We start from the raw sequence: 54,730 nt of genomic DNA, 5'->3' as shown, positions 1-54,730 counted from the left end.
TGGTTTTGCGGTGGTGATAGTGGTGGGGAAACGCCCGGTTAACCGTTCCGATCCCGGTAGCTAAGCCCATTCGCGCTGATGGTACTGCAACTTGGTGGTTGTGGGAGAGTAAGTGACTGCCGCAATATTTTTGAGGGAGGGGTCCGGCTCGACGTTATGTCGGGTAGGACCCCTTCCTTTTTTGTATTCATACGGGGGTTGTGTGGGCTCCCTTTCTCTTTTGTGTGGGGAGGGGTTCCGTCCCGACTGGTGAATACCAGTTGGGATGGGGCCCCGCCCTTTTTCGCATTCACGTACGTGTGCGCTCGTTCAAGGCTTACCGCGTTTGTCGATAGGTGCACTTGTTGATGGATGCGCTAAGGCTTGAACGAGGTTGAAGATGTGGGCTGCTGGGTGGTGGGCAGCCGGCGGTGTGGGCTCGCGGGATTTCGACTTGCAGCGTGTGCAGGGTCAGTCTGTGAGTCCTAGGAATGCGCGGACTTCTTCGGCACCGCTGACGTCTATGTCATCCATTGAGTATGGGTAGTCTTCGGAGAACAGCACCATGAGATTCTCTGTGCTTGCTGTCCCGTTCTGAGCCACAATGCTGCGCGTCCCATTGGGGGAGTAGCCGATTTTCTCCGAGACCCTCCGACTGGCGAGATTGCCCTCGACGTAGCCGGTGTCGAACCTGCGCGTCCCGAACTCTCGGATGAAGGCCCCAACGACCAACGACCGCATTCGGGTACCGAAACCTTGACCTTGTTTGTCCTTGCTCAGCCACGAACCCGTAGACACTGTTCGGGTGAGAGGAAACTGCTGCGCAGAGACGCCCTGGACTCCGATGACCTCTCCTCCGACGCGGACTGCGAACTCGATGGTCCACGACTCTACGGTGAGCGTGGCGCGCGTGTTCCAGTGGTACTGGGCGAGGCTTCGTGTGATCTCGGCGTCGTTACCCGAATCCCAGTCGACGAGGAAGGCTTGCACCCCGTCTCGACGCACACCTCCGCCGGCGATTGTCGCCAGCTCCGGCAGGTCTGAGTCTCGTACCGGACTGAGCTCCATATCGCCGGAACTCAAGTGAAGAGCAAAGGGCGGCCAGTATTCCGCAATATTCATGGATGCCATTCTGCCACTGTGGGTCTCATTCCCACCCGTCCCCGATTTCACGGTCTGCCATAGGCAATTTCATGACCAGCCAACGCAGATTTCATCGCTAATCACGGCCGGAATCACTGCAAAGACAGCGCTCGGCGACTTATATCCCACTTGAAGTGAGCAGACAACGCTGTCCATTATCTGGTCGCTCGGAAGGTTGTTATACGGGTCACGGTATGTTTGTGCGCATGAGTCTACATCCATCACTGCAGCCAATCTTCGACACGGTGCTCCAGCGCAACCCTGGAGAGTCGGAGTTTCACCAAGCGGTACAGGAAGTTCTCTATTCCCTGGGCCCCGTCGTGGACAAGCACCCCGAATACCTGGAACTCTCAGCGCTCGAACGCCTGTGTGAGCCAGAGCGCCAGATCATCTTCCGGGTTCCCTGGATCGATGACTCCGGTGACGTGCAGATCAACCGTGCCTTCCGAGTGCAGTTCAACTCGGCGCTCGGTCCGTACAAGGGCGGAATGCGCTTCCACCCCTCTGTGAACCTCGGCATCGTCAAGTTCCTCGGCTTCGAACAGATCTTCAAGAACGCCATTACCGGCCTGCCCATCGGCGGCGGCAAGGGCGGAGCGGACTTCGATCCGAAGGGCCGCAGCGACCAGGAAGTCATGCGCTTCTGTCAGTCGCTGATGACCGAGCTGTTCCGCCACATCGGCGAATACCGCGATGTGCCCGCCGGAGACATCGGCGTCGGCGGGCGGGAGATCGGCTACCTCTTCGGCCAGTACAAGAGAATGACGAACTCCTATGAAGCAGGAGTGCTCACCGGCAAGGGACTGTCCTACGGCGGCTCCATGGTTCGCACAGAAGCCACCGGATTCGGAGTCGTCTACTTCCTCAAGGACATGCTGGCCGCCGCGAAGAAGAACATCGACGGCCGCACCGTCTCGATTTCCGGGTCCGGAAATGTCGCCGTATACGCCGCTGAGAAAGTCGCGGCCTTCGGCGGCACCGTCATCACGATGTCCGACTCGGCCGGATTCATCCACGACCCGGACGGCATCGACACCGAGCTCGTGAAGCGCATCAAGTTCGACGAGCGCGGACGCATCTCCGAATATGTCGAGCAGCGCGGCGGGCGCTCGACCTACCACGAGGGCGGCAACGTCTGGGACGTCGAGGTCGACGTCGCACTTCCGTGTGCGACACAGAACGAACTCGACGGACAGTCGGCAGCGACCCTGGTCAAGAACGGCGTCATCGCCCTCGCCGAAGGCGCGAACATGCCCTGCACCCCGGAGGCCGTGAAGATCTTCGCAGACGCCGGCGTACTCTTCGCTCCCGGCAAGGCTGCGAACGCCGGCGGCGTCGGCACCAGCGCCCTCGAGATGCAGCAGAACGCCAGCCGCGACTCATGGGACTTCGACTTCACCGAAGCACGTCTGGCCGAGATCATGGGCGATGTCCACGACAGCTGTGCCGCTGCTGCCGACGAATTCGGCTCGCCCGGAGACTACGTCGCCGGGGCCAATATCGCCGGCTTCATCCGCGTCTCCGAGGCGATGCTCGCTCAGGGAGTCGTGTGACCAGTTGACGGAACGGATCCCTTGTGTCGACACATCGGCACGGCGGATCGTGACGATCGTCGGAGAGCCCCGTCCCCGTGCCGGACGGCTTCTGCATGAAGCCGGACCGGTCGGGTCGGGGCTCTCCGCTTTCATCGCCTCAGGATGCGTTCGCGGGTTTCAGCGCTTTCCGATGGTCCCGTAGGCCTTGCGCCACCGCAGCAGAGGGCGGCTGGTTCCCGCGTTCGCTCCAGCGCCCATGGACACCACCTCGCCGACGACGATGTTGTGCGTGGCCACCTCGAGCACCTCGGTGAGTTCGAGCTCGAACCAGGCGACCGCCTCGGTGAGCACCGGCTGCCCGGCCTCCGGGGCGGGGAAGGTGTCAATGCCTTGGAGCGAGCCGTACAGCGGCTGCCCGGAGGCACCGAGGCGTTCGGAGATGTCGCGCTGATCGGAATTGAGAAGCGAGATCGCAAAATGAGAACTGGTCTCCAGCGTCTCCATCATCCGTGACCCGGAGTAGACGCTGACCGCCATCGTCGGGGGATCGTAGGACACGTCGAGGAAAGAATCGACGGTGATCGCGTGCAGTGCACTGCCTCGGGTGGCAGAGACCACGGCGACCGCCGCGGCGATGTCATCGCTGAGCTCGCGATAGCGTTCTGTGAGGGAATCGTCGTAGGCCTGGTCCATGACTCTCATTCTAGGGAACTACAATGGAGCCATGACCATTCCAGCTACAGGCGGTTCAGCAACGATCGAGCGCGAGCAGTCCGAGCAGCTAGTCGAGCCCGGAGACCATGAGCGCTTCAGCCACTACGCGCCCAAGGACAAGATCATGGAGTCCATGGTGACCGGGACTCCGCTGATCGCCTTGTGCGGAAAGGTGTGGGTCCCCACACGCAACCCCGAGCGCTTCCCGATCTGCCCCAAGTGCAAAGAGATCTACGAGTCGATGTCCGAAGGACCACAGGAGTAGATGTCCGCGGATCGTCTCCCAACAGCACCAGGGACCTCCGCTGCAGAACAACTTCCACCGGCATTCCCCGAGCGCGCGGCGTGGGGAACGGCCGGAAAGTTGCGTGCCTGGCAGGCGGAGGCTCTCGAACTCTACTTCCAGGAGCAGCCCAAGGACTTCCTCGCGGTCGCGACCCCCGGCGCCGGTAAGACGACCTTCGCTCTGCGGCTGGCTGCGGAACTGCTGGCCCAGCGAGTCGTCAACCGGGTCACCGTCGTCGCTCCCACCGAACACCTCAAGGTGCAGTGGGCCGACTCGGCGGCACGTGTGGGCATCAAGCTCGACCCGCACTTCAAGAACTCACAAGGCAAGCACGCGCCCGGATATCACGGTGTGGCCCTGACCTATGCTCAGGTGGCGGCGAAACCAGTGCTCCACCACAACCGGACCGCCGCGGGCCGAACGCTTGTCATCCTCGACGAGGTCCACCACGGCGGCGACGCCCTGTCCTGGGGCGATGCCGTGCGGGAGGCTTTCGGTCCTGCGGTCCGCCGCCTGTCCCTGACCGGAACACCATTCCGGTCGGACACCTCACCGATCCCGTTCGTCACCTACGCTCCCGACGAGAACGGGATCCGCACCTCGGTCGCGGACTATTCCTACGGCTACGGTCGTGCGCTCAAAGACGGCGTCGTCCGTCCCGTGCTCTTCCTCGCCTACGCCGGTGCCATGACATGGCGGACCAAGGCCGGCGATGAGATGTCGCATGTCCTCGGCGAAGAGACGACGAAGGACATCAACTCGCAGGCCTGGCGCACAGCCCTCGACCCGAAGGGCGACTGGATTCCGGCGGTCCTCAAGGCTGCCGATATGCGACTGACCGAAGTCCGTCGCACCGTTCACGACGCCGGGGGCCTCGTCATCGCCACCGACCAAGAGGCGGCACGTGCATACGCTAAGCGCCTGCACGAGATCACCGGGGAGAAACCGACCGTGGTGCTCTCCGACGAGGCGGGAGCCTCAGCGCGGATCGAACAGTTCCAGAACTCCACCGACCGGTGGATGGTCGCAGTGCGCATGGTGTCCGAGGGCGTCGACGTTCCCCGACTGTGCGTCGGCGTCTACGCGACCTCCTCGGCGACTCCGCTGTTCTTCGCACAGGCCATCGGCCGTTTCGTGCGTGCCCGCAAACGCGGCGAGACCGCTTCGGTTTTCCTGCCGTCGGTGCCGATCCTCATGGCCTTGGCGAACACGATGGAAGTCGAACGTGACCATGCCCTGGACCGGCCGAAGAACGAGGACGAGAACGACGTCGTCGTCTTCGATGAGCAGGCCATGGAGCAGGCGAACCGCAGCGAGAGCGCCTCTGCCGACCAGCTGGGATCCTTCGAAGCGCTCGGCGCCGAAGCCCTGTTCGACCGTGTGCTCTACGACGGCGGTGAATTCGGCACCGGCGGTGCGATCGGCTCCGAGGACGAACTCGACTTCATCGGCATTCCCGGTCTGCTCGAACCCGACCAGGTGCGCGAGCTGCTGAGCACCCAGCAGGCCAGGCAGGCGAAGCGCAAGACCGCGGCGGCGCCCCCGGCCCCCGAGACGGAGACGAGCGAACTCGAACACCGGGCGATGAAGGAAGAGCGCAACCAGCTCCAGAGCCTCGTCGGCGCATGGTCGAGACGTACCGGCACACCCCACCAGAACGTGCATGTCGAACTCCGCAAGGCCTGCGGGGGACCTGCCGTCGCCCAAGCCACGCGCGAGCAGATTCAAGCCCGGATCGCGAAGCTGCAGGGCTGGTTCATCGGCAAGAAGTGAGACCCGGTGCCGGGCCTGTTCAGCGGGTGCGGATCAGGCGGAATAGAACACGGTGGGGATCGCGGGCTCGCCGGCTTGGAGCCTGCGGGCCGAACGCGGCAGCTCCGCCAAGGATTCGTCATGACGGGCGCAGGCCTGTTTCACGCCGGCCGCACCGATGAACGACTCGTCGATCTCACCGTCGACGACGAGGTCGACGCTGAGTCGACGTCCTTCGCCGAGGTCATCGGGCAGGGTCGGAATGCCGACCGCCTCCTCGACCGCGATCGGGCCGTCGACGAGGCGAAGCGCCTCCTTGTGTCCGCCCCGTGAGGGCTTGCCGGAAGAATGCTTGGCCACCGAGGTCCATTCGCCGGCTTCATCGGCGCGGGCCACGAGCTTGTACACCAGCCCGGCGGCCGGGGCGCCGGAACCGGTGACTACGCGCGTGCCGACACCATAGGAATCCACGGGGGAGGCGGCGAGTGCAGCGATCGCATATTCGTCGAGGTCGCTGGTGACGGTGATCGTCGTGTCGTGGGCTCCGAGCCGGTCCAAACTCTCCCGCACCTCACTGGCCTGTTCGATGAGGTCACCGGAATCGATGCGCACACCGCCGAGGTTCGGCCCGGCCAGTTCGACTGCCGTGGCCAGCGCCTCGTCGACGTCGTAGGTGTCCAGGAGCAGAGTCGTGTCGGTGCCCAGTGACTTCAGCTGGGCGGCGAAGGCCTCCCGTTCGGAATCGTGGAGGAGCGTGAACGAATGGGCCGAGGTGCCGATCGTGCGCAGACCGTACTGCAGACCTGCGGCCAGGTTCGAGGTCGAAGCGAAACCGCCGATGACAGCGGCCCGAGCCGCTGCCACCGCCGCATGCTCGTTCGTGCGTCGCCCGCCCATCTCCGCGCACGGCCGATCTCCGGCCGCCTGGGCCATTCGAGATGCCGCCGAAGCGACCGCGCAGTCGAAGTTCATCGCCGAGAGGATGAGCGTCTCCAGGATGACGCCCTCGGCGAATGTCGATTCGATCGTGAGCAGCGGAGATCCCGGGAAGTAGATCTCACCTTCGGCATAGCCGCGGATATTGCCGGAGAACCGAAAATTCGCCAGCCAGTCGATGGTGCGCGAGTCGACGATGTTCTCCCTGCTGAGGAACGACAGCTCGGCATCGCCGAAGCGGAAGTCACGGATCATCTCGAGGATTCGACCGGTACCGGCGACGACGCCGTAGCGGCGGCCCGCGGGAAGACTGCGACCGAATACCTCGAAGAGGCTCTTGCGGTGGGCGGCGCCGGATTCCAAGGCGGCCTGCACCATCGTCAATTCGTACTGATCCGTGAAGAATGCCGTCGAATCGGTCCGTGTGAGATCACTCATAGGCGCGATCTTACGTCACGACAGCGTCAGTGTTCTGCCGTAAGGTGGAAACGTGAGCAATCCAACGACACCAGTCCTGGAGCCGGAGGTCGACGTCCGTCCCTCCGAGAGCCTGGCCAAGCCCTGGAGGACCGTGGTCTTCAACGACCCGGTCAACCTCATGAGCTATGTCAGCTTCGTGTTCCAGACCTACTTCGGATACTCCGAGGAGAAGGCCCACTCGCTCATGCTCGAAGTCCATGAGAACGGGCGCTCCGTGGTCGCCACCGGAGGTCGTGAAGCGATGGAACGAGATACCCAAGCGATGCACGAATACGGCCTGTGGGCCGCGTGCCAACCCGATTCAGGATCCGACTGACACATGGCAGCCATCGACGCACGAGGGGACGACGTCGTCCTCACTCTGCAAGACAACGAACGCTCGCTCATGCTCACCGTGTTCACCGATCTCGCAGCTCTGCTGGCCGAAGACAGTGACAGCGATGACGACCGCCCCGACTCGGAGAACTGGGAAGCTCGACTCGGACTCGTCGACCGACCCCGACCGGAGGACCCGGCACTGCTGCGCCTGCTGCCCGACGTCGACCCCGACGACGAAGAGCGTTCAGCGGAGTTCCGCCGCCTCACCGAGTTCGATCTCAAACAGGCCAAGGCGCACAATGTGCGCATCGTGCTGCTGGGACTGAGCAAGGGCAACGACATCCCCCTGACTCGGGACGAAGTGCTCGCATGGATGAAGGGCCTCAATGATCTGCGACTCGTCTTCGCCGTCCGCCTCGGAATCGACACCGAGGAGGCGCAGGAGGAGAAGTACGCCCACCGCGAGGACCTCTCCGAATCGGAAGACCTCACCCTGACCCTGTACGACTTCCTGACCTGGATTCAGGACCGACTGACAACGACCTTGCTGGACCAGACGCAGGGGGATGACGAGATATGAGACTCACCGCTATCGGCACCGCCGGCTCCTTCCCGGGGCGCGGCGCCCTCGCCAGCTGCTACCTCATCGAAACCGATGAGGACACACCCACTCGCATCATCCTCGACCTCGGGTCCGGTGCACTCAGCCCCCTGCAGGAGACGATCGACACCGATCGTCTCTCCGGGATCGTGCTCAGCCACCTCCACCCGGATCACTGCATGGACATGACCGGGCTCTACGTCAAACACTGCTTCGACCCGAAGTTCTTCAACGGCGACATCTCCGACACCGGAACGATCCGCACCCGCACCCCGGTGTTCGCCCCCGCTGGTGCGAAGGAGCGACTGTTCCGGGCCTACTACACGGATCCCGGAAAGTCCCCGGTCGCCAATGGGGGAGACGACTCGGACTTCGAGCACGCCTTCGAATTCTCCGACCTCGACCACGGAAGCAGGCACCAGATCGGTTCACTGACCATCGAAGCCTTCCTCGTCGACCACCCCGTCGAGGCCTACGCCCTGCGGATCACGGATGCCACCGGCAAGGTCATCACCTATTCCGGTGACAGCGATGAGTGCGACAACCTCGTCGAAGCAGCGAGGGGCGCCGACCTCTTCCTCTGCGAAGCCGCTTTCCAGGAGGACCGTGACACTGCGCGCGGAATCCATCTCACCGGCAAGCGCGCCGGCCGGGTGGCGCAGAACGCCGAGGCGGCAGCGCTCGTGCTCACCCATATCCCCATCTGGACCGACTGCTCCATCGTCCGCGGTGAGGCAGCTGGGGAGTACCGTGGACCCATCGAGCTCGCGAAACCCGGAGCCACCTGGACCGTATGAACCGGTGACCACCGGCCGATGAGGATCCTCGACCAGGCAACCGAACGAAACAGCAGTCTCTGGACCTCGGCACCCCAGCGCCGCCGACCGTCCGTGACACCGGCAGACCACAGAAACCAGCTACACCGAGACGAAAGAGGCAGACAGTGCGAGCAGACGGCCGTGCAGCAGACGAACTCCGTGAAGTCCGGATCACACCGGACTGGATCAACACCGCCGAAGGGTCCGCGTTAGTGGAATTCGGCAACACCCGCGTCCTCTGCGCGGCCTCGCTGACCGAAGGCGTGCCGCGCTGGCTCAAGGGCCAGGGCCGCGGATGGGTCACCGCCGAATACGCCATGCTGCCGCGGGCCACCGACTCCCGCAGCACCCGTGAGTCCGTCAAAGGCAAACAGGGCGGACGCACCCACGAGATCTCCCGCCTCATCGGCCGCAGCCTGCGCGCGGTCATCGACATGGACAAGCTCGGCGAGAACACCCTCGTCCTCGACTGCGACGTCCTCCAAGCCGACGGCGGCACGCGCACCGCGTCGATCACCGGAGCCTACGTGGCCCTGGCGAAGGCCATCGACAAGGGACGCTCGACCGGGCTCATCCCCGCCGCCCACCAGCCGATCATCGACTCGTTGTCCGCCATCAGCGTCGGCATCATCGACGGACAGCCGCTCCTCGACCTGCCCTATGTCGAGGACTCACGCGCCGAAACCGATATGAATGTCGTCATGACCGGTTCCGGGAAGTTCATCGAAGTCCAGGGGACCGCCGAAGGAGCACCTTTCGACCGCGATGAACTCGGCAGGCTGCTCGATCTCGCCGCTCACGGCTGCACCGAACTCACCCGCATCCAGTCCGAAGCGCTCGCAGGATGACGACCTTCGTCCTCGCCACTCACAATGAGGGCAAGAAGCGAGAGCTGCTGACCATCCTCGGGCCCGTCCTCGGCAGTGACATCCAAGTGCTCACCGCCGCCGAGGCGGGGCTCGGCGATGTCGCCGAAACCGGGATCACGTTCACCGAGAACGCCCTCATCAAGGCGCGTGCCGCTGCAGCTGCGACCGGGCGCACCGCCATCGCAGACGACTCGGGCATCAGCGTCGACGTCCTCGGCGGTGCACCGGGGATCTTCTCCGCCCGCTGGGCCGGTCGACACGGCGACGACCGGGCGAACCTCGAGCTCCTGCTCGCCCAATTGGGCGATATCGCGGCCGAACACCGCGGTGCACAGTTCCGCTGCGCAGCTGCCGCTGTGACCGCCGACGGACGCGAGTTCACCGCCGAGGGTGTGATGCCGGGACGACTGGCCACCGAGCCCAAAGGTGAGAACGGCTTCGGGTACGACCCGATCTTCGTCCCCGACGGTTCAGAGATCAGCACCGCAGAGATGAGCGCCGAGGAGAAGAACTCCCGCTCCCACCGCCGGTTCGCCTTCGACGCACTGGCCGCGATCCTCGCCGAGGAGCCGAACCTCTGAAGCGTCTGCTCGAGACGCCCAGCATCTGAACACAGTCGCCTCATCAATTGAGAACTTCGGATACACTGACGATGCTTGAGTGTTGGCGAACGACCCTCTTCGTGGTCGGCGAAATCGAGGAGAACGATGAAGACTCCGCGCATCATGACGTGGGCGGCGGCAGCGGTCGCCACCAGCCTGTTGATCACGGGCTGTTCGGCCGGCGCTTCCGACACCGGCGGCGATGCGCAGAAGAAGGACTCGATGACCATCGCGTTCACCGCCGAGCCGGTCAATCTCGACTTCACCTCGACCTCGGGAGTCGCCATTCCCGAAGCGCTGATGGAGAACGTCTACGAATCGCTCGTCCGCCTGGACGACGAAGGCGAGATCCAGCCCGCTTTGGCCGAGGACTGGTCGCTGTCAGATGACCGCAAGACCTACACCTTCGAGCTTCGCGACGGAGTGAAGTTCTCCAACGGTGCGGACCTCACCAGCGAAGACGTGAAGTACTCCTACGAGCGAGTGCAGAAGGACTGGAAGAACGCGCTGAAATCCAAGATGGACATCGTCGAGTCCATCGACACCCCGGATGACGGCACCGTCGAGATCGAACTGAAGAAGCCCTCGAACACCTGGCTGTTCAACCTCACGAGCCTCGTCGGAGCGGTCTTCGACACCGAGGGGACGAAGGATCTGGCCAACGAGGCCATCGGCACCGGTCCCTTCGAGATCGAGAAGTTCGCGCGCGGACAGTCCATCGACTTCGCCGCCCGCGACGACTACTGGGGCGAGAGGCCGTCCCTGAACACGGTCCAGTTCAAGTACTTCAAGGATGCGGTCTCCGCATCGAACGCGCTGAAGTCCGGAGAGATCGACCTCGTCTCCAACCTCCAGGCACCCGAACTGGCCGGCGAGTTCCAAAGCGATGACTACCAGATCGTCTCCGGCACCACTAACGGCGAAGTCGTGCTGTCGATGAACAACGCCGAGGGCATCTTCAAGGACAAGAAGGCGCGTGAGGCCGTGATGCACGCGATCGACCGCAAGGCCGTCGTCGACACCGCATGGGCCGGCTACGGCGAACTCATCGGCTCGATGGTGCCCCCGACCGACCCGTACTACGAAGACCTCACCGGGGTGTGGAAGTACGATCCGAAGAAGGCCGAACAGCTCGTCGACGAAGCCGGGATCAAGGGCGAAGAGTTCGCTTTCACCGTGCCCAACCTGCCCTATGCGAAGGCGATCTCCGAAATCGTCTCCGCCCAGCTCGAAGAGGTCGGGCTGAAGGCGAAGGTCTCGACCCAGGAGTTCCCGGCCGTGTGGTTGGACAAGACGTTCACCGAACATGATTTCGATATGTCGGTGATCAACCACGCCGAACCGCGCGATATCCTCACCGTGTTCTCCAACGACTACTACATCGGCTACGACGACTCGACGATCAAGAAGATCGCGGAGAAGGCCGATACCGGCACCGAGGAGGAGTACATCTCAGGAATGAAGGAGATCGCGAAGACGATCACCGAGGATGCCGCCTCGGACTTCCTGTTCCTGTTCCCGAACCTCGTCATCGCCAAGTCTGATATCGAAGGGATCCCCGCCAACCGGGTCTCCGACGCTTTCAAGATCGCCGACCTCGGCTGGGCCTGACCACACACGTCGATGCTCACCTACGCGATCAGCCGCGCGATCCAGTTCGCGCTGTCCCTCCTCGTCGCCTCGGTGGCGGTATTCGCACTGATGAGCCTGCTGCCAGGGAATGCGGCGCAGGTCGCTCTGGGAACGAACGCCACCCCGGAGGCAGTGGCGGCACTCGAAGCCCAATACGGGCTGGACCGGCCACCGCTCATCCGGTACTTCGACTGGATGGGAGGAATGCTCACCGGAGACTTCGGCACCTCCTACGTCACCGGCGCCGACATCACTCCCGTCATCGTCGGCAGCGTCCAGGTCACCGCGATCCTCGTCATCGCCGCCATCGCCCTGTCCATCCTCATCGCTGTGCCTTTGGGCACCTTCGCCGCACTCGAACAGCGCAACTGGATCGGTGTGACGATCTCGGCGATCAGCCAGGTCGGCATCGCGATTCCGAACTTCCTGGCCGCGATCATCCTCGTCATCATCTTCTCGCTGACCCTCGGATGGTTCCCGTCCCAAGGCTGGATGGCCCCGATCGAAGGCTTCGGCGGCTTCCTGCTTCGCCTCGTCCTGCCGGTCGTGTCGCTGGCGCTGGTGCAGGCGGCGATCCTCACCCGCTATGTCCGCTCGGCCGTGCTCGACGTGATGCGGGAAGACTTCATCCGCACCGCCCGCGCCAAGGGACTGACCAGGTCGAAAGCACTGTTCGTGCACGGACTGCGCAATGCGGCGATCCCCGTCATCACCGTCGCCGGAGTCCAGCTGGCCACCCTGCTGGTCGGGGCCGTGATCATCGAGCAGATCTTCGTTCTGCCCGGTATCGGCTCCGAACTCGTCCGCGCCGTGGCCAACCGCGACCTCGTTGCGGTTCAGGGCATCGTCATGGTCCTCGTCCTGCTCGTGCTCATCATCAACCTCATCGTCGACATCCTCGTGCCCATCGTCGACCCCCGCATCAGGAACGCCGCATGAACCCGAACCCGACCGGAGCCCCGACCCCACACGAGACCGGCACGACCGCCTCGGCGAAGCCCCGTTCCCGAAAGGGCGGACGACGGACGAACGCGTCGATGATCATCGGTGCGGCACTCGTCGTCCTCATCGTCGGGCTCGCCCTCGTCTCCTTCGTGTGGACCCCGTACGACCCGAACTCGATCGATCCTGTCGCCCGGCTACAGAGCGGCAGCCTCGCCCACCCCTTCGGCACCGACACCTTCGGTCGGGACACGCTGACCTGGGTGATGGTCGGGGCCCGTATCACGCTGCTCGTCGGGGTCGTCGCCGTCGGCATCGCCCTGCTCATCGGCACCCCGATTGGGATCATCGCCGCGTTCTTCGCGAAGCAGTCGTGGGGGATGTGGATCGATGCGGTGATCATGCGCGCCAACGACATCCTGCTGGCCTTCCCCGCCCTGCTGTTGGCGATCATCTTCGCCGCCGTCTACTCGCCGGGGACGGGGCCGGCGATGGTCGCAGTCGGCATCGCCGCGATCCCGGGATTCGCCCGGGTCGCGAGGTCCGGGACGCTGCAGGTCCTCGGCTCCGACTACGTGCGCGCCGCTCGGGCCTCGAACAGACGAGTCCCGGCCATCGCGTTGGTCCATGTGCTGCCGAACATCGCCGGAATGGTCATCGTCCAGGCTTCCGTGGCGTTCGCGATCTCCGTCCTCGCCGAGGCGGGGCTGTCCTTCCTCGGTCTCGGCACCCAAGCCCCGACTCCCTCGTGGGGCCGGATGCTCCAGGAGTCCCAGCAGTACCTGTCCACCCATCCCGAACTCGCCCTGTGGCCGGGAGTGTTCATTGCGCTCGCGGTGCTCGGATTCAACCTCCTCGGCGATGGGCTGCGTGACCGGTTCGACCCGAAGATGGAGGCCAGAGGTGCCTGAGAACCTGCTCGACGTCCGTGATCTCACCATCACCCCGGCCGGCGCGGACGCACCGGTGCTCCACGACGTCAGCCTCAGCCTGGCACCGGGGGAGCGGGTCGGGCTCATCGGGGAATCCGGCTCCGGCAAATCCCTGACCGCCCAGTCCGTGATGGGCCTGCTTCCCGAAGAGCTGCACGCCCGCGGGCAGGTGCACCTGCAGGGACATTCCGGGAACCTCCTCGACGCGACCGAGAAGACCCTGGCCGGACTGCGTTCGGACATCGTGTCCATGGTGTTCCAGGAGCCCATGAGCGCACTCAACCCGCTCATGCGCATCGGCGACCAGATCGCCGAAGTGCTGCGCATCCACGGCAAGGTGCCGCGGGGGCAGATTCCGACACGTGTGCGCGAGCTGCTGCATGACGTCCACCTGCCCGATCCGGACAGCGCCCGGTTCGCCTACCCACATCAGATGTCGGGCGGACAGCGGCAGCGGGTCATGCTCGCGATCGCCCTGGCCAACTCGCCGAGGCTGCTCATCTGCGACGAGCCCACCACCGCCCTCGACGTCACCGTGCAGAAGCATATGCTCGACCTCATCGCAGAAAGGGTGGCGGCGGTGGAGGCGGGACTGCTGTTCATCACTCACGACCTCGCCGTCGTCGCCGGAGTCTGCGACCGGGTCATCGTCATGTACCGCGGCCGCATCGTCGAGACCGGCAGCGTTGACGAGATCTTCACAGCACCCCGGCACGACTACACACGCGGACTCCTGGCGTCCTCGGATCTCGAGGCCACCGATGACCGCGGCCGACTCTTCACGCTGAAGACCGCGCTCGCCTACTCGGGACCGCAGGTCCAAGGAGCAGAGCCGGGCTCGGCAACAGGGGAGTGGGAGAACTCCGGAGGCGAGGAGGACGCGCCGGCCCCGACCAGAGGGGGCAGCATCAGCACCTCCGTCGAGCAATCGACGGCAGATGACGTCAGTGCCGCCTCGGCGCGGGAATCGACACCGCTCATCGAGGCCTCGGACGTCACCCGGGTCTTCCGAGGACGAGGACTGTTCGGGCGCAGACGATCCGACGTCACCGCCCTGGGCGGGATCGACTTCACCGTTGCCGCCGGAGCACGGCTGGGCATCGTGGGGGAGTCGGGCTCGGGGAAGTCGACTCTGCTGGGCATCCTCTCCGGCCTCGACCGCCCGACCTCCGGGCATGTGCGCGTCGGCGACATACGCGTCGAAGCTGCGAGCTCACAGGCTCTGCGCCGCCTGCGCGAGAACCTGCAGATCGTGTTCCAAGACCCGTTCGCCTCGCTCGACCCGCGGATGCGAATCGCCGATATCGTGGCCGAGCCGCTCATCGCCGCCGGAGTCGACGGGGACGAACGCACCACACGGGTCGAGGAGATGATCGAAGCCGTCGACCTCGATTCGGACTCCCTGCGCCGGTACCCGCATCAGTTCTCGGGTGGTCAGAGACAGCGGATCTCGATCGCCCGGGCCCTGGTGACCCGGCCGCAGATCCTCGTCGCCGACGAACCGGTCTCAGCCCTCGACGTCTCGGTGCGCGCACAGGTGCTCAATCTGCTCACCGACCTCGTCGATGAGTACGCGCTGACCCTCCTCTTCGTCTCCCACGATCTCGGCGTCGTCAAACACCTGTGCTCCGACGTCATCGTGATGCGAGACGGGCAGATCGTCGAATCCGGTGCGACGGAGGACATCTACGCGAACCCGCAGGAGGAGTACACGCGGCGCCTCATCGCCGCTACCCCGAGCCTGGCCGAGGCGCTTGCCGCCGGATAGGCCCGGCCCTTGTGCGCGGAGATCGACGAACCATCGAAAGAAAGGGCAGCACATGACCACATCGCTCGCCGACCTCAGTGCGGCCGAACTGGCGACCGGATTCGCCGGCGGAGACTTCGACCCGGTCGAGGTGCACTCCGCGGTCGTGGACCGTATGGACGAATGCGAACCGACCATCAACGCCCTGTTCCACCGCGACGATGAACGCTCGCGGGCCGCCGCTGCGGCCAGCGCCGCACGGTGGCGTGAGGGCAGAGCGCTGAGCGGCCTCGACGGTGTGCCCGTGACGATCAAGGAGAACATCGCCCGCCGCGGAGTCCCGCTGCCCAGCGGCCACGCATGGGTGGAGATGCCGGTGGCCGACCACGATGCCCCGATCACACAGCGCCTCGAAGAGGCCGGCGCCGTCATCCTGGGGTCGACCACGATGCCCGACTGGGGAATGCTCTCATCCGGAGTGTCCTCCCTGCACGGAGTCACCCGCTCACCTCTGGACCCGAGCCTGACGACCGGAGGGTCGAGCGCCGGTGCCGGCGCTGCGGCCGCCGCCGGATACGGGCCCATCCACATCGGCTCCGACATCGGCGGATCCATCCGCCTGCCGTGCACCTGGCTCGGGCTGGCCGGGCTCAAACCCAGCTTCGGCCGAGTTCCGCTCGACGCCCCGTACCTGGGCAGATGTGCGGGACCGATCGCGCGGACGATGACCGATGTCAAAGCCGCGATGGACATCATCTCCGCCCCTGACGACCGTGACTATTCGCGGCTGCCGCGCTTCGCTGCCGATGACGCACCCTCTCTGCCGGGCAGCGACTCGAAGAGGGCTTTCGACCCGCGGGGACTGCGCATCGGTCTGCAGCTCGACGCCGGGTGCGGGGTCGCCGCAGCTGCGCAGGTGCGCTCGGCCATCACCGAGGCGGCCGACCGGTTCTCCGCAGCCGGCGCCGAAGTCGTCACGCTCGATCCGTACATCGACGATGATCTGCTCCACGACATGGATCAGTTCTGGCGGGTGCGGTCGTGGGCCGACCTCAAAGCGCTGCCGGTCGAGGAACAGGCGCTCATCCTGCCCTACATCCGACAGTGGGCTCAGGGCGGTGCCGATACCAGCGGCGTCGACCTGATGGGCTGCTATCACAGTGTCCAGGAGATCCGGCGTCGGACGATCATGGCCACCGCCGAGTTTGATCTGGTGATCTCGCCGACAGCTCCGGACGCGGCATTCCCGGCCGAACAGCCGATGCCGTACCCGCAGGTGCACGAACCGATGGGCCATATCGGCTTCACGATGCCGTTCAATATGTCCGAGCAGCCGGCGGCAACTGTGCTGGCTGGGTTCATGGACGACGGTCGGACCATCGGTGCGCAGATCGCAGGGCGGCGTTTCGCTGACGAATTCGTCATGGCCGCCGGCGCCTGGTTCGAGGCTGCGACCGACCTCGACCTGCCGGCACGATCGGTGACGAGCTGACGGAGGGATGAAAGCGGGCCTGTGACGACCGGGAATCGGTCGTCACAGGCCCGCTTTCGTCTGACAGTGCCGCTTTCGTCTGACAGTGCCGCTTTCGTCTGACAGTGCCGCTTTCGTCTGACAGTGCCGCTTTCGTCTGACAGTGCCGCCTCGGTGACAGTGCCGCCTCGGTGACAGTGCCGTCTCGGTGACGGTGTCGCCTCAGCTCGGGGGAGGCGAGATGCCGGTGGACGCGGTATCAGAAGTCGAAGAATTCGACCGTGAGCTTGTCTCCGTCGATCTTCACGCTTCCCGACACCGACAGGGAGTTTCCGTTGGAGAAGTACGAGGATCCGGCCTTCTTGCCGTCGACGGAGAAGTTGAACTTACCGGGCTTGTCGGTGAAGAACGAGCCGGTGTTCGTGTCTCCGGCGCCGAAGCTGGCCTTCACCTTGGGCATCTCCTTCATGTCCCATTTCGCACTGTCCTTCTTCGCCAGATCATCGAGTTTCTTGTCTGAACCGCCGACGGGAATCTCGGTCGGGTCGTACTTGATGAAGTCGCACTTCGGTTTGATGCTCTTGTTGTCGAAACACTTCTTGAGTTCCTTCTCGACCTGTTTCTGAACTTCTTTGTCGAAGTCGCCGGTCGGGGACAGATCGAGGTTGAGGGTGGTGGGCGCCACCTGTCCCTTGTTCGGCTGTCCACCGGGAGCGAAGGCCTTCGGGAAGTTCACCTTGGCCGTATCGGAGGCCTCGGAGACCCACTTGCTCTTCGGGATCGTGAAGTCGTAGCTGCCGGGGTAGACGGCGAACGAAGTGGTGCCCGATTTCGCCTTGTAGTCCTTGCCGTTGACGGAGAGACCGTCGGCGGCGGGAATATCGAGGGAGATGACGTTGAGGTCGGGGCCGGTCATCGTCCACTTGTCGAAGAACAGGTCCTGCTTGCCGTCCTTCTTCGCGGAGAGTTCGACGTTGTAGGGGTCGCCGTCGAGTTCGTAGGAGACGACGACGGTTCCTTTGTCTCCGTCGGTCTTCGACGATTCGACCTTGGCCTTCTCGATCTTCGCCGAGGAGGAGTCGGTGAATTCCTTCTCCAGCAGGTCGACGTTCGTGCCCTCCGGCCGTGGTGAGGGCGCGATCTTCTCCGCGGCGGCGAAGTCGCCCTTGTTCAGGGCCGCAACGTAGTCCTCGGCGACCTTGTCAGGTCCGTACTTGTTCTTGTTCACGCTGCCGATGACGAAGAACCCGACGAGGACGAGGACGATGACGAGCGCGACCGCACCGAGGGTGATGAGGAGAGGAAGCTTCCCCTTCTTCTTGCCGGGCTTGGACTCGGCACGCGTCGCAGTGGCCTGTGCACCGGCGAAACCCGGAGCCGGAGCCGGCTGCGGAATCGCCTGTGCAGGACCGGAACCGGTCTGATCGGCGTTCGGGCCGGACCCCGTCTGGTACTGACCGGGCTGGTTCTGCGCCGCGTTGTACTGGCCGGGCTGGCTCTGGGGTCCGGGATAGGGCGCGCCCGACTGGTTGGGGGCACCCGGGTAGGTCGAGTTCGGGTCCTGGCCACCCGGCTGCCGGCCGGCCTGAGGGTGTGTGCCGGGGTAGCCGCTGTTCGACGCCTGCGGGTGGCCGTTCGGGTACTGCCCGTTCTGGGGCTGGGACGGGGCACCGGGGTAGGGACCTGCCTGTGGACCGCCCTGAGCATCGGCGCCGCTCTGCTGCTCTGGGCCGAAGGACTGGTTGTTCTGGGCGCCGGGCCCGGAGTGCTGAGGAGGCTGATTCTGTTGGGAAGCAGCCGGGGCGACCGTGGGGCGTGACGGCGCATCGTCGCCGGGAGCCCCCAACGGCGGTGCCTGATCATCGGGCACTGAAGGCGGAGCCTCACCGCCTGCGGCATCGGTCGAATCCGAAATGCCCTCATCCGCCGGCGGGTCCGACTCCGGCTTCGGTCTGCCGTTCTCCGGAGGCTCGCTGGGTGGTGGCGGGAAATTGGGGTGATCGTTCCCGTTGCTCATCGTGGGGTCATCCTTTGCATGTACAAGCCTGTCCTGGCGCAATTGTACTTCCCGGAACAGGGAATCGCGTGGTCAATACCGGGAAGCCGAGCCGGGTTAAGCGAAAATGGTTCTGATGCACACTTCTCCACACCCTCAGCCGTACCGTCGGACGATCTTCGCAGCCCTCATGGAAGTCGTGAAGATCGACCTCATCGTCGTGCCCGCGAGCTTCGTCGTCTCGACTGTCTTCTGGATCATCGGGCTCGGTTCACAGCTGCCGTATTCGGCGATTCCCGAATGGTCGTTCGCACTGTGGGCGACGGTCTCTGGGCTGAGCGTCTCGACTCTGGGATTCGACTTCTCCCTGGCTCCGAGCCTCGTGACTTTGGGGCTGTGGTTCCTCGTGGCGGCGGCCGCCAAGCGAGTCGTCGACATTGCGGCCGCAGCCAGTCGGACCGAGAGCGAGGACGATCCAGGCGGGTGGTGGGCTCTCATGGGCACAGCTGTGGGCACCTTCGCCGTCGCATACGCCGGTCCTCTGCTCGCGCTGGCAGTCCTGGTCGGTCAGGCCACGGTGACCCCGCTCGGATTCCTCCGATTCTTCCTCTTCCTCATCTCGGCTGTTGGGTGGGGATTCGTTCGTGTCCGTGGGATCGGTGACATTCCCGGGCTGTCCATGATCGCGGACGGGGCCTGGAGCGTCGCCTCGAGACTCGTCCGTCGTCTGCTGTGGGCGGCCGTGGCCGCTGCTGCGATCGTGCTCGTCATCGGAATCGTCCTCCGTTGGAACGATGTCTCCGAGACTGTGCAGGTCTACAGCTCACCGGTCGCCGCCGGCATCGGACTCATCATCGTCCAGGTGCTCTTCGCGCCGAGCATCTTCTACTCGGCCCTGTCCTGGATCGCCGGGACGGGGGTGAGCATCGGCGGCGCGGGGACGAGCTCGGCGTTTCGGTCGACCTCCGCACCGGTGCCGGATGTGCACGTGCTGCGGCTGCTCAGCGGTGACTATCCGGGGTGGACGGCGGCTGCGCCGGCACTTCTCGTGCTGCTCGGTCTGCTCTGCGTCATCCTCGGCCGTGTCCGAGCCCGCGAGGTCGCCGAACAGTCATGGATGGGACTCGGAATCGCGATCGGAGTCCTGTTCGTCACATTCGAGATCCTCGCCCTCTTCGCCGGCGGAGCCTTGGGGCCGCTGGGCTTGTCCGGATTCGGACCCTCGGCGCTGACGTCGGCACTGGCGATCACGGGGTTGACCGGTGTGGGGATGGCCGCGGGGCTGCTGCTGATCAGACTTTCCGGCTTGAACACCGAAGGCTTCGATCTCGCCGCTGACGACGGGCCGGACTCATTCGCCGAGGACAGCTCGGAACCCTCCGATGACGAAGTCGGAATCATCCACGACGATGATCCGCGGTGAACCAGCGGGCCGGTGACCCGGCGGGCCGCCTCGGTGACGGCCGGTCGGGAACGAAAGCCCATCTCGGCGAAGGCCTCAGCCGTGAGTTGAGGACATCCTCGGGGAGGGGATCAGCAGGGAACGGGTGAACTCGTTCAGCTGTTCAATTGATGCCGGGCAGATCGAGATCCTGGCCCGTGACCTGCTTGAACCAATCGCCCAGACCCGACTGATATTCGCTGCTGCAGGAGAGCTGCGCCTGCTGCGTGATCGCATCGCGCAGGCATTCCTCGTAATTCGACTGCACCGGCCAGAGGACGACCGAGGACATCGTGGAGAAGATGAGGTAGACGCTGAGCAGACCGCCGAGGATGCCGAGGGACATGTTCCGGCGCTGCTTCGTCTTCACGACGGCGACGATGTACTTCACCGACCACACGACCGCGGCGATGGCGAAGCCGATGGCGGCGAGTTTGAACGGCAGCTGATACGTGAACGTCAGCACCGAGGCGAGGATCAGCAGGATCAGGACCAGCCCATGCCGTGCCGGTGCGGCCTGCGCCTCCTCTTCGGGAGTCGGCGCCTTCTTCTCTTCGGTATTCTGCGGTGACGTCACCACGCCAGTTTCTCACAGTCGACTGACAAATGCCTCGGCGGCCCGTGCCCGGATGATGACAGCGTCCGCCCGATGACAGCCGGAGTTCGTCCGCGCGCGCCAGACGTTAGACTGTGCGGGTGCGCATCGTTCTTCTGGCATCAGGATCCGGGACCCTCACGCAGTCCGTCATCGACGCCTTCGCCGACGGGACCCGCGGAGTCGACATCGCCGCCGTCGGGACCGATTCACCCGCCGCCGGGGTCCTGGCCCGAGCCGAGCACAATTCGATTCCCTCCTTCGTCGTCCGTCCCAAGGACTTCGGCGACCGTGACGAGTGGAACGCGGCTCTGAGGGACGCGGTGGCCGGACGCACCCCGGACTGGGTGGTCTCCGCCGGATTCATGCGCATCCTCGGCCCCAGCTTCGTCGATGCCTTCCCCTCCCGGATCATCAACACCCACCCGGCGCTGCTGCCGTCATTCCCTGGCGCACACGGAGTCCGTGACGCGCTCGCCCACGGGGTGAAGCTGACCGGCGGGACCATTCATCTCGTCGACGCCGGGGTCGACACCGGTCCGATCATCACCCAGTACGCCGTTCCCATCGGCGATGACGACACCGAGGCGAGCGTGCACGAGAACATCAAAGCCCGTGAACGAGAAGAGCTCGTGCGGCTGCTCGCGCACCTGGCCCACTCCGACCTCGTCGTCGAGGGTCGGCATGTCCGCGGATATGCCGCCTCGGCGATGACCGCCCACTGACCCCGCCGTGAGAAGAACCGACCGGCGACCGAACCTCAAGGAGGATCTGTGACAGGAACCCGCGCGATCAAGAGAGCGCTGATCAGCGTCTACGACAAGGCCGGGCTGGAGGAGCTGGCTCGCGGACTGAGCGCCGCCGGCGTTCAGATCGTGTCCACCGGGTCCACGGCTGCGAAGATCGCCGAGGCGGGGGTCGAGGTCACGAAGGTCGAAGAGCTCACCGGGTTCCCCGAATGCCTCGAGGGGCGGGTCAAGACCCTGCACCCGCGCGTGCACGCCGGCATCCTCGCCGATTCCCGCAAACCCGAGCACCTCGATCAGCTGGCCGAACTCGAGATCGACCCCTTCGACCTCGTCGTCGTCAATCTCTACCCGTTCGCCGACACCGTCGCCAGCGGAGCCGGCTTCGACGACTGCATCGAACAGATCGACATCGGTGGCCCTTCGATGGTGCGTGCGGCGGCCAAGAACCACCCCACGGTCACTGTCGTGACCGATCCGGCCGACTACCAGGCCGTGCTCGATGCCGCCGCCGGAGACGGTTTCGACGTCGAGGCGCGACGCTCCTTCGCAGCACGGGCCTTCGCCCACACCGCGGCCTATGACTCGGCCGTCGCCTCTTGGTTCGCTGCGGAACTCGCCACCGATCAGAAGGCCGCTTTCGCCGGACTCACCGGTGAGAAGATCGCCGACCTGCGCTACGGGGAGAACCCGCACCAGGCCGCAGCCGTGTACTCCGACGGCACCGCCGGAATCGCCGGTGCCGAACTGCTCGGCGGCAAGGCGATGTCGTTCAACAACTACACGGACACCGATGCCGCGATCCGCGCCGCCTTCGACTTCGATCAGCCGGCTGTGGCCATCATCAAGCATGCGAACCCGTGCGGAATCGCCGTCGGTGAGACTGCGGCCGCCGCCCATGCGGCCGCCCACGCATGCGATCCGCTGTCGGCCTACGGCGGGGTCATCGCGACGAACCGTGTGGTCGATGCCGAGCTGGCCGCATCGATCAGACCGATCTTCACCGAGTGCCTGGCCGCTCCGTCCTTCAGCGCCGAGGCCCTCGAGATCCTGTCGTCGAAGAAGAACCTGCGCCTGCTCGAACTCGGCGACGTGGATGTGCCGACCGCCGAGATCAAGCCGATCAGCGGTGGCTTCCTCGTCCAGGACCGCGACGCCCTTCAGGCCGAAGGCGACTCCGTCGAGAAATGGACTCTGGCCGCCGGACCAGATGCCGGCCCCGAGGTTCTCGCCGACCTCGAATTCGCGTGGAAGGCCGGACGGGCCGTGAAGTCCAACGCGATCCTGTTGGCCAAGGGCGGAGCCTCGGTGGGTGTGGGCATGGGTCAGGTCAACCGCGTCGACTCTGCCAAACTCGCCGTCGAACGGGCCGGAGCCGAACGCGCAGCCGGTGCGGTCGCCTCGTCGGATGCCTTCTTCCCATTCCCCGACGGTCTGCAGATCCTCATCGACGCCGGGGTCACCGCCGTGGTGCAGCCGGGCGGTTCGATCCGCGACGATGCGGTCATCGCGGCTGCGGAGGAGGCCGGCATCACGATGTACCTGACCGGGAGCCGCCATTTCTTCCACTGAGATGAAGCGACCTCACCCCCGCCACGCACGGCGGGGGAGGGGGCCGATCGCAAAGCGATGGATCTACTGGAAACGCCGGTACGCCCATCCCACTCGGCGTGATTGGGTGCTGCTCGGCTGTCTCCTGGGCGTCGCCGCCGCCGCAGCCTGTTCGGTCATCGACTTCCGCCTCGGCGCTGTCGTCCTGGCGGTCGTGCCCGCCGGTCTCGCCGGGTTCCGGGCGATGCCCCCGCCGTGGACTGAGGTGTGGACGAACCGGTCGAAGGCCATCGACATCACCACCTGTCTGCTGTTCGCCGGGCTGCTCGTCGGATTGGCCTTCGTCGTGCCGCTGAGTCGGTGACGAGGTGGTCGAGCCACGACCCTTTATGTGCATTTGCTGAGAAGTATCACCGACAGGTGTCGTCCCGTCGAGAACAGTGGCAGGGTGAGTGGCGTCAAGAGGTTCGCTGAGAACCTTTTCCGATGAAAGGAGACAGCATGGGACTGGACGATCTGACAAACAAAGCCAAGGACGCCATGAATAGCGACAAGGGTGAAAAGCTCAGCGACCAGGGCCTGGATAAGGCTGCTGACGCCGCAAACAACGCCACCGGCGGCAAGTTCGAAGACCAGATCAACAAGGGTCGCGACGGAGCCGATGGCAAGCTCGGCAACGACTGACTTTCACTCCATAGCCGCGTCCGGCATGGAAAAGGCGCCGAGGAGAACTTCCGGTTCTCCTCGGCGCTTTCTTGTGTTCCGGGACGGTGGAGCCGTCGTGCCTCCACCTCCGTGGTCGGCTCAGCCGAGTTTTTCTATCGGGGCGTAGCGCAGCAGCAGTCGCTTCGACCCGGCCGAACCGAAATCGACGACCGCGACGGTCTTGTCGCCGACACCATTGACCTCGGTGACGGTGCCGAGCCCGAACGACTCGTGCGAGACCTTTTCACCGACCTCGACGGAGATGACCTCACGGTTGGGACGGATCCGGTTGGGGAAACCGGCAACCGGGGTCGACGAACTCGCACTCGAGCGGGATCCGCTGCCGGACGAGCGCGACGAACCGATGCTGCGTGAATAGCCGCTGGAGCCGTATCCGCCGGATCCTCCCGAACCGAAGCCGCCGCCGAAGCCTCCTGTGAAGCTGCCCGTGTTCTCCCAGCTGATGAGGTTCTCCGGGATCTCGGACAGGAAACGGCTCGGCGGATTGTACTGAGGCTGACCCCACATGCTGCGGGTCTCGGCGCGGGTGACGAGCAGTCGCTGCCGAGCACGCGTGAGTCCGACATACGCCAGCCGCCGCTCCTCCGACAGCTCCTGCGGATTCTCGAACGACCGCGAATGCGGGAACCCGCCGTCTTCGAGTCCGGTGAGGAAGACCACCGGGAATTCCAGGCCCTTGGCCGTGTGCAGAGTCATCAGCGTGACCTGGCCGAGTTCGGCATCAGGAATCTGATCCGTGTCCGAGGCCAGAGCCACCTGTTCGAGGAACTGGTCGATGGCAGCAGGCCCGACCCCCGGAGCGGGGGAGGCGTCAGCGGCCTCGACGTCGGGATCGGCCGCCTCTACGTCGGGATCGGCCGCCTCGGCGGCGGTTTCGGTCTCTGTGCCTGTCTCATCTGCGGCGGCGGTCGCCTCGGTGGCGGTGTCATCCGAGGTCCCCGGCTCGGCGACCGCGGCGGCTTCACGAGTGGCGACGAAATCCTCAGCGACGGCGACGAGCTCCGCGAGGTTGTCAACGCGGGATTCGTCCTGCGGGTCTGTGCTCTTCTGCAGCGATTCGAGGTATCCGGACTGTTCGAGGATGGCCTCGATGACCCGCGACAGGGGCGAGGATTCGGCGGTTGAGCGCAGATCCTGTATGAGGTCGAAGAACTTCTGGACCGAGGTCAGGGCACGCGAGCTCAGGTGGGGGATCTCGTCGAGGCGGCCCAAAGCGGTGAAGAAGCTGATGTTCTCCCGGTCGGCGAAGTCGGCGATGAGGCCCTCGGTGCGGTCGCCGATGGAACGTTTGGGCACATTGAGGATGCGGCGGAGATTGACGTCGTCATCGGGATTGGCGACCACGCGCAGGTAGGCGAGGGCGTCCTTGATCTCCTTGCGTTCGTAGAAGCGGGTGCCGCCGACGACCTTGTACGGGATTCCGGATCGGACGAGTGCATCTTCGATGGCCCGTGACTGCGCGTTCGTGCGGTAGAAGACCGCGAAGTCACCGTAGGTGAACTTCTCTTCGTCGATGAGGTCATCGATGCGGTCGACGATGAACCGGGCCTCACCCTGCTCGTTCTCGGCCACCCAGCCGACGATCTGCTCGCCGGAGCCCTCCGACGTCCACAGCTTCTTCTCCCGCCGGTCGTCGTTGTTCGCGATCACGGCATTGGCGGCGTCGAGGATGTTCTGCGTCGAGCGGTAGTTCTGCTCCAGCAGAATGGTGTCCGCATTCGGGAAGTCCTTCTCGAACTCGACGATATTGCGCACCGTTGCACCGCGGAAGGCATAGATCGACTGGTCGGCGTCGCCGACGACGGTGAGCTCGGCTCCTGTGCGGCCTCCCGCACCATCACCGGCGAGTGCCTTGATCAGAGCGTACTGTGCCGGGTTCGTGTCCTGGTACTCGTCGACGAGGATATGGCGGAAGCGGCGACGGTAGGAATCGGCCACCTCGGGGAAGGCACCGAAGAGATGGACGGTCTCTGCGATGAGGTCGTCGAAGTCGAAGGCATTGGCCAGGCGCAGGCGGGAGGTGTAGCGCTTGAATACATCGGCGAGCACCTCGTCGGCGGGGTTGTTCGGCCGGGGGATGAAATCGTCGGGGGTCTGCAGCTCGTTCTTGAGGTTCGAGATCCGGTGCAGGACGGCCCGCGGGGCGTACTTCTTCGTGTCGAGACCGAGTTCCTTCAGTATCTGCGCCACGAGTCGCTGGGCGTCTTGGGCGTCGTAGATCGTGAAGTTCGATTTCATGCCCAGCACCTTCGCCTCGCGGCGGAGGATGCGCACGCAGGAGGAGTGGAAGGTCGAGACCCACATGGCGCGGGAGGCGGGACCGACGATCGAGGACACGCGTTCGGCCATCTCCTTGGCGGCCTTGTTCGTGAACGTGATCGCCAGGACTTCGCCGGGATGGGCCCGGCCGGTGGCCAACGCATAGGCGATGCGTCGGGTGAGCACAGTGGTCTTGCCCGAACCGGCTCCGGCGACGATGAGCAGTGGGGATCCGGTGTGGATCACGGCTTCGCGCTGTCTGGGGTTGAGTCCGGTGAGGAGTTCGGCCGCTCGGGTGTCAGCGCCGGCGGCATGGTCGGTGTGTTCAGCTGCAGCAGTCATGTCGTCCCCAACGATACCGTCAGCCTCGGACACGACACGATCGGTCCCTCCGTCAGCCGCTCACACCCCTCAGAACTACCTGACGGCGGCTCTGCAACCTGGCGCCAGGTTGCAGAGCCGCCGTCAGGTAGTAATTTGGGGAGTCAGTGGATGAAGACGGCCACGATCACGTTGATGACCGCGAAGACGACGACCAGGTGCGCCATGGTCGCCGACGGGGTCTTCACCGCCACGGCACCGCTCTCGGCAGGGGCAGAAGCCGCGAAGGCCTTCTGCTTCTTGTTGCCGATGAAGGCGAAGACCGTGACGAGGATCGCCACGACCAGTTTGATGCCGATCTTCATGTGGTTGACGGTGCCGTCGCCCATCTCGGCCACGCCCATGAGCAGCAGGCCGGTGAGCAGCTGCAGATACGCGCCGTGCAGCATTCCGGGCATCACCTTCGGTGAGCGGATGACCGTGAAATAGCCCCCGACGATGATCGCCATGCCCAGCAGATGCAAGGTCAGAAGAATCTCGCGTAGAATTTCCATACAGTTAATCGTAGTGGCATGATGGTGTCTCGTGAGCGCGGGCCCCTCAAACTGGTGCACGCTGTTCCGCCCTGGTGTAATGGCAGCACGCCGGCCTTTGGAGCCGTGCAGTATAGGTTCGAATCCTATGGGCGGAGCTGGCCCAACCCGACATGCGAAGGATTCAACTATGTCGCAGACTCATCCGACCGCCGTCATCGTACTGGCAGCGGGCCAAGGCACTCGAATGAAGTCGGCTCTTCCCAAGGTGATGCATCCCATCGGCGGACGCTCCCTGCTTCATCACTCCGTCGCCGCCGCGGCCGGAACCTCTCCCGAACAGCTCATCGTCGTCGTCCGCCACGAGCGCGATCAGCTCGTCGCCCACCTCGACTCCCTCCCTGTGTCCTCCCAGCGGACCCTGCTCATCGCCGACCAGGATGAAGTCCCGGGCACAGGACGCGCCACCGAATGCGCGCTGACCCAGCTGCCCGAGGACCTCCGCGGAACCGTCGTCGTCACCTACGGCGATGTGCCGCTGCTGACCACGGAGACGATCACCGGTCTCGTCGAGATCCACGAATCCAACGCCAATGCCGTGACCGTCCTGTCCGCCGAGGTGGACGACCCCACCGGGTACGGCCGCATCGTCCGCGACGCGAACGGCTCCCTGCTGCGCATCGTCGAGCAGAAGGATGCGAACGCGGACGAACTCGCCATCGGTGAGATCAACTCCGGGATCTACGCCTTCGACGCCTCCGCACTGCGGCAGGGTCTGGCCTCACTGACCACCGACAACGCTCAGGGTGAGAAGTACCTCACCGACGTCATCGGAGTCTCCCGCGAGGCGGGACTGTCCGTTGCCGCCACCGTCACCGACGACCTGTGGCAGGTCGAAGGAGCGAACGACCGCGTGCAGCTGGCCAACCTCGGCAAGGAGCTCAACCGTCGTCAGTGCGAGAAGTTCATGCGCGCCGGAGTCTCCATCATCGACCCCGACACCACGTGGATCGACGTCGACGTCTCCATCGCCGCCGATGCGACGATCCTGCCGGGCACCCAGCTGCTGGGCGCAACCGACATCGGAGCCGGCGCCGTCGTCGGGCCCGACACCACACTCAAGGACACCGAGGTGGGAGAGGGCGCACAGGTTGTGCGCACCCACGGCGAGCTCGCCGTCGTCGGCCCGAAGGCCGCTGTCGGCCCGTTCGCCTACCTGCGCCCAGGCACCAAGCTCGGAGAGTCCGGAAAGATCGGCACCTTCGTGGAGACGAAGAACGCCGATATCGGCCAGGGTGCGAAAGTGCCCCACCTGTCCTACGTCGGCGATGCAGAGATCGGGGAGGGCTCGAACATCGGAGCCGCCTCGGTGTTCGTCAACTACGACGGCGTCAATAAGCACCGCACCGTCATCGGCAAGCATGCACGCATGGGCTCGGACAATATGTATGTCGCCCCTGTCACCGTGGGCGACGGCGCCTATTCGGGTGCAAGCACGACGGTGCGCAAGGATGTCCCTGCAGGAGCGCTGGCCATCTCCGTGGCCCCGCAGCGCAACCTGGAGGGCTGGGTCCAGACAAACCGTCCCGGCACGCCTGCCGCGCAGGCCGCCGAGAACGCATCCGAAGGGGAACGGATAAGTGAATGAGATAACGACGACGGGCGAAAAGAAGCTCGTCCTGGTCAGCGGTCGGGCAAACCCCGAACTCGCCGAACAAGTCGCGGAGAACCTGGGGACCGAGCTCCTCCCCACAGACATCTACAACTTCGCGAACGGTGAGATCTACGTCCGCTACTCAGAGTCGGTCCGCGGCAGCGACGTCTTCGTCCTGCAGTCCCACTGCGCTCCCATCAACGAATGGCTGATGGAGCAGCTGATCATGGTCGACGCCCTCAAACGCGCATCGGCCAAGCGGATCACCGTCATCGCTCCGTTCTTCCCGTACGCCCGGCAGGACAAGAAGCACCGCGGACGTGAGCCCATCTCCGCTCGCCTCGTCGCCGACCTGTACAAGACCGCCGGCGCCGACCGCATCATCACCGTCGACCTGCACACCGCGCAGATCCAGGGCTATTTCGACGGCCCCGTCGACCACCTCATCGCCATGCCGATCCTCGCCGGATACGTCAAGGAGAACTACCCCGGCGATCTCGCCGTGGTCTCTCCCGACGCCGGCCGCATCAAGGTCGCCGAGAACTGGTCGAACTCCCTGGGCGGAGTGCCGCTGGCCTTCATCCACAAGACCCGCGACATCACCCGCCCGAACGAGACGAAGGCCAACCGTGTCGTCGGTGAGGTCGAGGGCCGCACCTGCGTGCTCGTCGACGACATGATCGACACCGGCGGCACCATCGTCCAGGCCGCGGAGGCCTGTATGGCCGAGGGTGCGAAGGGCGTCATCGTCGTATCCACCCACGCCGTGTTCTCCGGTCCGGCCGTCGAACGCCTGTCGAACTCCGTAGCCGAAGAGGTCATCGTCACCAACACCCTGCCGCTGAGCGAAGACAAGAAGTTCGACAAGCTCACCGTGCTCTCGATCGCCCCGCTCATCGCCCGCGCCGTGCACGAGGTCTTCGAAGACGGATCGGTCACGAGCCTCTTCGAGGTCTGAGCCTAAGCGGTCTGAGCCTACGAGGTCTGAGACCACGCGGTCTGAGGCCACGACCGCCCGCACGAAGGGGCGGACACTGACACCGACGGAACCCCGAGTCGACCAGAGACTCGGGGTTCCGTCGCGTTCGGACCAGGTGATTCAGACACTCCGACGTCGGCGGACCAGACGGTCCTGGGCCCCGAACACCATCGTCGCCGCTGCTGTGAGGTCCTACACTGGAGGCAACGCCTAAGCGAAGGGATCAGGGACGATGTCCTCACACGATTACAACCGGTACCGCGTGGACGTCCCCGGCGGGCAGCTGTCCGTGGGAGTGTGGGAGCCGGTGGCGACCGGCCCCGGACGGGTGCCCACTGTGTGCGTCATCCACGGCATCACCTCCAATCACCTGTTCTTCGCGGGCCTCGTCTCCGCCCTGCCCGGCGTCCGCGTCATCGGACCTGACCTGCGCGGGCGCGCCGACTCTCGCACCCTGCCCGGCCCGTACGGAATGGCCGCCCACTCCCAGGACGTCCTCGCCGCCATCGACACCTTCGCCCCGGAAGGGCCCGTCACCCTGGTCGGACATTCCATGGGCGGGTTCGTCGCCATGACCCTGGCCGGGATGACGGCTGAGCAGAACGATACCGGCGCCGAGGCGGGCAGGCGTTTCCGCGGCCCCGTCCTCATCGACGGGGGACTTCCCCTGCCCATGGGACAGCCTCATGAAGACGGACCCGTCGATGACCTCAACGATGAGGACCTCGACACCGATGACCTCATCGCCGCCGTCCTCGGCCCGGCCGCCGAACGGCTGTCGATGAGCTTCGGCAGCGTGGAGGAGTACCTCGCATACTTCGCCGCTCACCCCGCCTTCGTCGACGGCCTCGACACCGTGGCCACCGAAAGCTTCGTCTACGACCTGGCGGCCAAGGACGATCATTCGTTCCAACCGTCGACCCCGGTGGAAGCGATGCAGGCCGATTCGGCCGACATGTACACCGGCTCGGCCCACCGTGAGGCATTGGAGGCGATCATGGGCAGTCCCGACTCCCAAGCCGAGGTGGTCTTCCTCTTCGCCGAACGCGACCTCGTCGCCGCAGAACCGGGCCTCTACCCGCCCGGACTGACCGCCGACTTCGCCCGGCAATGGCCGCAGATGGACATCGTCGATGTGCAGGGGACCAATCACTATGACATCCTCCTCACCGAGACCGGGATCGATGCCTGCGCCGCAGCCGTGACCTCTCGACTTGGTGCCGAAACGGACGGTGCCGTAGAATAGTCTGGTTGCCTCGGCGAGGGAGACTGACGTCTCCGTGATCGACGCGGTCCTGTCCCACGAACCGTTCCGAACCCACTGGGTTCGAGGTTCGCATGGGTTCTCAGGCTGTTTCGCCGTGGTGCTCGAAGGTAAGTTCACCACGAAGGAGAGAAAATGGCTGACTACAAACTTCTGGCCGAAGCTCGCAATGAATTCGGCAAGGGCGCATCACGCCGCATCCGCCGCGCGGGACGCATCCCCGCTGTCATCTACGGTCACGGCGGAGACCCCGTACACGTGTCGCTCGAGGGCCACGCCACCATGATGGCTCTCAAGCACGCCAACGCGCTGCTCGAGATCGAAAGCACCGACGGATCGAAGAACGTCCTCGCCATTGCGCGTGACGTCCAGATCGAACCCGTCCGTCGTGAGATCGAACACCTCGACCTGATCATCGTCAAGCGCGGCGAGAAGATCGAGGTCGACGTGCCCATCCACGTCATCGGAGAAGCCGCTCCCGGCACAATGGTCTCGCAGGAAGAGTCGACCATCGCCGTCAAGGCCGATGCGACCAAGCTGCCCGAGCTCATCGAGGTCTCCATCGAAGGCCGTCCCGCCGGCGAACACGTCCTGGCCGGTCAGGTCGAGCTGCCTGCAGGCGTCGAACTCGTCGCCGACGAAGAGCAGCTCATCGTCAACGTCTCCGAAGAGGCCGAGATGGACACCGAGTCCGATGCTGAGGAAGAGACTGCAGACGAGTCGACCGAGGCAGAGGGCGCTGCGGAGTCCGGTGAGGAAGAGGCCTCCGAAGAGGAGTGATCTTCTCTCCTCGACGGCAGCCGAGATGCCGTGAGGAGCACTGACTGACTACGCTGTTCGGTGGGTCGCCTGATGGGCGGCCCACCGAATTCGTTTCACAGCAGAGACCTGCGTTGCGCGCGGGCGCGACCAGACGCATTACCGCCCGGTGGGCGAGCACGGACAGGACGGACAAGGACGGCAATGTCGAACGAAGCATGGCTGGTCTTCGGACTGGGCAACCCCGGACCCAAGTATGAGACGACCCGGCACAACATCGGACAGATGGTCGTCAGCGAACTCGCCTCACGCATCGGGACCACTCTGACGCGGACGAAGCTGCGCGCGAACGTCGGCACCGGGCGGCTGTCGACCGGCAGCGTCCCGGGACTGCCCGGCCCGCGCGTGGTGCTGGCCACCTCGACGGGGTATATGAACGAATCCGGCGGGCCGGTGCGCGCACTGGCCGACTTCTACGGGATCGCCACCGACCGGATCATCGCCGTCCACGACGATGTGGACATCCCCTTCGACGCCATCAAAGCCAAACTCGGCGGGGGAGAGGGCGGGCACAACGGGCTGCGCTCGATGACCTCGGCGCTGGGGACGAAGGACTATCTGCGGGTGCGTGCGGGAGTCGGACGCCCACTGGGACGACAGGACACCGCCGACCATGTGCTGCGCCCGTTCTCAAAGGACGAACGGACGACCCTGCCGATCTTCGTCTCCGACCTCGCCGACGCCGTCGAAGAGCTCATCATCAACGGGCTCACCGACATGCAGCAGAAGTTCCACTCCCGCTGATCAGGCGTCAGGCCGCTTTCCGCTTCTCCGCGCGACGGTGCAGCCACCATGCGGCGAAGATGCCGCCGGCGAAACCGAACAGATGGCCCTGCCAGGAGATGTCATTGGTCTGCGGCAGCATGCCGAAGATCATCGAGGCGCCGTAGGTGACGAAGATGAACAGTCCGATGGCGAAGTAGACGATCTTGCGCAGCAGGTCGTCGGTGAACCAGGTGCGCACCGCGAGGTAGCCGAAGAAGCCGAAGACGATGCCGGAGGCACCGACGATGTGCTGGCCGGGCAGAGTGGCCAGCCATGCTCCGAGCCCGGAGCTCAGGGCTGTGATGGCGGTGACGGTCCAGAAACGTCGCCTGCCTTCGAACGCGATGACGAGGCCGAGGACGAGGAACGGGAACGTATTGGCCAGGAGATGGCCGAATCCCGAATGCAGCAGCGGCGAGGTGACCAGGCCGTAGAGCGACAGCGGGTTCCATGACTGCAGACTGAACATGTCGAGGTCGAGGGGGAGAATCGCATCGACGATCTCGACGACCCACATGACCGCCAGCAGAATCAGCACCGGAGCGACCCGGGAGAGCAGATGAGGTCGGTCGACAGTGGTGTTCAGGTGTGCGACCGGGGGATTCGCGGAACGACCGGAACGGGGAGATCCGGAGTCGGCGGAGTCGGAGCCGAAGAGGATGCGGGATTCCTCGGCGGAGAAACGGGGGGAGGGGTCGGAGCTCATGGCTCAATTGTGGGCGATGAAGATTGGAGAACCCCGAATATCCGGGCCCGGCGACCAATCGTGATCGTTCCGTTAGGCCCGTTATCGGCTCGAAATCTTCTCAGCCGAGTCTGTGTTCGCCCATGAGGTCGGCACTGCGGCGCGGCTGACCAGGAACGAAGTCGCGCTATTCGTTCTGCGGTCGGACTCGGGTCGAACCGAGGGATCCGCCGTAGTCGTCGAGGGCTTCGACGATGATCGTCGAGCCGTTCGGGGTGATGTCCGCCGCCGTCTCGAATCCGGTGCGCTCGACCTCGGTGTTCTCGACCAGATGTTCCTCGTCGTCTCCGCTGAGCACCCTCCACGAAGCCACCTCGGTGGCGCCGTTCCAGCTCATGTGCACGCGCGTGAGGTCGGCTTGCGGCTGGGACTTCGTCGCGGTCGGCGGGGCGGTCGGCTGGGCATGCCAGTCGAAGCGGTAGGACCGGTAGTTCGAACCGCCGGTGAAAGTGAGGTCGGAGAGCAGCTTGCCGTCTTTGGAGAACTCCGAGACAAAGGGCTCCGAACCCCAACCGAGGACGACGTTGCCGTTGGGCAGCTCCTGGAAGTTCCCCTGACTGCCCGAGGACCGGTCGTCGGGAGCGGGATACTCCGTGACCACCTCGGCGCGCTTCTTCTTCTCATCGACGTCGAGGCGCAGACCGCGGGTATCGCCGAGGCGGGGAGCGGCGTGGTTGTCGAACAGGGTCAGCGTTCCGTCGGATCGGCGCTGAGCGTCGTGCTGCCAGGCGAACTGGGCGCCGTCGCCCATCTCGAAATCCGAGGCCTTGCCGCCGAGGACCCAGTTGAGATCGGCGGTCTTCCTGTCGAGCTGGTAGACCGCGTGGGTGTTGCGTGCCGAGACGAGCAGCGACTTGCCGTCGTCGTCCTCGGACACGGAGTTGAGGTGGATGTAGTCGTAGGGTTCGTCCTTCGTGCCCTCCCCGTCCTTGAGCTCCGCCTCGGACTGGTCGACGGGGACGGCGTCGAGGGTGCGCCACTCGACCAGCGGATCGCCGGATTCGATGTCGACCTCCTGGACGATGCCCTCCCAGACCCAACCGTCCTGGTCGCCGCCGACCGAGCTGAGGTCCGTCTGTGTCTTCACATAGGAGATGAGGAACATGGTGTCATCCGCTGTGATGGTCGTTTCGTGGAGGTCGGAGGTGTCCTTGGGGAGCTCTCCGCCCATGCCCACACGCGCGATCTCCTGATAGGAGGTGTCGAGGATGACGACCTCACCGGCGGTGTGCGGCGTTTCGGCCAGCCCCTCCCACCATGTGAGCACCGGCTGCCCCTGATACTCCTGCGCGCGCAGATCCCACAGAGCGCCGGTGTTCTCCCGGATCCACAGGGGATCCCCGGCGGAGTCGAGGATGAGCCCGCCGACCCAGGACTTGTCGTCGGTCTGCGTCTGTCCCTTCGGGGCGAGGAACGTCTCCAGGTCCCCATTGTCGTCGGGGAAGGATCCGGAGTCGATGTCGACCTTCGGCGGGGCGAGATCGGGGCGGGAGTGGAAGTCCCATCGTTCGGCGACGGCGATGTCATCATCGGCATCGGCCGTGCACCCTGTGAGCAGGAGCGTCGCTGCGGCCAATCCTGCAAGGACGGTTCTCTTCATCACCATATGCTTATCCTCACACGTTTTCGCCTCGCGCGCGCGATCTGTGCCGGTTGGGGCACCGGATGGGTGATGTCAGCTGTGTGGCCTAGACTGTTCGGGTGCTCAACGGACTTGATCTCACTCGCCGGAATCCCACCATCACCGAACTCGTCGCGGCCTTCAACGACGCGACCACCGACGGTGGCACGATCGATGCGATCAAAGGACTGTGGCCGTCGATCCTGCGCCGAACCGTCACCACCGACGGGGCGGCTTCGGCGCCGCAGCTCATCGTCACCGCCACGACACGTGAGGCCGAAGACCTCGCTCAGGCGCTGGCCGACTGGGTGCCGTCGGCGTCGATCGCGATCTTTCCCAGTTGGGAGACCCTGCCGCACGAGAAGCTGTCGCCGCGTTCGGACACCGTCGGCCAGCGTCTCGAGGTGCTGCGCCGTCTGGCCCATCCCACCCCCGGTGGGGAGCTGACCTTCATCATCGCGCCTGTGCGGGCCTTCCTCCAGCCTCTGGCCAAGGGACTCGGTGACATCGAACCGGTCCAGCTGGCCGTCGGCGACGAATATGAGATCGACGACCTGGCCGAACGACTCACCGAACTCGCATACTCCCGCGAGGACATGGTCTCCAGACGGGGCGAATTCGCTGTGCGCGGCGGAATCGTCGATATCTTCCCAGCCACCTCGGAGCGGGCGCTGCGCGTCGAATTCTTCGGCGACGAAGTCGATGAGATCCGCGAATTCTCCGTCAGTGATCAGCGCTCCGTCCCTGCCGAAGACGGCGAGGAACCCCTGCACCTGTCGGCGCCGCCGTGCCGGGAGCTGCTCCTGACCGATTCGGTGCGGAAGCGGGCAGCAGAGCTCGCCGAGGAGGTGCCCAGCGCCGCCGATATGCTCGACAAGATCGCCGGCGGAGTCGCCGTCGAAGGCATGGAATCACTCTCCGCCGTCCTCGCAGACGGAATGGAGCCGATCATCGCTCTGCTGCCGCCCACGTCGAAGATCATCATCACCGAGCCCGAACGTGTCGAAGCCCGCGCCGCGGACCTCGTGGAGACGACGAACGAATTCCTCGAGGCCGCCTGGACCGGTGCAGCCGGCGGGGGAGAGACCCCGATCGATCTGTCAGCCGCAAGCTTCCGCACCGTGGCCGAGATGGAAGAGGGCGCTCGCCTCATCGGTCTGCCGTGGTGGGAGATCGGCGGATTCGCAGCCGATGAGGAGCTCGCCGGTCCCGAAGCGAACATCTTCTCTGTTCCTGCCCGCATCCCGAAGGGCTATGCCGGAGACGTCGAAGCGATCCTCACCGATGTCAAGGGACTCATCCACGACAGGTGGCGCATCCTCGTGCTCACCGAAGGCCAGGGACCGGGCCGACGCATGGTCGAGGTGTTCTCCGAAGCAGGAGTGCCCGCCTCCTTCGTCGATTCCCCCACCGATCTGCCCGAAGCGCTGGTGACCGTGACCACGGCCGCCTCCTTCGGCGGATTCGTCTTCGACGATCTCAAGCTCGCCGTGCTCACCGAGGCCGATGTGCTCGGTCGAGCGGCGGCCACTTCGACGCGGGATATGCGCAAGCTGCCCACCCGCCGTCGACGCAACCAGGTCGACCCGCTCAACCTGGCACCCGGGGACTACGTCGTCCATGACCAGCACGGCGTAGGACGATTCGTCGAAATGACGCAGCGGACCACGGGCAAGGGTGCGAACAAGCACACCCGCGAATACCTCATCATCGAATACGCTCCCGCCAAACGCGGTCAGCCCGGGGATCGCCTCTACGTGCCCAGCGATGCGCTTGACCAGGTCACCCGCTATGTCGGCGGGGAGAGTCCGAACCTCAACAAGATGGGCGGCGCCGACTGGCAGACGACGAAGGCGAAGGCCCGCAAGGCCGTCAAGGAGATCGCCGGTGAACTCATCCGCCTCTATTCGGCCCGCCAAGCCACCGTCGGCCACGCCTTCGGACCGGATACCCCTTGGCAGCGCGAACTCGAGGACGCCTTCCACTATGTGGAGACCGCCGATCAGCTGACCACCATCGACGAGGTCAAATCTGACATGGAGAAGACCGTGCCGATGGACCGTCTGATCTGCGGCGATGTGGGCTACGGGAAGACGGAGATCGCGGTCCGCGCCGCGTTCAAGGCGATCCAGGAGGGAAAGCAGGTCGCCGTGCTCGTGCCGACGACACTGCTCGTCCAGCAGCACTATGAGACCTTCGCCGAACGCTACTCTGGATTCCCTGTCACCATCGGCGCCCTCTCCCGGTTCCAGACCAAACAGGAATCGGAGAAGGTCAAGGAGGATCTGGCCGACGGCAAGCTCGACCTCGTCATCGGCACCCACCGGCTGCTCAGCGGCGAAGTGCGCTTCAAGGAACTCGGTCTGGTCATCATCGACGAAGAGCAGCGCTTCGGCGTCGAACACAAAGAGACGCTCAAGGCGCTGCGCACCAACGTCGACGTTCTCGCCATGTCGGCGACTCCGATCCCGCGCACCCTGGAGATGGCCGTGACTGGCATCCGTGAGATGTCGACCCTGGCCACACCGCCGGAAGAACGGCACCCGGTGTTGACCTATGTGGGCAAACGCGAAGACAAGCAGATCAGGGCCGCGATCCGCCGTGAACTCATGCGCGAAGGTCAGGTCTTCTACATCCACAACCGGGTCCGCGATATCGAAGCTGTCGCCGGCCACATCGCCGAGATGGTGCCCGAGGCTCGGATCGCCATCGCCCACGGCAAGATGAACGAGACCCGACTCGAGCAGGTCATCGTCGACTTCTGGGAGAAGAAGTACGACGTGCTCGTGTGCACGACGATCGTCGAAACCGGAATCGACATCGCCAACGCGAACACTCTCATCATCGACAACGCCGACCGCTACGGACTCTCCCAGCTCCATCAGCTGCGCGGACGCGTGGGACGAGGACGTGAACGCGCCTACGCCTACTTCCTCTACCCGCCGGACACGCAGCTGACCGAGACCGCACATGACCGTCTGACGACCCTGGCTGCGCACACCGAACTGGGTGCCGGAATGCAGGTGGCGATGAAGGACCTCGAGATCCGCGGAGCCGGCAACCTGCTCGGGGGCCAGCAGTCCGGACATATCGAAGGCGTCGGCTTCGACCTCTACGTTCGCCTCGTCGGTGAAGCCGTGGCGAAGTTCCGCGGTGAGGAGACCGAACCCGAGGCGGATATGCGCATCGAACTGCCCGTCGACGCCCACCTGCCGGCCGACTACGTCGACCACGAACGGCTGCGGCTCGAGGCCTACCGGAAGCTTGCCGCCGCGACCGACGAAGCGCAGCTTAAGGAAGTCCTCGACGAACTCACCGACCGCTACGGCCCCTATCCGGAACCCGTCGGAGTCCTCGCCGATGTGGCCAGGCTGCGGATCCGCGCTCGAGCCTCCGGCGTCAACGACATCGTCATGCAGGGCAACTTCATCCGCTTCGGACCCGTCGAACTCTCCGACTCACAAGTGGTCAGGCTCAAACGCCTGTACCCGAAGTCGCTGCTCAAACCGGCGCTGCGCTCGGTTCTCGTCCCCAAGCCGATGGCGGGCAGCGGATTCGATTCCAAGGAGATGACGGATTCGGACATCCTGCGGTGGGCACACCAGTTCCTCGATGCCATCCTCCCGGTCATCGAATCCGAAGCGACAGAGGACCAGACTGCCGGTGCGGCGAACAGCGGTTGAGAACTCACCGACTGTTCTTCGCTGACCGGCCCACAGGACAGAACAGTGGCGTAGAGTGCGAAGAGCGGAGACATCCGCAGCACGTGCAATTCGCTCAGCTGTCTATTAAGGAGAATCCCCATGGGTGTTGATGACAAGTTCGAGAACAAGGCCGAAGATCTCGGCGGTCGTGCCAAGGAGACAATCGGCGATGTGACCGGTGACGACGAGCTCAAGGCCGAAGGCGCAACCGACCAGCTCAAGTCCAAGGCCAAGGACGTCGGCGAATCGGTCAAGGATCTCGGTGAATCGGTCAAGGACAAATTCTCGAAGTGACCGACTGATCGGCCCTCACCGCTGTTGCGGTGGGGGTCTTTCATGCCGACAGGAGGATCTTTCGTGGGTGAACGTGACGAGCAGAGTGCGGTGGAATCCGGAGCAGACCAGGTCGAACCTCGACTTCAGCCGGTGATCGAAGCCATGGCGACCTTGCGGCGACGCTGCCCTTGGTCGAGCCGTCAGGATCACCAGAGCCTTGAGAAGTACGCTCTGGAGGAGACCGACGAACTCATCGACGCTCTCGAAGACTTCACCGCGAAACCCACCGCAGAGCTCCGGGCGGGCGTCGTCGAAGAACTCGGCGATGTGTTCTACCAAGTGCTCTTCCACTCCGCCCTGCTCGATGAGAGCAGCGGGCACGCATACGGCCACAGCCTCGGCGCCGTCATCGAGGGTCTGGAAGCCAAGCTCATCCGACGTCACCCCTTGGCCTTCACCGACGATTCCGGGGATGAGATGGCGTCGCTGGAAGACGTCGAACGCGAATACCACCGGATCAAAGCAGAGGAGAAGACCACGCTGCGAGGAGAGGACAGAACAGGATGAGTCTGGAGCGGCTCGAGATCGAAGGCACCTTCAACTTCCGTGACCTCGGCGGACCCGTCACCGAGGCGGGGGACCGCCGAGTGCGATCCGGGAAGGTGTTCCGCGCCGACGGTCTGGCCCAGCTGAGCGATCGGGCGCGCACCGCCATCGGCGAACTCGGCATCGGGATCGTCATCGATCTGCGCGATATCGGCGAACGGGCGAAGCTGCCCGATGCGCTCGATGGCCTCGACGTCCGCCAGATCGAGCTGCCGGTCTTCGGTGACCACTTCTTCCCCAGCCGACCGATGAGTCGCGAAGAGATGAAAGCCGCAGCCGAGGCGAGCGGAATGGACCTCAGCGACCGGAGCCTCGGCCGCATCTACGAACTCATGATCACTCACTTCGGTCACCGGCTCGCCGCGGCCGTCGACTTGATCGCCGAACACTGCACCGACGGAGTGGTCTTCCACTGCTCTGCCGGGAAAGACCGCACCGGTGTGATCGGAGCGTTCCTGCTCGACCTCCTCGGTGTGGGACGGCAGGAGATCGTCGACGAATATGCGATCACCTCCACCCACCTGTCCGGGGGATTCCTCGAAGCGATCACCCGGAACTTCTCCGACGCCGGGATCTCCGGCAACCTCGCCGAGACCGCTACCGCCGCTCCTCCCGAACTCATGCACAAGGTCCTCGACCGGATCGACACCGAGCACGGGGCCGCCTCGGCGAAGGAGGGAGAGCAGGCCGGGGGAGTGGAAGCCTATCTGCTCGCGCACGGGATGGACCCTGCCACACCGCAGCGCCTGCGCGAATGCCTGCTCGAATCCGCCTCGGACTGAGGGTGAGCCCGGCCCTGCGGTGCATTAAGCTGTCCTGCAGGCACATGTTCCCCATGTGAAACCAAACGCTAAGGAGTACTCAGTGGCCGAGATCGTTGCCGCAAATGCCCGTGAAATCCTGGATTCCCGGGGAAATCCCACCGTCGAGGTGGAAGTGCTGTTGGCCGATGAGTCCGTCGGTCGTGCCGGCGTTCCCTCCGGCGCCTCCACCGGAGAGTTCGAAGCCGTGGAACTGCGTGACGGAGATCCGGAACGTTACCTGGGCAAGGGTGTCACCCAGGCCGTCGACGCCGTGGTCGACGAGATCCACGAAGCCATCGCCGGGCTCGAAAGCGACGATCAGCGCCTCGTCGACCAGGCGCTCATCGAACTCGACGGCACCGACAACAAGTCCCGCATCGGCGCGAACGCGATGCTCGGCACCTCGCTGGCTGTGGCCCGCGCGGCGGCGGTCTCGGCTGATCTGCCCCTCTACCGCTACCTCGGCGGACCGAATGCGCACGTCATGCCCGTGCCGATGATGAACATCCTCAACGGCGGCTCCCATGCCGACTCGAACGTCGACATCCAGGAATTCATGATCGCCCCGATCGGTGCCGCCAGCTTCCACGAGGCACTGCAGTGGAGTGTCGAGGTCTACCACGCGCTCAAGGGTGTGCTCAAGGAGCGCGGACTGTCGACCGGACTCGGCGATGAGGGCGGATTCGCTCCGAACCTCGACTCCAATGCTGCTGCACTCGATCTCATCATCGAGGCCATCGACATCGCCGGTCACCGTCCCGGACGCGATATCGCCGTGGCCCTCGACGTGGCCTCCTCGGAGTTCTTCACCGACGGAGTCTACGAGTTCGAAGGCGGCAAGAAGACTGCCGACGAGATGGCCTCCTACTACGAAGAGCTGCTGGCGAAGTACCCGCTCGTGTCGATCGAGGACCCCCTCGACGAGAACGACTGGGACGGCTGGGCGACCCTGACCGAAACGGTCGGTTCGAAGGTCCAGCTCGTCGGTGACGACCTGTTCGTGACCAACCCCGAACGCTTGCAGCGCGGCATCGACAACGCCACCGCGAACTCGCTGCTGGTCAAGGTCAACCAGATCGGCACCCTGACTGAGACCCTCGACGCTGTGTCGCTGGCGCAGACGAACGGCTACACCACGATGATCTCTCACCGTTCGGGCGAGACCGAGGACACGACCATCGCCGACCTGGCGGTGGCCACCAACGCCGGTCAGATCAAGGCGGGTGCACCGGCCCGGTCCGAGCGTGTCGCGAAGTACAACCAGCTGCTGCGCATCGAAGAGCAGCTCGGCGATGCCGCGCGCTACGCCGGCCGCAGCGCATTCCCACGCTTCGAAGCCTGAATGAACGTCGGCAGACACTGAGCTCACCGGGGCGGGGCCGGGCGATCACCATCGATCACCCGGCCCCGCCTCGTCGTCTCGTGCCTCTAGGTCCATCTCAGCTCGCCGCGAAGCTTCCGACGTCGTCTGGCGCCTCATCCTCGCCCGACGCTAGGGCCAGCCCTTTTCGTGACTAAGCTCCCCTGCCGCGACGTCTCCCGACGCTAGGCCCAGACCGTCTCGTGGCGAAGCCCCTCTGCCTCGACGATCTGCTCTTGTCGGCACCTGCCCTTCGCGCCACCATCTGTCACCAGTCCTCTCAAATCTGCCCATTGGCGGTTCACCCGCGTGTTCCTCGCATATGGCACCGGTGCGCCCCTCTGACGAGTCGCTGCCGGTGGGGGATGGCCGAGTAACTGTATGAGTTGCCGGCAACGGGGCGGGATGAAGCTCCGAAATTCGTGCCACTTGCGGCGGTGTCCTCGACGCAACGAGAGTGTGTGACAGCTGCGGTGCGGTGTGCGCCAGCGGTTCGGGTGCGACCACGGTGCAAATTCTTGCAGCGAGGTCAGGCGGTGGCGTTCTGCGTGGCGCGGATGGCGCGAAGGATGTCATAGAACTTTGCCTCTTGAAACAGTTCATTCCAGCTGATCCGGATCACTTGCCAACCCTGGTCGCGCAGCCACTGCTCGCGGCGGCGTTCCTCTTCGAGCTCTTGGCGGGGGACACCTGAGCCGAGATAGAGCTTGCCGATGCCGTCGATCTCGACGATGAGACGAGCCTGGCGATGACAGAAGTCGACGCGGATTTCGCGATTCAAGCTATCGGCGCGGAACGTGACCTGTGGTTCCAAGCCCGTGATCCCGTGTTCGTAGAATCGCACGGCAGCGACCGCCTCGGCGGGGGATTCGCGACGGGAATCAGCGAGGTCGACCGCCAACCTCACTTTCGCGGCGTTGCGCTTTTCCAAGCATTGGGCGAGGGTGGCGAGGATCTTCTGTGTGGTTGTCAGCTTTCGGTGCAGAGCATCATCGATCATGGGCACGGAGACATCGAGGTTGTAGCTGCGGGCGACGTCGATGAGTGTGCGCTCGAGTGTAGTCACTTCGGCGCCGTCGATCGTTGTGCGATGCGCTTTCGGGATGAGGCTGCCGCGGACGTGGATGCTTTTGAACTTCCGATTGGTGCCTGGCCGGACGACCTCGACCTGGTGTGTGACAGGGTGGGAAATGGGCAGATTGTGGATGAGGGCCGCGGAGATGTGCGAGAAGACCTCCGCCGGTGGGCTCGTCTTCGCAACGTCTGTTCTCTGATCAGAACGTTGGGCGAAATGAGCCATCACCGAGGCATTGAGGTCGTTGATCTCGTCCCGGATGTCTCCGTGTTCGATGAAGACTTGGTGGATCTGCTCGTCGATGCTCGCCCACAGCGGACGATGGAAGTCCTGCTCGCAGACTCGTCGGACGAGGTATGTTCCCCGCGACAGCCGACGCAGACAGCATTTGCGGGCGCGTCGGATGTCGCCGTGATTGAATCCGAGGCGGACGATGTCTTCGGTGCTCAAAAGTTTATACATGAACTCAAAATGCACTAAAAACATATAAACCGCAATAGACCTCAGTAAGAATGTGGATAAGTCTGTGGATAGATACTGGTTCGAGCGTGTAACAGGCCGCGAATCGGGAGCAATTGGGGAGGCTTCAGGGGCCATGAATCACCGGTGGCTGCACAACGCCCTGGAGGAGCGGGGTGGATTGCCGCAAAGGGTGAGGGATGCTTCAGCAGGTGTAGGAGAAGCGACTTCGGGTAGGGAGAGGCGGTTGAGGTGAGTGATGCACTGCGGAAGAAGTGGCGGAGGCCGACGTGACGGAGGAGACGCGGGAATCGAACACGCCACGGGTTCGAAATCCTCGCGCTGAGAATGCCGACACGGCACACTTGGAGGTGTTGCGACACTCTTCCCCAATCCCCAGTCGCAGAGGAAAGAAGCATGGTCCCGAGCAAGCCCAGAAGAAGTGCACCGAAATCGGCTCCTGGCAAGGCCACCCCTCGCCGACGCCCGAAACCGGTTATCGAAGCCGACGCCGATGTGGACGCCGAGGCGCGGGGCCGACGCATGTCCTGGCGCACGGGCCTGTTCCTCCTCGTCATCGCCATCGTCCTCTTCGCATTCCTCTCACCCCTGAACTCCGCGCTCAAACAGGCCCAGCAGATCGCCGCCCTCAACGACGAGATCGAGACGACGAAAGCTGAGGTCAAGAGCCTCGAAGAGAAGAACGAGAACCTCAAAGACCCCGACTACATCAAGCGCAAGGCCCGCGCGGACCAGTACTACGTGGAAAAGGGCAAGAACGCGGTCATCGTCACTAACCAAGAGGCCGTGGACGACGAATCCGAGTCCGAACGGCCGGTTCGCAAGCAGGCCTGGTACCTTGAGTTGCTGGAGTCCATTCAGGAGACTGGAAACACCGTGGAGAAGAACTGATGATCACAGAGTGCACCGAGGCGGATTTCGCTGTCCTCCAAGACCAACTCGGACGCATTCCCCGAGGCGTCGTCGGCATCGCCGCCCGCAGCACCTCCGGCGAACCCCTCGTCGTCGCCACGGCTCCGCGCCTCGAGGACGGTACGCCGTTCCCGACGACCTTCTACCTCACTCACCCCGCCTACGTGGCTGAATGCTCACGCTTGGAAGCATCGGGGATCATGGCCGAATGGACCGCCGAGATCGGTGAGGACGAAGAACTCGCCGTCGCCTATGCTGCCGCCCACCGGGCCTACCTCGACGTCCGTTCAGAGATCGGCTCTGCAGCGGGCCTGGCCGAGGTCGTAGAGATCAAGGACTACTCCGCCGGCGGGATGCCGACCCGGGTCAAATGTCTCCACGCGCTCGTCGGCCATTCACTGTCCGCCGGACTCGGCATCAATCCGATCGGCGACCGTGCACTGTCGTTCATGACCGATGTGCCGCCTCTGGCTGAGGCTGCCACCACCGAATCGACCGACTAGGACCTGCCATGCGTGTTGCTGCCTTCGACTGCGGGACGAACTCCCTGCGCCTGCTCATCGCCGATGTCGACGCCGACGGTACCCTCACGGACCTGCGCCGCGAAACCCGGATCGTCCGACTCGGCCAGGGTGTCGATGCCACCGGCGAGTTCGCCCCGGAGGCACTCGAGCGCACCTTTGACGTGGCGAAGGAATTCGCCGAGGTGGCTGCGGAATACCAGCCCGAGAAGCTGCGATTCGTCGCGACCTCGGCCAGCCGCGACGTGAAGAACCGTGATGAGTTCTTCGCCGGGATCTTCTCGATCCTCGGCGTCGTCCCCGACGTGATCGCCGGGGAGGAAGAGGCCCGACTCTCTTTCCTCGGCGCCACTGCCGATCTCGGTGCTGCAGACGGCCCCTTCGTCGTCATGGACCTCGGCGGCGGATCGACCGAACTCGTCCTCGGCCAGGACGATGTCGAAGCCGCAGTGAGCATGGACATCGGCTCGGTGCGTCTGACCGAACGCCATATGCCGGTCGAGACTCCCAGCGAAGACCAGATCCAGGCAGCGCTTACCGATATCGACGGTCAGCTCGACCAAGCTGCGCAGATCGTCGACTTCTCCGTCCCGCGGACCTTCATCGGTGTCGCCGGAACCGTCACTACCATCACCGCAGGCATCCTCGGGCTTGAGAGCTATCAGCGAGAGCGCATCCACGGAGCACATATCAGCGTCGCCGATGTCGCAGACGAATCCCGCAGACTCCTGGCCATGGACCGTCAGGCGCGTACGGACCTGCCGTATATGCATCCAGGCCGCGTCGATGTCATCGGCGCAGGATCGCTGCTGTTCGCCCGGATCGTCGCCCGCTTCGACCAAGCTGTGGCAGCCGCTGGAGGAACGCTCGACATCCGGATCTCCGAAACTGACATCCTCGACGGGACCGCGCTCGACCTTGCGCTGACGAGCTCGTGAGAGCCGCCGCCCGCCTCCTCGCTGTCACGACTGTCGTCCTCGGTCTGCTCGTCGGCACCACACAACCAGTCATCGCGGCTCCGAAGGCCGGACCCGGCCAGTGGTTCATCAAGGACTACGGAATCGACAAGGTCTGGAAGAAATCCACGGGCAAGGGCGTCAAGGTGGCAGTCATCGACTCCGGCGTCAACACCGACCATGAAGATCTCAAGGGCGTGGTGAAGAAGTCCAAGGACTTCAGCGGGCTGGGCAAAGACGGAAAGACCCCGATCGGCGGGAAGACCACGATCCACCACGGAACCGCTGTGGCCGGAGTCATCGCCGGTCGAGGAACCGGCGCAGGCCCGATCGGAGTCGCCCCGGACGCGGAGATCCTGTCGGCATCGATGTGGCTCGGCCCTGACCGTCCGAAGGAGTCCGGATCGACCCGCGACCAGGCCGATAAGGCCATCCGCTGGGCCGTCGACTCCGGGGCAGAAGTCATCAATATGTCCTTGGGCTGGGATGACCCGGGCTGGCCGGAGAGCTGGGACGAATCCTTCGCCTACGCTTACAAGAAGGACGTGCTCATCGTCGCTTGCGTCGGAAATGCCTCCCAAGGGGCGACCCAGGCGTGGTCGCCGTCGACAGTGCCCGGCGTCGTCGGAGTGGGCGGACTCGACAAGAACGGCAAGGTCCTCGAGGACTCCACTGCACCCGGCACCGCCGTCGATCTCATGGGCCCGGCCAAGGACATTCCCATTCCGTACTACAGCGGCGGCTACGCCGAAGGTCAGGGGTGCTCCTTCGCCTCACCGGTCGTGTCCGGTGTCGCAGCGCTCATCCGTGCCGAGAATCCGAAGCTCAGCGCCGATGAGGTCCGAGCCAAGCTGCAGTCGAGTGCCAAGCCGGTGGACGGCCACAAAGGTGTGAGCAAGAAGGGCAAGCCTGACCCGCTCGTCGGTTGGGGTCGCGTCGACCCGCAGGCCGCCGTCAAGGCGAAAACTCCCAAGGACGTGTCATCCGCCGAGGATGAGCTGACGAATTGGGTGAAGATGCACCGCCGCGGGGATGCGAAGGCGAAGGAGACGGAAACAGCTGCCCCGGATGAGACCGAGAGCCCGAAGTCTCTCGCGCCGACCGATATCGCTGCCACGCAGTCGAGACCGACATTCGGCTTCGCCGTCCTCGGTGCTGGTGCACTGATCGCTCTGATCCTCATGGTCACCGCGACCGTCTCCTTCGCCCGTCGTCGACGCTGAATCCGGCTCCCAGATCAGCTCTGATCTGGGGCGTTCGAGTCCATGGGAGAAACAATTAGTGAAAGTTTTCACAAGGGTCTAGCATGGGATTATGGCACTCATCAGAAACTCAAAACTGCGTCCACGAATCCTCGTCGTCGGTGGCGGCTCGGTCGGCCTGCTCACCGCCCAGAATCTGCTGAAGAACCTCGGCCGGGGTGAAGCCACCGTCACCGTGGTCGACCCCAACCCGTACATGACCTACCTGCCGTTCCTCCCCGAGGTGGCAGCCGGTTCGATCGAGCCCCGTCACGCTGTGGTGCCGTTGCGCCGCAACCTGCCGGGCGCCGAAGTCATCACCGCGAAGGTCACCTCGATCAACCACGCCGAGAAGTTCGCCACCATCGAACCTGAGAACGATGAAGCGTTCGAGCTCGACTACGACCACATCGTCCTCGCCTCCGGCTCGGTCGCGCGTGCGCTGCCGATCCCGGGCCTGAAGGAGAACGCGATCGCGCTCAAGCGCATCGAAGAGGCCGTCGCCCTGCGCGACCACCTTCTCTCCCGCCTGGCCGATGCCGCACTGATGGAAGACGACGAAGAGCGTCGCAAGGCCCTGACCTTCGTGTTCGTCGGCGGCGGATTCGCCGGCATCGAGCTGCTCACCGAACTCGAGGACATGGTCCGCTCGGCCGTTGCCCAGTACGAGACGCTGACCGAAGCCGATGTGCGCTTCGTCCTCGTCGAGGCCCTCGGCCGCGTCATGCCCGAGGTCGGCGAGGCTCAGGCCCGCTGGGTCGTTGAGCACATGCGCGAACGCGGAATCGACGTCTACCTCGAGACGTTCCTCCAGGACTGCACCGACAAGCACGTCAAGCTCTCGAACGGCGAAGAGTTCGACGCTGACACGATCGTGTGGTCCGCCGGTGTCAAGGCCAACCCGATGCTCATCGACTCCGACCTGCCGATCAACGAGCGCGGCAACGTCACCGTGCGCGCCGACCTGCGGGTCGAGGGCGATGACGGAGTCGTCGAGGGCGCTTGGGCCGCTGGCGACAACGCCGCTGTGCCCGACCTGTCCGGCGGCGGAGTGGCAGGCTTCTGCGTGCCCAACGCTCAGCATGCTGTGCGTCAGGCTCCGGTGCTGGCCGCCAACGTGCTCGCCGCACTGCGCGGAGAGACCGAGTTCAAGCAGTACTTCCACAAGACCATCGGTACGGTTGCCGGTCTGGGTCTGTACAAGGGCGTTTCGCAGATGGGCGACTTCGAAGCCCGCGGCCTCCTCGCCTGGCTCATGCACCGCGCCTACCACGGCTACGCGATCCCGACCATGGACCGCAAGGTGAGGGTCTTCGGCAACTGGTTCGTCAGCGCCGTCCTCGGCCGCGATGCCATGCCGCTGGCCGATCTCGATGTTCCGCGCAAGAACTTCGTCGAAGCCGCCAACTCGAAGCCGGCTCCCAAGAAGGAGCCTGCCAAGGCCTGACTCGAGGCAGCCGGTGCCATCCGGCGACAAGCCCTGATGAGACGACAGCGCCGGGGATGCATTGTGCATCCCCGGCGCTGTCATGTTCGCATGACCGCGAGTGGCTGCCTCTCCTCTGGGCGTCGGGAGCCGCCACGCATGGTCATCGACCGTCAGTTCGGTCAGTTCGCGACGGTGAACCGGACGTCGATGTGCTTCGGTTCAACGATCTCGTCGACCATGGCGACCGCGAAGTCCTCGGCCGAGATTGCGTCACCGGCCGGGACCTCCAGCTCGGTCTTGTACGAACCCGTGCGCTCCCCGGGGGCGATCTCCGGTGCGGGGGAGATGAGCGTCCAGGGCGACCAGTTGCCTGTCCGCAGCAGCTCGAGCGCTCGGGTGCCGGTCTCCGATTCGGCCTTGTAGATCGCGGGGAAGTCCTCGGTGTCCTTGAGCATGGTGTCGCCGACCCACAGGGAACCGGCGCCGCCGACGACGAAGATGCGGGTGTTGCCGCTGTTCTCGGCCAAGGTCTTCAGGGAGTCGAGCCACTCCTGGTGGTCCCCGCCGGTGCGGCTGGGACCGGTGGTGGAGACGATGATGTCGTGTTCGGCGGCGATGCGGGCGTCGAACTCGGCATCGGCCATATCGCCCTTGATGCTGCGGGCGGCACCGGGCACGTCGCTGCCCGAGCGGGTGATGCCGGTGATGTCGAGGCCGCGGCCGGCCGCCTCGGCGGTGACGCGGGAGCCGATCATTCCGGATGCTCCGAAGAGTGCGATCTTCATGGTGTGTCCCTTTCTGCTGCGGCGTCGGGTTCGCGGCGCCGAAGTGGTTTCTTCTGTGATGACATCTCGACACTATCGTTTGGAAAGGTAGTACCTCAAAGATACTATTGGGACATGAGAATCCGAGATTCCTGGGAAGGCGATGCCTTCGATCCGGAGTGCCCCACCCGAGTCATTCTCGATCGGGTCGGTGACAAGTGGACGGTGCTCATCATCGAGATCCTCGATGACAGCCCGAAGCGCTTCGGCGAGATCCGACGGGCGATCGGGGGCATCACCCCGAAGGTGCTCACCTCGACGCTGCGATCACTCGTCGCCGACGGCTTGGTGACCAGGCAGTCGTTTGGGGAGGTGCCCCCGCGGGTGGAGTATTCGCTCACCGATCTCGGTCGCTCGCTGCAGGCTCCCGTGACCGCGCTGCGGAGGTGGGCCGAGCGCAATGTCGCCGAGTTGATCGACAATCGTGATCGCCAGGCCGAGATCGATGATGCTCAGGCGCGCTGATCGGCCTTGCGGGTGAGTTCGCCGAGGACGGTGATGAGCTCTCTCAGGCGGCCCGCGGCGCGGTAGGTGCGCGGTGAGCCCGAGTAGACCCAGTTGTTCGTGATGATCGAGGCGCTGCCGTTGTTCGTCGCCACCTTGAACTCTCCGACAGCGAGCGTCGCGAGGTGATCCTCGACGAGGCGGCGCCGCAGCTCCGGTCCCATCTGCACCCAATGATCGGCGGCCTCGAAATCAATGTCCGACCAGTCGGCTCCCGACTCACGGTAGGCGAGAGGACGGTAGGGGGCGTCGATGCATGCGTTCAGCGACGGCGCCTCGCTGCCGATGTCAGGGCCGGAGCCGGAGTCGTCGGCAGCGCTGTCGACGGCGATGAGTACGGCGGGTCCGGCCGCCTCGGCGAGGTTCGGATCATCGGTGCCGTCGACGAACCGGGGATGATCGCCTGCGGTGAGAAGGACGAAGGTCATAACACCATTCTGCCTGTTCGGGCGGAGAGTGTGATTTGGCACTCTATTGAACAGTGTTCAATAATGACAACATGGATAGCTATCAAACACTCGCCGAGCGCGTGCTCGCCGGCGATCCGGCCACCGCCTCCGATGCCCGCACGATCCTGTCGTCGTCCGACGAGGACCTCCTCGACCTTGTCGCCGCTGCCTCCCGGCTGCGCCGCGAACATTTCGGCAATCGCGTCAAGGTCAACTACCTCGTCAACCTCAAATCGGGACTCTGCCCGGAGGACTGCGTATACTGCTCGCAGCGTTTGGGCTCAGAAGCCGACATTCTCAAGTACTCATGGCTGCCGAAGGATGAGGCGAAGCGGCAGGCGGAATTCGGTCTGGCAGGGGGAGCCTCGCGGGTCTGCCTCGTCGCGTCCGGACGCGGTCCTTCGAACCGGGACGTCGAGCGCGTCTCGGGGATGGTCGAGGAGATCAAGACATCCAGTCCCGACGTCGAGGTCTGCGCCTGCCTCGGGTTCCTCAAGGACGGTCAGGCACAGCGACTCAAGGACGCCGGTGTCGACGCGTACAACCACAACCTCAACACTGCCGAATCTCTCTACCCCGATATCTGCACGACTCATACGTTCGCCGACCGTGTCGACACCGTGGACAAGGCGCGTGGTGCAGGGCTCTCCCCGTGCTCGGGGCTGATCGTCGGAATGGGGGAGACGGACGAGCAGATCATCGAGGCGATCGAATCGCTCAAGGCCGTTGACTCCGATTCGATCCCGGTCAACTTCCTCATTCCCTTCGACGGCACACCGCTCGAAGGAACCTGGACTCTGACCCCGCAGCATTGCCTGCGGATTCTCTGCGCCGTGCGATTCCTGTGCCCGGACCGCGAACTGCGCATCGCCGGAGGTCGGGAGATGCACCTGCGTACGCTGCAGCCGCTGTCGCTGCATGTGGCCAATTCGCTCTTCCTCGGCGACTATCTGACCTCGGAGGGGCAGGCCGCCGAGGAAGACCTCGACATGATCGTCGACGGAGGCTTCGAGATCGTCGGAGCAGAGAGTGCCGAACGACTGCGTGATGAGCTCAAGGCTCACCGGGCAGCCCATCAGGCCGCCTTCGCCGAGGTGGCGCCCGGTTACATGAAGAGCGACGGAACGTCCGCTGAGGCAGCAAAGACCGCGAGCACCCTGCCGTGCGGCAGACCTCTGCCGACGGCTGGTCAAGAAGCCGACGACTCCGGAGTGATGATTCCGACGATCCGGCGCCGCGGCGCGGGCACAGAGCTCACGCCCAATGTCTGAGGCGGGACTACGGATGCCGACGAGCACGCTCGAGCGCGATTCCGGCCTGCTGTGGCACCCCTACGGTCCGCTCGACGCCGGCGCGCACTTCTCGGTCACCGGCGCAGATGGGCCCTATGTGGAGTTGCGCGATGCTTCGGGATCGACGCATCGACTGCTCGACGGGATGAGCTCGTGGTGGTCGGTCGTCCACGGATACCAGCATCCGGTCATGGATGCGGCACTGACCACCCAGATCGGATCGTTCTCGCACGTCATGTTCGGCGGTCTCACCCATGAACCGGCCGTCGAACTAGGGCATGTCTCCTTTATCGGCGGAGCCATGTCAGAATCGCGCTGATCACGACTGCAGCTCGATAGGTGATGGCGAGCTTGTCGTATCTCGTCGCTAACCCTCGCCATTGCTTGACGTAGGCAAACGAACGCTCCACAACGTTACGGTTCCGATAGGCGCCGGCGTCGAACACTGGCGGCCGGCCACCTTTGCTGCCGCGCTTTTTCCTTGTCGCGATCTGGTCTTTCTTCTCCGGGATCACCGCCCGAATACCGCGGCCGCGCAGGTAGTCGCGGTTGCCTTTGGACCCATAAGCTCGATCGGCCAAGACCGCGTCCGGACGTGTGCGAGCACGACCACCACCAGCCCGCGGCACTCGAATATCGGCCAGCACTTGCGGCAGGATCACTCCGTCATGACGCTGCCCGCCGGTGATCACCACAGCCAAAGGCCGACCTTTACCGTCGACGGCGTGGTGGATCTTCGTTGTCAGCCCACCGCGTGAGCGACCGATGCCGTGTCCGGCTGGTTCACATTCCTGATCGGGCAGATTCTTGTAGTTCGATGTAGCCCCCTGTGTCCTGGTCAGGGCGTGTCGTGTTCGTTGCGTGCTGGTGGGCACGGTTGATGGTGCCATCGATGGAGATGTTCCAATGGGACTGCTGAAGGTTTGGTTGACTCCTGGGTTTATGCCGCCAGGGCGACGGCCTTTTGGTGAACAAGCTCGTATTCAACCGGAGTCAGTTTACCCAAACGCCGTTGCCGACGCTTCCGGTGATAGGTCCGCTCGACCCAGTGGACGATCGATGTCCGCAACCTCGCTCGCGTGTCCCAACGGCCCCGGTCGAGGACGTTCTTCTGCAACACAGCGAAGAACGATTCCATCGCCGCATTATCGCCAGCAGCGCCGACCCGACCCATCGATCCCACGAGCCCGTAACGCCGTAGAACCTGCTGGAACTTACGAGAACGAAATTGGGACCCGCGATCCGAGTGAACGACACACCCTGCCACGGCTCGCGGTCCGCCACGACGAGCCACAGCATCATCAATCGCCGCCACAGCCAGGCGAGATTTCATCCTCGAATCGATGGCATAACCGACGATTCTGTTGCTGAACACATCCTTGACCGCGCACATATACAGCTTGCCCTCACTGGTGTGGTGTTCGGTAACGTCGGTCAGCCACAACTCGTTGATTGCCTTGGCAGTGAAGTCGCGTTCGACGAGGTCGTCACACACTGGCGGGCCGGGCTTCTTGCCGTGTTTCCGGGCTCGTTTGATCGTGTGCGAGAACAACTGCTGCTGCGAGCACAATCGCCACACACGACGCTCTGACGTCTGCAGACCCGCGGCGTGGAGTTCATCGGCGATGAACCGGTGCCCGAACTCAGGATCGTCCGTATGAACGTCGTAGGCGGCATTGATCAGATGTGCCTCGTCCCAGTCCCGAGCTGAGACCGGATGAGCGCACCACTTGTAGAACCCCTGCTTGGTAAAGCCGAGCACCCGACAGGTCACTGCCACCGGCACCCCGGTGGCAGCAAGGTCCAGGACCAGCGGGTACATCATTTTGGGTGATGGCCACCGAGCTTCAAGTTCGCTTGCGAGAGGTACGCTGCGGCCTCGCGGAGGATCTTGTTCTCACGCTCGAGCTCGCGAATGCGTTTCAGCGCTGCCGCCTGGGCGCGTGACTCTCGACATCACGGGAGGGCTCGAGTCCGTGCTCGCGTAGCCGCGAGTCACGCACCCAGGCCTGGAGAGCTGACTTCGAGATACCGAGGTCGGCACACACCTGCTTCTGGGTCATTCCATCGTCCAAGAGCTCGAGCGCTGATTGCTTGAACTCATCGGTGTAGATCTTTGGCATGACTTCTATCCTTCCTGGAATTTATCCAGTCGTGAAGTCAACCAAACCTTCAGCAGTCCCTGCTGGGGTTTTTGGCATAGTGGGCAAGGCAGTTCGTTGCGCCGAATTTCCCGTGTACACACGCCTTCCGGCGGTAGCGGTCGCTACATATGGGAAAGTGATATTTATACAACGGAGCCGAAACTCTCCGACCTGCTGCGCAAGGCAGCCAACGGCCCAGCTCGTGATCTCTAACCGGGGCGGCGACCAAGCTCAAAAGGCTAGAACATCCCTATCTGACGGCCGCTAAACCGTCCCCCCAGTTGTGGCAACGAGCCTTCCGTCAAGCCCCGCAGCGTCGAGCTTGTGGCCATTCAAAAGTCGCGCCACCTCGGAAAGGTCGGACCAGCCATTGGTGGCGAGCCCTTCAGCTAGCGCCCGCACATCCGATTTCAGCTCGCTGAGGCGCAAGGCATTTATGACTCGCATTCCAGTTGGCCCAGAGGCTGTGTTGTGCAACTTTCTCTCACGGTGAATCATTACAGGAGTAGCAGCCTGTTCGGCAGGATATTTGCGCCTGAACCACTGCGTTGCCTCTCCTAGCTGACCTGAATCCCTTTTGCTGATGAACTCACTCACAGCCCCACTTTTTACCTCAATCACCCAGAATCGGCTCGGCTCTATCGCCCAAAGATTATCTGGCCCCTGACCGAGTTCCCTCTCAGGTCTTTGTGAACCAATGCCGAGGAATAAGCCAAGTTCCAAGATCGCCTCCTCGAACTCCTCTGTCGCTGTGGGGTCGAAATGAAGACGATCGAGAATACCTTCCACCGTGACCCGCAGGGCTTGCGTCGTGCCGAACATACTCGTGGCACGTTGCGCTACCTTGGCAGCCTGCGAACCAGTGAAGGTGAGTGGACGATACGTAATCCCTGTCATGGGCTGCAGCACGTATAGATTCTTGCTCCGCGCTTCAGCAAGGAGCTTTTGAGCTTGCGCTGGATTATATCTTTCCGCGTATGCAGCCGCTTGTTCCAGGATTCGGCCGGCCTGCCTAAGGTCAACGCATGCTTCGGCCGCAGCAGCCAGGCGAGTCGAGCCACCTTCGAGATCTCCGGCACAAGCTGAGTCGAAGGCGCGACGCATCTCGATAGCCGAGGCGTCGATCCTAGCGGGGGATGGAACTAGGGCGTGTCTCCTTTATTGACCATTCCAGGACTGGCACGGTGGAGACGTGACTACACAGCAACGACACCGAGTCTTCACTGATGAGCAGTGGGAGAAGATCGAACCACTTCTGCCCTCAAACGTCGGCAAAAGAGCCCGACCGTTTGAGAACAACCGGCGAATCGTCGAAGGAATCGTCTACCGCTACCGCGCTGGCATCGCCTGGCGTGACCTGCCGCGCGAGCATTTCGGGCCGT

Annotated in this window: 51 protein-coding genes, 1 tRNA gene, 1 rRNA gene and 2 pseudogenes; 39 read left to right on the top strand and 16 right to left on the bottom strand. The window is 64.3% G+C overall.

Annotated elements, in window-relative coordinates; genetic code table 11:
• The first annotated feature begins 6 nt into the window (after positions 1 to 6).
• Positions 7 to 125: ribosomal RNA gene (gene rrf / locus EB835_RS17015) — 5S ribosomal RNA — on the top strand.
• A 325-nt stretch (positions 126 to 450) separates the two neighbouring features.
• Here the strand turns inward: rrf and EB835_RS17010 are convergent.
• Positions 451 to 1,101, bottom strand: coding sequence for a GNAT family N-acetyltransferase (locus EB835_RS17010; protein WP_135810641.1), 651 nt, complete (start codon positions 1,099 to 1,101; stop codon positions 451 to 453).
• Positions 1,102 to 1,328: 227 nt separating this feature from the next.
• On the opposite strand from EB835_RS17010, the gene gdhA reads away from it, so the two are divergent.
• Entirely contained in the window at positions 1,329 to 2,675 is a 1,347-nt protein-coding gene (gene gdhA, locus EB835_RS17005) for an NADP-specific glutamate dehydrogenase (protein ID WP_135810640.1), read from the top strand.
• Between the two features lie 159 nt (positions 2,676 to 2,834).
• On the opposite strand, the gene EB835_RS17000 is transcribed toward gdhA, so the two are convergent.
• Positions 2,835 to 3,350 carry a flavin reductase family protein gene (locus tag EB835_RS17000; RefSeq protein ID WP_135810639.1) on the bottom strand — a complete coding sequence of 172 codons (516 nt, stop codon included), beginning with the start codon at positions 3,348 to 3,350 and terminating at the stop codon, positions 2,835 to 2,837.
• A 31-nt stretch (positions 3,351 to 3,381) separates the two neighbouring features.
• On the opposite strand from EB835_RS17000, the gene EB835_RS16995 reads away from it, so the two are divergent.
• Together EB835_RS16995 and EB835_RS16990 are read left to right on the top strand one after the other, a co-directional pair.
• The gene (locus tag EB835_RS16995; RefSeq protein WP_135810638.1) at positions 3,382 to 3,636 is read left to right on the top strand and encodes a DUF3039 domain-containing protein; all 255 of its coding nucleotides are present in this window, start codon (positions 3,382 to 3,384) and stop codon (positions 3,634 to 3,636) included.
• On the top strand, positions 3,637 to 5,430 hold the full coding sequence (locus EB835_RS16990) for a DEAD/DEAH box helicase (protein WP_135810637.1): 1,794 nt from the start codon (positions 3,637 to 3,639) through the stop codon (positions 5,428 to 5,430).
• A gap of 33 nt (positions 5,431 to 5,463) precedes the next feature.
• Here the strand turns inward: EB835_RS16990 and EB835_RS16985 are convergent, their stop codons facing one another.
• Positions 5,464 to 6,783 (bottom strand): nicotinate phosphoribosyltransferase, encoded by a 1,320-nt coding sequence (locus tag EB835_RS16985; protein ID WP_135810636.1) that lies wholly within the window; start codon positions 6,781 to 6,783, stop codon positions 5,464 to 5,466.
• Positions 6,784 to 6,835: 52 nt separating this feature from the next.
• On the opposite strand from EB835_RS16985, the gene clpS reads away from it, so the two are divergent.
• The 10 genes from clpS (at position 6,836) to EB835_RS16935 (ending at position 16,778) form a co-directional block, all read left to right on the top strand.
• On the top strand, positions 6,836 to 7,141 hold the full coding sequence (gene clpS, locus EB835_RS16980) for an ATP-dependent Clp protease adapter ClpS (protein WP_135810635.1): 306 nt from the start codon (positions 6,836 to 6,838) through the stop codon (positions 7,139 to 7,141).
• A gap of 3 nt (positions 7,142 to 7,144) precedes the next feature.
• Positions 7,145 to 7,723, top strand: a complete 579-nt coding sequence (locus EB835_RS16975; protein ID WP_135810634.1) for a DUF2017 family protein — start codon at positions 7,145 to 7,147, stop codon at positions 7,721 to 7,723.
• Positions 7,720 to 8,541 (top strand): MBL fold metallo-hydrolase, encoded by an 822-nt coding sequence (locus EB835_RS16970; RefSeq protein WP_135810633.1) that lies wholly within the window; start codon positions 7,720 to 7,722, stop codon positions 8,539 to 8,541. The genes EB835_RS16975 and EB835_RS16970 overlap by 4 nt, the downstream gene beginning before the upstream one ends.
• A gap of 146 nt (positions 8,542 to 8,687) precedes the next feature.
• Complete coding sequence (gene rph / locus EB835_RS16965; protein WP_135810632.1) at positions 8,688 to 9,410, top strand: ribonuclease PH; 723 nt, start codon at positions 8,688 to 8,690, stop codon at positions 9,408 to 9,410.
• On the top strand, positions 9,407 to 10,012 hold the full coding sequence (gene rdgB / locus EB835_RS16960; protein ID WP_135810631.1) for an RdgB/HAM1 family non-canonical purine NTP pyrophosphatase: 606 nt from the start codon (positions 9,407 to 9,409) through the stop codon (positions 10,010 to 10,012). Before rph ends, rdgB begins: the two co-directional genes overlap by 4 nt.
• Positions 10,013 to 10,138: 126 nt before the next feature.
• Entirely contained in the window at positions 10,139 to 11,644 is a 1,506-nt protein-coding gene (locus EB835_RS16955; protein ID WP_135810630.1) for an ABC transporter substrate-binding protein, read from the top strand.
• Between the two features lie 12 nt (positions 11,645 to 11,656).
• Complete coding sequence (locus tag EB835_RS16950; RefSeq protein WP_135810629.1) at positions 11,657 to 12,604, top strand: ABC transporter permease; 948 nt, start codon at positions 11,657 to 11,659, stop codon at positions 12,602 to 12,604.
• A gap of 98 nt (positions 12,605 to 12,702) precedes the next feature.
• Complete coding sequence (locus EB835_RS16945; RefSeq protein ID WP_240688814.1) at positions 12,703 to 13,518, top strand: ABC transporter permease; 816 nt, start codon at positions 12,703 to 12,705, stop codon at positions 13,516 to 13,518.
• A complete protein-coding gene (locus tag EB835_RS16940; protein WP_135810627.1) occupies positions 13,511 to 15,307 on the top strand; it encodes a dipeptide ABC transporter ATP-binding protein in 1,797 nt (598 codons plus the stop codon). The genes EB835_RS16945 and EB835_RS16940 overlap by 8 nt, the downstream gene beginning before the upstream one ends.
• A gap of 52 nt (positions 15,308 to 15,359) precedes the next feature.
• Positions 15,360 to 16,778: an amidase gene (locus EB835_RS16935; protein WP_135810626.1), complete on the top strand. Its 1,419-nt coding sequence runs from the start codon at positions 15,360 to 15,362 to the stop codon at positions 16,776 to 16,778.
• Between the two features lie 238 nt (positions 16,779 to 17,016).
• Here the strand turns inward: EB835_RS16935 and EB835_RS16930 are convergent, their stop codons facing one another.
• Positions 17,017 to 18,774, bottom strand: a complete 1,758-nt coding sequence (locus EB835_RS16930; protein ID WP_135810625.1) for a chromosomal replication initiator protein DnaA — start codon at positions 18,772 to 18,774, stop codon at positions 17,017 to 17,019.
• 115 nt (positions 18,775 to 18,889) lie between these two features.
• On the opposite strand from EB835_RS16930, the gene EB835_RS16925 reads away from it, so the two are divergent.
• The gene (locus tag EB835_RS16925; protein WP_135810624.1) at positions 18,890 to 20,176 is read left to right on the top strand and encodes a cell division protein PerM; all 1,287 of its coding nucleotides are present in this window, start codon (positions 18,890 to 18,892) and stop codon (positions 20,174 to 20,176) included.
• A gap of 142 nt (positions 20,177 to 20,318) precedes the next feature.
• On the opposite strand, the gene EB835_RS16920 is transcribed toward EB835_RS16925, so the two are convergent.
• On the bottom strand, positions 20,319 to 20,771 hold the full coding sequence (locus tag EB835_RS16920) for a hypothetical protein (protein ID WP_135810623.1): 453 nt from the start codon (positions 20,769 to 20,771) through the stop codon (positions 20,319 to 20,321).
• Positions 20,772 to 20,890: 119 nt separating this feature from the next.
• Here EB835_RS16920 and purN point away from each other — a divergent pair, with 119 nt between their 5' ends.
• The 4 genes from purN to EB835_RS16900 all read left to right on the top strand — a co-directional run bounded on the left by purN (position 20,891) and on the right by EB835_RS16900 (position 23,770).
• A complete protein-coding gene (gene purN / locus EB835_RS16915) occupies positions 20,891 to 21,514 on the top strand; it encodes a phosphoribosylglycinamide formyltransferase (protein ID WP_135810622.1) in 624 nt (207 codons plus the stop codon).
• Positions 21,515 to 21,562: 48 nt separating this feature from the next.
• Complete coding sequence (gene purH, locus EB835_RS16910) at positions 21,563 to 23,107, top strand: bifunctional phosphoribosylaminoimidazolecarboxamide formyltransferase/IMP cyclohydrolase (protein WP_135810621.1); 1,545 nt, start codon at positions 21,563 to 21,565, stop codon at positions 23,105 to 23,107.
• A 1-nt stretch (position 23,108) separates the two neighbouring features.
• Positions 23,109 to 23,450, top strand: a complete 342-nt coding sequence (locus EB835_RS16905; RefSeq protein ID WP_135810620.1) for a DUF3017 domain-containing protein — start codon at positions 23,109 to 23,111, stop codon at positions 23,448 to 23,450.
• Between the two features lie 137 nt (positions 23,451 to 23,587).
• Positions 23,588 to 23,770 carry an Rv0909 family putative TA system antitoxin gene (locus tag EB835_RS16900; RefSeq protein WP_135810619.1) on the top strand — a complete coding sequence of 61 codons (183 nt, stop codon included), beginning with the start codon at positions 23,588 to 23,590 and terminating at the stop codon, positions 23,768 to 23,770.
• A 120-nt stretch (positions 23,771 to 23,890) separates the two neighbouring features.
• Here the strand turns inward: EB835_RS16900 and EB835_RS16895 are convergent, their stop codons facing one another.
• Both EB835_RS16895 and EB835_RS16890 read right to left on the bottom strand, forming a co-directional pair.
• On the bottom strand, positions 23,891 to 26,413 hold the full coding sequence (locus EB835_RS16895; RefSeq protein WP_135810618.1) for a UvrD-helicase domain-containing protein: 2,523 nt from the start codon (positions 26,411 to 26,413) through the stop codon (positions 23,891 to 23,893).
• A gap of 143 nt (positions 26,414 to 26,556) precedes the next feature.
• Positions 26,557 to 26,946: a hypothetical protein gene (locus tag EB835_RS16890; protein ID WP_135810617.1), complete on the bottom strand. Its 390-nt coding sequence runs from the start codon at positions 26,944 to 26,946 to the stop codon at positions 26,557 to 26,559.
• Between the two features lie 65 nt (positions 26,947 to 27,011).
• Here EB835_RS16890 and EB835_RS16885 point away from each other — a divergent pair.
• From EB835_RS16885 to pth, 6 genes are all read left to right on the top strand, one after another.
• A tRNA-Gln gene (locus tag EB835_RS16885) sits at positions 27,012 to 27,083 on the top strand.
• Positions 27,084 to 27,115: 32 nt separating this feature from the next.
• Complete coding sequence (gene glmU, locus EB835_RS16880; RefSeq protein WP_135810616.1) at positions 27,116 to 28,573, top strand: bifunctional UDP-N-acetylglucosamine diphosphorylase/glucosamine-1-phosphate N-acetyltransferase GlmU; 1,458 nt, start codon at positions 27,116 to 27,118, stop codon at positions 28,571 to 28,573.
• Positions 28,566 to 29,537: a ribose-phosphate diphosphokinase gene (locus tag EB835_RS16875; RefSeq protein WP_135810615.1), complete on the top strand. Its 972-nt coding sequence runs from the start codon at positions 28,566 to 28,568 to the stop codon at positions 29,535 to 29,537. Before glmU ends, EB835_RS16875 begins: the two co-directional genes overlap by 8 nt.
• A 253-nt stretch (positions 29,538 to 29,790) precedes the next feature.
• A complete protein-coding gene (locus EB835_RS16870; RefSeq protein ID WP_135810614.1) occupies positions 29,791 to 30,804 on the top strand; it encodes an alpha/beta fold hydrolase in 1,014 nt (337 codons plus the stop codon).
• Positions 30,805 to 30,957: 153 nt separating this feature from the next.
• Positions 30,958 to 31,602, top strand: coding sequence for a 50S ribosomal protein L25/general stress protein Ctc (locus EB835_RS16865; protein ID WP_135810613.1), 645 nt, complete (start codon positions 30,958 to 30,960; stop codon positions 31,600 to 31,602).
• Positions 31,603 to 31,785: 183 nt separating this feature from the next.
• On the top strand, positions 31,786 to 32,385 hold the full coding sequence (gene pth / locus EB835_RS16860) for an aminoacyl-tRNA hydrolase (RefSeq protein WP_135810612.1): 600 nt from the start codon (positions 31,786 to 31,788) through the stop codon (positions 32,383 to 32,385).
• Positions 32,386 to 32,392: 7 nt separating this feature from the next.
• On the opposite strand, the gene EB835_RS16855 is transcribed toward pth, so the two are convergent.
• On the bottom strand, positions 32,393 to 33,112 hold the full coding sequence (locus EB835_RS16855; protein ID WP_135810611.1) for a rhomboid family intramembrane serine protease: 720 nt from the start codon (positions 33,110 to 33,112) through the stop codon (positions 32,393 to 32,395).
• Positions 33,113 to 33,278: 166 nt separating this feature from the next.
• Entirely contained in the window at positions 33,279 to 34,751 is a 1,473-nt protein-coding gene (locus EB835_RS16850) for an arylsulfotransferase family protein (protein ID WP_168216770.1), read from the bottom strand.
• A 101-nt stretch (positions 34,752 to 34,852) separates the two neighbouring features.
• On the opposite strand from EB835_RS16850, the gene mfd reads away from it, so the two are divergent.
• The 5 genes from mfd (at position 34,853) to eno (ending at position 41,503) form a co-directional block, all read left to right on the top strand.
• Positions 34,853 to 38,455 carry a transcription-repair coupling factor gene (gene mfd, locus EB835_RS16845; protein WP_135810609.1) on the top strand — a complete coding sequence of 1,201 codons (3,603 nt, stop codon included), beginning with the start codon at positions 34,853 to 34,855 and terminating at the stop codon, positions 38,453 to 38,455.
• A gap of 120 nt (positions 38,456 to 38,575) precedes the next feature.
• A complete protein-coding gene (locus tag EB835_RS16840; protein WP_135810608.1) occupies positions 38,576 to 38,770 on the top strand; it encodes a CsbD family protein in 195 nt (64 codons plus the stop codon).
• Between the two features lie 63 nt (positions 38,771 to 38,833).
• Positions 38,834 to 39,319 carry a MazG nucleotide pyrophosphohydrolase domain-containing protein gene (locus EB835_RS16835; protein ID WP_240688812.1) on the top strand — a complete coding sequence of 162 codons (486 nt, stop codon included), beginning with the start codon at positions 38,834 to 38,836 and terminating at the stop codon, positions 39,317 to 39,319.
• On the top strand, positions 39,316 to 40,140 hold the full coding sequence (locus EB835_RS16830; RefSeq protein WP_135810606.1) for a tyrosine-protein phosphatase: 825 nt from the start codon (positions 39,316 to 39,318) through the stop codon (positions 40,138 to 40,140). The genes EB835_RS16835 and EB835_RS16830 overlap by 4 nt, the downstream gene beginning before the upstream one ends.
• Before the next feature lie 82 nt (positions 40,141 to 40,222).
• The gene (gene eno / locus EB835_RS16825; RefSeq protein ID WP_135810605.1) at positions 40,223 to 41,503 is read left to right on the top strand and encodes a phosphopyruvate hydratase; all 1,281 of its coding nucleotides are present in this window, start codon (positions 40,223 to 40,225) and stop codon (positions 41,501 to 41,503) included.
• A 547-nt stretch (positions 41,504 to 42,050) separates the two neighbouring features.
• On the opposite strand, the gene EB835_RS16820 is transcribed toward eno, so the two are convergent.
• Positions 42,051 to 43,046, bottom strand: coding sequence for a DUF559 domain-containing protein (locus EB835_RS16820; protein ID WP_240688811.1), 996 nt, complete (start codon positions 43,044 to 43,046; stop codon positions 42,051 to 42,053).
• A 426-nt stretch (positions 43,047 to 43,472) separates the two neighbouring features.
• Here EB835_RS16820 and EB835_RS16815 point away from each other — a divergent pair, with 426 nt between their 5' ends.
• From EB835_RS16815 to EB835_RS16795, 5 genes are all read left to right on the top strand, one after another.
• A complete protein-coding gene (locus EB835_RS16815; RefSeq protein ID WP_135810603.1) occupies positions 43,473 to 43,967 on the top strand; it encodes an FtsB family cell division protein in 495 nt (164 codons plus the stop codon).
• Entirely contained in the window at positions 43,967 to 44,491 is a 525-nt protein-coding gene (locus tag EB835_RS16810) for a DUF501 domain-containing protein (RefSeq protein ID WP_135810602.1), read from the top strand. The genes EB835_RS16815 and EB835_RS16810 overlap by 1 nt, the downstream gene beginning before the upstream one ends.
• An 8-nt stretch (positions 44,492 to 44,499) precedes the next feature.
• Complete coding sequence (locus tag EB835_RS16805) at positions 44,500 to 45,447, top strand: Ppx/GppA phosphatase family protein (protein WP_135810601.1); 948 nt, start codon at positions 44,500 to 44,502, stop codon at positions 45,445 to 45,447.
• A complete protein-coding gene (locus EB835_RS16800) occupies positions 45,444 to 46,688 on the top strand; it encodes a S8 family peptidase (protein ID WP_135810600.1) in 1,245 nt (414 codons plus the stop codon). The genes EB835_RS16805 and EB835_RS16800 overlap by 4 nt, the downstream gene beginning before the upstream one ends.
• Positions 46,689 to 46,779: 91 nt before the next feature.
• On the top strand, positions 46,780 to 48,153 hold the full coding sequence (locus EB835_RS16795; protein WP_062241553.1) for an NAD(P)/FAD-dependent oxidoreductase: 1,374 nt from the start codon (positions 46,780 to 46,782) through the stop codon (positions 48,151 to 48,153).
• Between the two features lie 161 nt (positions 48,154 to 48,314).
• Here the strand turns inward: EB835_RS16795 and EB835_RS16790 are convergent, their stop codons facing one another.
• Positions 48,315 to 48,920: an NAD(P)-dependent oxidoreductase gene (locus EB835_RS16790; protein ID WP_135810599.1), complete on the bottom strand. Its 606-nt coding sequence runs from the start codon at positions 48,918 to 48,920 to the stop codon at positions 48,315 to 48,317.
• A 114-nt stretch (positions 48,921 to 49,034) separates the two neighbouring features.
• On the opposite strand from EB835_RS16790, the gene EB835_RS16785 reads away from it, so the two are divergent.
• A complete protein-coding gene (locus EB835_RS16785) occupies positions 49,035 to 49,424 on the top strand; it encodes a winged helix-turn-helix transcriptional regulator (protein ID WP_135810598.1) in 390 nt (129 codons plus the stop codon).
• Here EB835_RS16785 and EB835_RS16780 read toward each other — a convergent pair.
• Positions 49,412 to 49,891 (bottom strand): hypothetical protein, encoded by a 480-nt coding sequence (locus tag EB835_RS16780; RefSeq protein WP_135810597.1) that lies wholly within the window; start codon positions 49,889 to 49,891, stop codon positions 49,412 to 49,414. The genes EB835_RS16785 and EB835_RS16780 overlap by 13 nt on opposite strands.
• A gap of 71 nt (positions 49,892 to 49,962) precedes the next feature.
• On the opposite strand from EB835_RS16780, the gene bioB reads away from it, so the two are divergent.
• Positions 49,963 to 51,183, top strand: coding sequence for a biotin synthase BioB (bioB, locus tag EB835_RS16775; protein WP_135810596.1), 1,221 nt, complete (start codon positions 49,963 to 49,965; stop codon positions 51,181 to 51,183).
• A 13-nt stretch (positions 51,184 to 51,196) separates the two neighbouring features.
• Complete coding sequence (locus EB835_RS16770) at positions 51,197 to 51,523, top strand: aminotransferase class III-fold pyridoxal phosphate-dependent enzyme (protein ID WP_240688810.1); 327 nt, start codon at positions 51,197 to 51,199, stop codon at positions 51,521 to 51,523.
• On the opposite strand, the pseudogene EB835_RS16765 reads toward EB835_RS16770, so the two are convergent.
• The 4 genes and pseudogenes from EB835_RS16765 to EB835_RS16755 all read right to left on the bottom strand — a co-directional run.
• A pseudogene (locus tag EB835_RS16765) lies at positions 51,492 to 52,110 on the bottom strand (IS5 family transposase); the annotation flags it as partial. The gene EB835_RS16770 and the pseudogene EB835_RS16765 overlap by 32 nt on opposite strands.
• Before the next feature lie 34 nt (positions 52,111 to 52,144).
• Positions 52,145 to 53,130, bottom strand: a pseudogene (locus tag EB835_RS16760) (IS3 family transposase); the annotation flags it as partial.
• Positions 53,127 to 53,267, bottom strand: a complete 141-nt coding sequence (locus tag EB835_RS20700) for a hypothetical protein (protein WP_240688813.1) — start codon at positions 53,265 to 53,267, stop codon at positions 53,127 to 53,129. The gene EB835_RS20700 and the pseudogene EB835_RS16760, both read right to left, overlap by 4 nt.
• 345 nt (positions 53,268 to 53,612) lie before the next feature.
• Positions 53,613 to 54,257, bottom strand: coding sequence for a hypothetical protein (locus EB835_RS16755; RefSeq protein WP_135810594.1), 645 nt, complete (start codon positions 54,255 to 54,257; stop codon positions 53,613 to 53,615).
• 283 nt (positions 54,258 to 54,540) lie between these two features.
• Here EB835_RS16755 and EB835_RS16750 point away from each other — a divergent pair.
• Positions 54,541 to 54,730: transposase (locus EB835_RS16750; protein WP_135810593.1), on the top strand; the 190-nt coding region annotated here is incomplete at its 3' end.

The sequence above is a fragment of the Brevibacterium sp. S22 genome (assembly GCF_004745485.1).
Classification (GTDB): domain Bacteria; phylum Actinomycetota; class Actinomycetes; order Actinomycetales; family Brevibacteriaceae; genus Brevibacterium.
This window is presented reverse-complemented; position numbering and strand designations above follow the sequence as displayed.

What these genes read in the sequence shown, in the direction of transcription:
- EB835_RS17010 (WP_135810641.1), bottom strand. Translation starts at nt 1,101, where the DNA reads ATGAATATTGCGGAATACTGGCCGCCCTTTGCTCTTCACTTGAGTTCC.
- gdhA (WP_135810640.1), top strand. Translation starts at nt 1,329, where the DNA reads ATGAGTCTACATCCATCACTGCAGCCAATCTTCGACACGGTGCTCCAG.
- EB835_RS17000 (WP_135810639.1), bottom strand. Translation starts at nt 3,350, where the DNA reads ATGGACCAGGCCTACGACGATTCCCTCACAGAACGCTATCGCGAGCTC.
- EB835_RS16995 (WP_135810638.1), top strand. Translation starts at nt 3,382, where the DNA reads ATGACCATTCCAGCTACAGGCGGTTCAGCAACGATCGAGCGCGAGCAG.
- EB835_RS16990 (WP_135810637.1), top strand. Translation starts at nt 3,637, where the DNA reads ATGTCCGCGGATCGTCTCCCAACAGCACCAGGGACCTCCGCTGCAGAA.
- EB835_RS16985 (WP_135810636.1), bottom strand. Translation starts at nt 6,783, where the DNA reads ATGAGTGATCTCACACGGACCGATTCGACGGCATTCTTCACGGATCAG.
- EB835_RS16975 (WP_135810634.1), top strand. Translation starts at nt 7,145, where the DNA reads ATGGCAGCCATCGACGCACGAGGGGACGACGTCGTCCTCACTCTGCAA.
- EB835_RS16970 (WP_135810633.1), top strand. Translation starts at nt 7,720, where the DNA reads ATGAGACTCACCGCTATCGGCACCGCCGGCTCCTTCCCGGGGCGCGGC.
- rdgB (WP_135810631.1), top strand. Translation starts at nt 9,407, where the DNA reads ATGACGACCTTCGTCCTCGCCACTCACAATGAGGGCAAGAAGCGAGAG.
- EB835_RS16955 (WP_135810630.1), top strand. Translation starts at nt 10,139, where the DNA reads ATGAAGACTCCGCGCATCATGACGTGGGCGGCGGCAGCGGTCGCCACC.
- EB835_RS16950 (WP_135810629.1), top strand. Translation starts at nt 11,657, where the DNA reads ATGCTCACCTACGCGATCAGCCGCGCGATCCAGTTCGCGCTGTCCCTC.
- EB835_RS16945 (WP_240688814.1), top strand. Translation starts at nt 12,703, where the DNA reads ATGATCATCGGTGCGGCACTCGTCGTCCTCATCGTCGGGCTCGCCCTC.
- EB835_RS16935 (WP_135810626.1), top strand. Translation starts at nt 15,360, where the DNA reads ATGACCACATCGCTCGCCGACCTCAGTGCGGCCGAACTGGCGACCGGA.
- EB835_RS16930 (WP_135810625.1), bottom strand. Translation starts at nt 18,774, where the DNA reads ATGAGCAACGGGAACGATCACCCCAATTTCCCGCCACCACCCAGCGAG.
- EB835_RS16925 (WP_135810624.1), top strand. Translation starts at nt 18,890, where the DNA reads ATGCACACTTCTCCACACCCTCAGCCGTACCGTCGGACGATCTTCGCA.
- EB835_RS16905 (WP_135810620.1), top strand. Translation starts at nt 23,109, where the DNA reads ATGAAGCGACCTCACCCCCGCCACGCACGGCGGGGGAGGGGGCCGATC.
- EB835_RS16900 (WP_135810619.1), top strand. Translation starts at nt 23,588, where the DNA reads ATGGGACTGGACGATCTGACAAACAAAGCCAAGGACGCCATGAATAGC.
- EB835_RS16895 (WP_135810618.1), bottom strand. Translation starts at nt 26,413, where the DNA reads ATGACTGCTGCAGCTGAACACACCGACCATGCCGCCGGCGCTGACACC.
- EB835_RS16890 (WP_135810617.1), bottom strand. Translation starts at nt 26,946, where the DNA reads ATGGAAATTCTACGCGAGATTCTTCTGACCTTGCATCTGCTGGGCATG.
- glmU (WP_135810616.1), top strand. Translation starts at nt 27,116, where the DNA reads ATGTCGCAGACTCATCCGACCGCCGTCATCGTACTGGCAGCGGGCCAA.
- EB835_RS16870 (WP_135810614.1), top strand. Translation starts at nt 29,791, where the DNA reads ATGTCCTCACACGATTACAACCGGTACCGCGTGGACGTCCCCGGCGGG.
- EB835_RS16865 (WP_135810613.1), top strand. Translation starts at nt 30,958, where the DNA reads ATGGCTGACTACAAACTTCTGGCCGAAGCTCGCAATGAATTCGGCAAG.
- pth (WP_135810612.1), top strand. Translation starts at nt 31,786, where the DNA reads ATGTCGAACGAAGCATGGCTGGTCTTCGGACTGGGCAACCCCGGACCC.
- EB835_RS16855 (WP_135810611.1), bottom strand. Translation starts at nt 33,112, where the DNA reads ATGAGCTCCGACCCCTCCCCCCGTTTCTCCGCCGAGGAATCCCGCATC.
- EB835_RS16850 (WP_168216770.1), bottom strand. Translation starts at nt 34,751, where the DNA reads ATGAAGAGAACCGTCCTTGCAGGATTGGCCGCAGCGACGCTCCTGCTC.
- EB835_RS16840 (WP_135810608.1), top strand. Translation starts at nt 38,576, where the DNA reads ATGGGTGTTGATGACAAGTTCGAGAACAAGGCCGAAGATCTCGGCGGT.
- EB835_RS16830 (WP_135810606.1), top strand. Translation starts at nt 39,316, where the DNA reads ATGAGTCTGGAGCGGCTCGAGATCGAAGGCACCTTCAACTTCCGTGAC.
- EB835_RS16815 (WP_135810603.1), top strand. Translation starts at nt 43,473, where the DNA reads ATGGTCCCGAGCAAGCCCAGAAGAAGTGCACCGAAATCGGCTCCTGGC.
- EB835_RS16810 (WP_135810602.1), top strand. Translation starts at nt 43,967, where the DNA reads ATGATCACAGAGTGCACCGAGGCGGATTTCGCTGTCCTCCAAGACCAA.
- EB835_RS16805 (WP_135810601.1), top strand. Translation starts at nt 44,500, where the DNA reads ATGCGTGTTGCTGCCTTCGACTGCGGGACGAACTCCCTGCGCCTGCTC.
- EB835_RS16795 (WP_062241553.1), top strand. Translation starts at nt 46,780, where the DNA reads ATGGCACTCATCAGAAACTCAAAACTGCGTCCACGAATCCTCGTCGTC.
- EB835_RS16790 (WP_135810599.1), bottom strand. Translation starts at nt 48,920, where the DNA reads ATGAAGATCGCACTCTTCGGAGCATCCGGAATGATCGGCTCCCGCGTC.
- EB835_RS16785 (WP_135810598.1), top strand. Translation starts at nt 49,035, where the DNA reads ATGAGAATCCGAGATTCCTGGGAAGGCGATGCCTTCGATCCGGAGTGC.
- EB835_RS16780 (WP_135810597.1), bottom strand. Translation starts at nt 49,891, where the DNA reads ATGACCTTCGTCCTTCTCACCGCAGGCGATCATCCCCGGTTCGTCGAC.
- bioB (WP_135810596.1), top strand. Translation starts at nt 49,963, where the DNA reads ATGGATAGCTATCAAACACTCGCCGAGCGCGTGCTCGCCGGCGATCCG.
- EB835_RS16770 (WP_240688810.1), top strand. Translation starts at nt 51,197, where the DNA reads ATGCCGACGAGCACGCTCGAGCGCGATTCCGGCCTGCTGTGGCACCCC.
- EB835_RS20700 (WP_240688813.1), bottom strand. Translation starts at nt 53,267, where the DNA reads ATGACCCAGAAGCAGGTGTGTGCCGACCTCGGTATCTCGAAGTCAGCT.